Here is a 57,671-nt window from a genome sequence, read left to right on the forward strand (position 1 = left end):
AGCCCTTGGCGGGGATCACCGGCCAGACCTCGGTGTTGATCAGGGTGATCAGGGCGTCCAGGACCTCGCCGCGAATGCCGGAGTAGCCGCGTGCCAGGCTTGCCACCTTCAGCGTCATGATCAGCCTTACCAGCTCGTCGTCCAGGCGTTCACCGACGCCGGTGGCGTGGGATAGCACCAGCGAGCGCTGCAGGTCCTCCAGGCGTTCGCGCTCGATGCGGGTCTGAGCCAGCAGGCCGAAGCCGGTGTTGACCCCGTAGGCGGTGCGCCCCTCGTCGATGACGCCAGCCACCGTCGCCACCGAGGCGTCGATGGCGTCGTATGCCGAGGGCTCCAGAGACACCACTGTCGGTGACGTGAGGAGCCGGCGCATGTCCTGGAGGGTGAGTTGGCCTGGGGTGATGACGAGTCGATGCATGGTGGCGAGCTCCCGAGACGTGGCCGAACATGATGGGAAAACTTTAATGTATATACATTAACAGCAGGGCAATGGCGCGGCGTCAAGGAGGCTATCGTCGAACAGCAGGCAGGAATCGCCAGGGGGGAGTGACGATGTGTGTCACAGACTGTGCCCGATCTTCTATACAGATTTCGCCACCGACATGAGCGGGGTGGGCGACTGGGTCGGCTAGCGCAGGGATGGGTCGGCTAGCGCAGGGATGGGTCGATGGACGTCTGGACCTGGTTCACAACGTCAGCGAATTCAGGCAGGTGTCGGACCGTCGCTACAGTGTTGCCCAGGGGCTGGTGTCCCCCTGCTCCAGCACACGTCGCACGGTGGCGAGGGCCTGTTGCAGGGACTCGCGGCTGTCGGGGGCGCCCACGCACAGGCGAATGGCCTGGGGCGCCGGCTCGCTGCCGGTACAGAAGGGTTCAGGCGTTGCCACCAGCACGCCTTCGCTCTTCAGCAGGGCCTGTACCTCGCTGGCCCGACGGCCCTCGGGCAGCGGTAGCCAGAAGTTGGCGCCGTGGGTGAGATGGCGGGGCGTCAGGGCCTCGAAGCTTGCCCGTGCCAGACGCTGCCGAGCGGCCAGCTCTGCGGTCTGCCAGGCCAGCAGTTCGGGGTAGCGTGGCGAGGCGATCCAGCGCCGCGCCACCTCGGTCATCAGCGGCGGACACATCCAAGACTGCGCCCGCAGCAGGCTGCCGATGCGCTCGCGCAGGGTGGCCGGCATCTGCAGGGTGCCGACCCTGAGGCCACCGGAAAGCACCTTGGAGGTGCTGAATACCTGCAGCGTGCGTTCCGGCGCCAGTTCCAGCAGAGACACACCGCGATCCTCCCGCGGCAGGTACTGGACGGCGTCCTCGATCAGCCAGAAGTCATGTCGACGCGCCAGGGCGGCGAGTTGTTCCCTGCGCTGCGGCGAAAGCACCGCGCTGGTGGGGTTGTTCTGGTCCGGGGTCAGGTAGACCAGGCGGGGCACCTGGCGCTGGCACAGGCGTGCCAGTGCATCGATGTCCATGCCGTCGTCATCCAGGGGTACCGCCATCGGCTTGAGGTGAGCGTGGCGGGTGGCGGCGTTGAACCCCGGATAGGTGAGGGCGTCGGCGGCCACGCTGTCGCCGGGGCGGGTCAGGGCTCTCAGGCACAGGTCGATGCCGTGCTGGCCGCCCTGGGTGATCGCCAGCACCTCGTGCAGGGGAAAGCCGAGATCCTCAAGCCAACGTGACAGCGACTCTCTGTGCTGCCGGGTGCCGATATCGGGCTGGTAGGCGGCGACCATGGCAAGGCAGGCCGGGTCTTCGGTCACCTCCGCCAGGGCCTGCTGCAGACACTGATGACGCCAGGGGTGCGGCGGAGCAAAGCTCAGGCTCATGTCGACCACGCCATCGGAGTCGGCTGCGACGTGTACATCGAAGGGGCTGTTGCCGGCGGCGGCGTCATTGACGTAGGTGCCACTGCCGACCCGGGACGATACCCAGCCCCGTTGCTGGGCTTCGCTGTAGGCGCGGGTAATGGTGCCCACGGTGACGCCCAGCGCGTCGGCCAGGGCCCGTTGCGGGGGCAGTCGATCGCCGGCGGCGAGCTGGCCCTGGTCGATGGCATCACCGATGGCCGAGGCGATCTGACGATAGCGGGCCGAGCGGGAGTCGAATTCTAGGGAGGGAGTCCAGATTGTCATGGTGACAATAAACTCTTTGACGGCAATTGTTGCCTGAGTATGCTTTAAAAACTGGGGTCAATTCACCTTGTTTCACACCATAATGCAAAAAGTGTAGGGGTACAATCATGGAAGAGACCGCTAGTCAGCTCGCCTTTCTGCTTCCGGCAGCGCTGTTCATGGTGTCCATGACCATCACGCCGGGTCCCAACAACGTGATGCTGACCGCCTCCGGCGCCAACTACGGCTTCCTGCGTACCCTGCCACACCTGTTCGGCATCCTGGGCGGCTGTTTTGTGTTGTTCGCCTCGATCGCGCTCGGGCTCGGGGTGGTGTTCGAGCGCTATCCGGTGGTGCAGGGCGGACTCAAGCTGGTCGGCAGCCTGTACCTCTTGTACCTGGCCTGGAAGATCGCGACGGCCCCGCCGCCGGACCTGCGGGTAGGCGATGCCCGCCCGCTGTCCTTCGTGCAGGCGGCGGCGTTCCAGTTTGCCAACCCCAAGGCGTGGGTCATGGGTATCGCGTTGATGGCGGGGTTCCTGCCGGACGGCGGCAACCCCTGGGTCAACGCCCTGCTGCTGGCGGGCGTGGCGGAACTGGTGGGGCTGCCCTGCATCGCTCTATGGGCAGGGTTCGGCACCGCCATCGGCCGCCTGTTGAAGAGCGACCGATCCTGGCGGGTGTTCAATGGGGTGATGGGGGCGCTCACCGCGGCCTGCGTGGTGATGATCCTGGCCTGAACGCTACCGTCTGGCGCGGTTGGAGCGTCAGGCTGGCCGAAAGAGTGTCAGCCCTCGCTGGGCTCATCTGGCGATGCCCCCTCGGGCCGACGGGCGGTCAGGGTGATCTCCACCGCGGCGCCGCCATGCAGCTGTGGCGACACGGTGCAGGTACGCGCCGGATAGCGCGCAGCCTCGAACCACTCGGAGTAGACATCATCCACCGCCTGTTGCAGCGAGAGGTCGGTGAGGTGCACTTGAACACGCACGGTGTCGGCCAGGGTGCAATCCGCCTGCTCGAGCAGGTGAGACAGTCGCCTGAGGATCCAGCGAGTTTCTTCGGCGGCGTCACCGAGAATAGCGTCACTGCCCTGGATATCGGCGGCGGTCAGCCCCGACAGATGGACGTAGTGTTCGTCCATGACCAGATGGGAGCCCGGAAACTCGGGGCTGGGTAAGGTGGGGTCGTTGAAGTAGCGTGCCATCTTGCCTCCTGTTGCGGCTTGGTCGTTGTGCCGCTGGAGAAATGTCTGGCGAATGCCGCCGACTTTCCTTGCGGAAAGCAGGCGGCGGAAATGCGTTTGTCGGTTGACTGCGGAGAGCGTCCGGGAATAGCGCGGGCGTCAGCTGCTGACTTCGCACTGCACCGGCATGCGCCGGCCGATGGTCCAGGTGGCCTCGTTGCCCTTGCCACGGAAGACGTGCTGGCCGTTTTCCGAGGCGTAGTGCATGCCCGAGGCGGCCGGCTGGCGTTCGAGCGGGAAGCTGTCGCCGTGCATCTGTACCTCGGCGCTGTCCTGACTGTCGAAGACGATGGTGAACTGGCTGCCATCCTGGCAGATGTAGTCGGCGGAGGGCGAGGCTGCGGCGTCGGCACTGTCATCATGGCCACTGCCGCCGGCACAGCCGGCCAGGGCGGTGAACAGCGCAGTGAAGGCGGCAACAGGGATCCAGCTGGCGTTCATGAAACATCTCCTTGTCTTATGAAGGGAGCCGTGGAAAAGGCTCGCCTGGCGTTAGGCCTTCCCAGGCTACACAAGTTCCGCACCCGCCACGATACCTCGCCGGATCAGCCCTGCTCGGGCGGTTCGCGTCCGGGAGTCGTGTTGCCGCGGGAGTCGCCGTCGTTATCGTCATGGGCCCCGTCGTCAACGCTGACATCCGTCGGTTGTTGCTCCTGGCGTCTGGCGTGGCGCTCTGCCTTGTCGCGATGAGTGTCGTCGGGCACCAGGGCGAGCAGGGTCTCGCCGTCACCGGCATCGAAGCTTTCATCCTTGTGCATGACGCGTACTTCGCCATCTTCGTCGTAGGTCGAGATCACCCGGGCGTCGGGGTTGTCGCGTCGATAGTCCTCGAAGGAATAGCTCTCGCTGAGGCGCGTCAGACGGACGCACCAGCCCTCGCGGATGTAGTTGGTGGCCTGTTCGAAGTCGAGTTCCTTGGCGAAGAAGCGCCCGCCCAGGGTCTGCTCCAGATGATCGCCACCGGCACCGCCCCCCGGGGCGAAGCGGTACACCTGATGGTGGCCGAATTCGGGAGCATAGTGCATGCACAGCAGGGCGTTGTAGTCGTCGTTGTCGGTCAGCGCCACCATGCTGTCGAAGCGGCTGAACTCCAGCGTCAGCTCGGCCTCCTCGGTAAGTACCTCGCCGTAGTAGGTGGGAATGTCGCGGCCTCTGACCTGGCGCAGATGGTTGTAGTTGCGATCGGCGATCAGCACCGGGCGCCCGGTGGACTGGATGGCCTCGGCAAGGGCGACCGTGAAGGGGTTGGCGCCGATGATCAACAGCCCCTTGGTATCAGTGGACTGAAGATTGAAGCGACGGGCCAGGGGCTGCAGCGAGAAGCCGTGAAGCAGCACCGTGACCGCGACGATGGCAAAGGCCAATGGCGACAGCAGGGCGGCGTCCTCGATGCCGATGTCGACCAGGCGCGCGCCGAACAGACCGGCGATGGCCACCGCGACCACCCCGCGTGGACCGATCCAGCCGACCATCAGCTTCTCGCCGAAGGGCAGGTCGACCTTGATCAACGATATGAAGACTGCCAGCGGGCGGACCAGCAGCAGTACCACCGCGACGAACAGGATTTCGCGGGTCGTCAGGGTGGCCAGGGTGCCCAGGTCCACCTGAGCGGCCAGCAGGATGAATACCCCGGAGACCAGCAGTACGGTGATGTTCTCCTTGAAGCGGCGGATCTCGTCCAGCGACGACAGCGATGAATTGCCGATCACTACCCCCATCACGGTGACCGCCAGCAGGCCGCTTTCATGCAGCAGCGCATTGGGCAGGGCGTAGGTGGCCATGACGAAGAAGATGATCACCGGCACCTTGAGAAACTCGGGGATATGGCCGCCCTTGATCGCGCGGATCAGGCCCCAGGCGGTGGCCAGTCCGACCGCGCTCGCCACCGCGACGCCCAGCGCCATATGGCCGAGGGTCATCGACAGCGAGTGAGAGGAGTTGAGAACGATGGCGAGCTCGAAGGCCAGCACCGCCGCCAGCGCGCCCACCGGGTCGTTGAGGATGGCCTCCCAGCGCAGGATCTCCCCCGGACGCCGCTTGAGGCTGGCCTGGCGCAGCAGGGGAATGATGACGGTGGGGCCGGTGACGATCAGGATGCCGCCAAGCACCGAGGCCGATGCCCAGGTCAGTCCACCGATGTAGTGACCCGACAGGGTCGCCAGCAGCCAGACCAGCGGGCCGCCGAAGAACACCAGGCGCTTCACCGCAAGCTCTGCGCCCTTCAGCCGTGTCAGGTTCAGCGTCAGGCCACCCTCGAACAGGATCATCGCCACGGCGACCGCGATCAGCGGTTCGAGCAACTCGCCGAACACCGAGCGTGGGTCGAGCACACCGGTTACCGGGCCGATGAGTACGCCGCTCAGCAGCAGCAGAACGATGGCCGGCACCTTCCAGCGCCAGGCCAGCCACTGGGCGCCGATACCGAGCGCCGCGATCAGGCAGAAGACGAGAACGGGGGTCATGAGGGCTTCCCTGTGGTCGAATCGGTGCAGTCAGTGCTTTGCTTGCCAGGCTGGCGAGGTAACGTCGGCGAGCGCAGGCACTTTTCCTACAAGGCATAACGCTAGGCGGCGCCCGCTGCATTCACAACCAACCCTGTAAACGCTTGCGACCCGATCGGCACAGTTACCCGGAGACTCAGGGGCCCGCGCCACGCAGGCATTGAAGGAGCCTTCGTACTACCGAGGGCGGGGAAGTGTTCGCGTCAGCCCGCGGGCCGGTCGGCGCCGGCCGCACGGACGCCGTGGACGGGTGACGAAGATTGAACGTGAAGCCGGAAACGCTGATGATCTTGTCGCGCTGAAGCGAGACTTCGAACTCCGCTCTTGGCGCGGCCAGGTCGAAGTCATACTGGGTGGTAAGGTTCACCTGCTTGTTCTGTTCATGACGGTAGCCCGAGCGCAGCGGTATCAAACGAATTGCATTGGATACCACGCTTTCCTCGTCCGGTTCCGGCACGATGGTCGGCAGGCCGATGTAGACCTTGTCATTTTCCAGGGTCACCAGAGCATAGGTGATCTTGCGATATTTAAGCTGTTTCAGCGTCTCCAGCAAGGACGACCGGCTCATCCGGTCGTGTCGATCGATCGTGCCTTTGCGCAGGTTGTCGGACAGACCGGTTCGGGCCTCGAGAATAGCCGCGTTGTGGGCCAGGTCGATCTTGGCCTGGGTCATGATGGTGACAAGGTGGTGCTCGATAGGCGCCTGGTCTCGCAGCAGTTTCACCACATGGTGGCGTCGTGCCTGTTGTAGCCGTGTTGCTCCCAGCCAGGTGAATCGCTGGCATGACCAGGCAATGGACCAGGTAAAGGCGATTGAGCACAGTGACAGGGACGCAATCTGAAGCGATGCCATGGTGGCGGGAGGAGGAGGCGTTGCAGAGTAGAGTCCGCTTGCCATCAGCTGGGCGAGCAGCATGAACAGGTGAGTATGAGGAAGGAGGGTGATGCCTGTCAGCCTGCCGATCAGTACACCGAGCCACGGCAGCAGATAGCCGAACAGCAAGGCGACCACCGCGACAATAAGAATGCCGAACTGCGCGGCACGAATGTAGAGCGACCAGCCATGGTAGAGGCTGATACGGATGCGCTCGGCAGGGCTTTCGGTGAGGTAGATATAGCCACACACCAGCACGGGAAAGATGAGCAGCCCGATCATGGTGGGCGGCTACGCTGCTACTGGCTTTCGTGGGAAGCCAGGGGGAAGCTCTGGTCGATGCGTTGGCGCTCGAGCTCGGCGGCGTCCTTGCTGGCGTACCTGCGCACCACCACGGTACCCGAGGCAGTGATATCCACGTCATCCCAGCCTGCCGTCTCTGCCGCCTCGGTAGATTGCTGCAGCTGCTGCTGAATCTGCTCGAGAATGCGTTGGCCCTGTGCGCTCATGTCCTGTTCCTCTCATGGACTGACACTGAGAATAGCACGATGCGATGTATGTCGCGGGATGGAAAGGAAGCGGAAGGGAGAGCAAAGAGAGAGAAGGGAGAGGAAAGAGAGAGAGAAGGGAGAGGGAAGGGAGAGGGAAGGGAGGGAAGAATTGCTCAGGCCCCGTTCCTCGCTTCCTTCCTTCCCCCTCGGCATTGGTTAGCCCTTGGCAACCACCGCCACACCGGCCTTGGAGCGATTGGGACGCCCGATGGCGCGGGTGATCCAGTCGCCCACGGCGGCGATGCGCTCGAGGTCCACCGTGGTTTCGATGCCCAGGCCTTCAAGCAGGTAAACCACGTCCTCGGTGGCGACATTGCCGCTGGCGCCCTTGGCGTAGGGGCAGCCCCCGAGGCCCGCCACCGAACTGTCGATCACCTGGACGCCGTCCTCGAGCACCGCGGCCAGATTGGCCAGCGCCTGGCCATAGGTGTCGTGGAAGTGGGCGGCCAGACGCTCGACCGGAACGTCACGGGCCACCGCCTCGAGCATGCGCCGGGCCTTGTGCGGGGTACCGGTGCCGATGGTGTCGCCCAGTGACACCTCGTAGCAGCCCATCTCGTCCAGCGCCCGGGCGACCGCCGCCACCTGCTCGGGGGCGATGTCTCCTTCGTAGGGGCAGCCGAGCACGCAGGACACATAGCCGCGCACCTGGATCCCCTGATCGCGGGCGCGTTCCACCACCGGTGCGAAGCGCTCGAACGACTCGGCGATGGAGCAGTTGATGTTCTTTTGCGAGAACGACTCCGAGGCCGCGCCGAACACCGCCACCTCATCGACGCCGCACTCGATGGCCGCCTCCAGTCCCTTGAGGTTGGGGGTCAGCGCCGAATAGCGCACCCCTGGCTGGCCTTTGCCCTCTCGCATCAGGGCGGTCATCACCTCGCGGTGGTCGGCCATCTGCGGCACCCATTTGGGCGACACGAAGCTGGCCGCCTCGATGTGGCGATGGCCGGCCTGGGCCAGGCGCTCGACCAGTTCGAGCTTGGTCGCCGTGGTGATTGGGTCCGGCTCGTTCTGCAGGCCGTCGCGAGGCCCGACTTCGACGATACGAACGCTGGCGGGAAGGGCCATCAGCGGGACTCCTTTTGCTCGGTTTCGGGCTGTGTCTCTGACTGCGCCTCTGTTGGCGACGCGCCGGCGTCGAACTCCAGCAGCACGTCGCCCTGGCCGACGGTGTCGCCGGCGGCGAAGTGGAAGCTGGCCACGGCGCCGTCGGCCGGGGCGGTGAGGGTGTGCTCCATCTTCATCGCTTCCATCACCATCAGGGCGTCACCCTTGGCAACGGCAGCACCGGGCGCAACCAGCAGCGCCACCACGGTACCGTGCATGGGCGCGGTCAGGGTCGACTCGACCTCGTGCTGGCCGTGGTCGATGGCGTCGATACGCCGCCAGTAAAGGCGGACCTCGCCCTCGGGGCTCGACAGCACGATCTCGTTGCGCTCCTTGCCTTCGCCCACCAGGCGCGCCTGCAGGCGGCGGCGGTGGCCGTCCAGAGTGATCGCCACGGCGTCGCCGGGCAGATCGGTGAGGCTCGCCGATACCTGCTGGACCTCGTCGCGATTGACCCCGCTGATGCTGAGCTGCCAGGCGTCGTCGCTGGCCCCATGACGTCCCTCGACCAGCGCCAGGCTCGCAGGCTCGGCGTCCAGCGCCTCGCGCGGGTCGCACAGGGCGATACGGATCTGGCGCGGGCCGTTCAGGCGAAAGCCGTCGTGGCGGTCCCAGGGCGAGTCGCTCTCGCACTCCCGAGACAGCTGATGCAGCGCCACCAGGGCGGCGCTGGCCAGGCTGTCCTGGTCGAGGCCGCGGGAGGCGAACAGGCTGTCCTCGTGGCGCTCGATAAAGCGGGTATCGAGGTTGGCCGCCTGGAAGTCCGGGTGGGTGGCCAGGCGCTGCAGGAAGCCGCGGTTGGTGACCACACCACGCACGTCCAGCGCCGCCAGGGCGCGGTTGAGGGTCGCCAGCGCCGAGGCGCGGTCGGGGCCGTGGGTGATCAGCTTGGCCAGCATGGGGTCGTAGTGCATCGACACCATGTCACCGCTTTCGACCCCGCTGTCCAGGCGCACCCTGGCCGGGTCCAGCGAGGCGCCCTCGAGGTCCAGCGAGAAGTGGCTGAGCAGGCCGGTGGCGGGCAGGAAGTCCTGGTCGGCGTCCTCGGCGTAAAGCCGCGCCTCGAAGCTGTGGCCATTGATGGTCAGCTCATCCTGGCTCAGCGGCAGGCGCTCGCCCATGGCCACGCGCAGCTGCCACTCGACCAGGTCCTGCCCGGTGATCATCTCGGTGACCGGGTGCTCCACCTGCAGGCGGGTGTTCATCTCCATGAAATAGAAGGAGCCGTCCTGCCCCGGTGAGGCGTCGAGCAGAAACTCCACCGTGCCGGCGCCGACGTAACCGATCTCCTGGGCCGCGCGCACCGCCGCCTCGCCCATGGCCTGGCGCAGTTGCAGGGTCATGCCCGGTGCAGGGGCTTCCTCGAGCACCTTCTGGTGACGACGCTGCACGCTGCAGTCGCGCTCGAACAGGTAGACGCCGCCGCCGTGGCTGTCGCAGAACACCTGGACCTCGACGTGGCGAGGCTGGGTCAGGTACTTCTCGATCAACATGCGGTCGTCGTTGAAGGCCGCTCGGGACTCCCGTCGGCAGCCGTCCAGGGCCGCCTGGAACTCGTCGGCGTTCTCGACCACGCGCATGCCCTTGCCGCCGCCACCGGCGCTGGCCTTGAGCAGCACCGGATAGCCGATGGCGTCGGCCTCGCGCTTGAGCAGGTCGTCGTCCTGATCATCGCCGTGGTAGCCCGGCACCAGCGGCACCCCAGCGTCCATCATGCGGGCCTTGGCGGCGGACTTGTCGCCCATGGCCTTGATGCTGGAGGCGGGCGGGCCGACGAAGACGATACCGGCGTCTTCGCAGGCGCTGACGAAGGCCTCGTTTTCCGACAGGAAACCGTAGCCGGGATGGATGGCGCCGGCGCCGCTGCGGCGGGCCGCCGCGATGACCTTGTCGACATCGAGATAGCTTTCCCGGGCCGGCGCCGGACCGATGCGGATCGCCTCGTCGGCTTCGCGCACGTGGCGCGCGCCTTCATCGGCGTCGGAGTACACCGCCACCGTCTTCAGGCCCATGGCCCGGGCGGTGGCCATGACACGACAGGCGATCTCGCCACGATTGGCCACCAGCAGAGTGTCGAAGCGCGGCTGGCGGTCTGACGGATTCGAGCTCATGAGGCGCTCCCTTTTTTGCTGGTGGATGAGGGGGGACTGGCGGATGAAGGGGGGCTGGTGGAAGAGGCGGTGTCGGCCCAGGCCGGACGGCGCTTCTCGAGGAAACTCGCCAGTCCCTCCTGGCCTTCGGCGCTGGTGCGCAGTTCACTGATGACCTGACAGGTGCGCTCGCGGGTGGCGTCGCTGTCGGTGTCCCTGGCGACTTCCGCCAGCAGGCCCTTGGTGGCCCGGCTGGCCTGGGGCGAGGTGGCCAGCAGGGTGTCGAGCATCGCGTCGATGGCGGCGTCGAGTTCCTCTGCGGCGACCACCCGGTGGACCAGGTCCAGTCGCTGGGCGGTGTCGGCGTCCATGACTTCGGCGCTGAGCGCGTAGCGGCGCATCTGACGGCTGCCGATGGCGCGCTGCACGTAGGGGCTGATGACCGCCGGCGACAGGCCGATGCGCACCTCGGACAGGCAGAACTTGGCCCTGTCGGAGGCGATCACGATGTCGCAGCAGGCGGCCAGGCCCACCGCGCCACCGAAGGCCGCTCCCTGGACCCGGCACACCGTCACGCAGGGCAGACTGTCGAGGCCGTGCATCAGGCGAGACAGCTCACGCGAGTCGGCCAGGTTGTCGTCGACGCTGTAGTCGACCATGCGCTTCATCCAGTTGAGGTCGGCGCCGGCGGAGAAGCTCTTGCCCTCTGAGCCCAGCACCAGCACTCGTACCTTGCCGCTGTCGGTGGCCTGGCGTACCTGATCCAGGTGGGCGTTGAGCTCGCCGATCAGGGCGTCGTCGAAGGCGTTGTGCACCTCGGGGCGGGTCAGGGTCAACCAGGCAACCCCCCGGGCGTCGATCCGTAGTTGGGACATGTCTGACATGGGATCCATCCTTGAGGGCATTACATGCGGAAGACGCCGAAGCGCGTCTGTTCGATCTCGGCATTCATCGCGGCGGCCAGCGACAGGCCCAGTACATCGCGGGTCTGGGCCGGGTCGATCACGCCGTCGTCCCACAGTCGGGCGCTGGCGTAGTAGGGATGGCCCTGGTGTTCGTACTGTTCGCGGGTCGGCTTCTTGAAGGCCTCTTCGTCCTCGGCGGACCAGGACTCGCCGGCGCGTTCGATCTGCTCGCGCTTGACCTGGGACAGCACGCCGGCGGCCTGCTCGCCGCCCATCACCGAGATGCGGGCGTTGGGCCACATGAACAAAAGGTTGGGTTCGAAGGCGCGGCCACACATGCCGTAGTTGCCGGCGCCGAAGCTGCCGCCGATCAGCACCGTGAACTTGGGTACCTTGGCGCAGGACACCGCGGTCACCAGCTTGGCGCCGTGCTTGGCGATGCCCTCGTGCTCGTACTTCGAGCCGACCATGAAGCCGGTGATGTTCTGCAGGAACACCAGCGGAATCTTGCGCTGGGCACACAGTTCGATGAAGTGGGCGCCCTTGACCGCGCTCTCCGAGAACAGCACCCCGTTGTTGGCGACGATGCCCACCGGATGACCGTGGATATGGGCGAAGCCGGTGACCAGGGTATCGCCGTAGTAGCGCTTGAACTCGTCGAAGTCGGAGCCGTCGACGATCCGCGCGATGACCTCGCGCACCTCGAAGGGCTTCTTGAGGTCGGTACCGACGATACCGTAGAGCTCCTCGGGGTCGAGGCTGGGCGGGCGCGGAGCGGCCATCGCCAGCTCGCCGCGCTTCTGCCAGTTCAGGCGGGACACGCAGCGCCTGGCGATCTGCAGGGCGTGGGCGTCGTTGTCGGCGTAGTGGTCGGCGACCCCGCTGATCCGGGTATGGACGTCGGCGCCGCCCAGGTCCTCGGCGCTGATGGTCTCGCCGGTCGCGGCCTTGACCAGCGGCGGGCCGCCGAGAAAGATCGTGCCCTGCTCGCGCACGATGATCGATTCATCGGCCATGGCCGGCACATAGGCGCCACCGGCGGTGCAGGAGCCCATCACCACGGCGATCTGGGGTATCCCCTCCGCCGACAGGGTGGCCTGGTTGTAGAAGATCCGGCCGAAGTGGTCGCGGTCGGGGAATACCTCGTCCTGGCGCGGCAGAAAGGCCCCGCCGGAGTCGACCAGGTAGACGCAGGGCAGGCGATGCTTGCGCGCGACTTCCTGGGCGCGCAGGTGCTTTTTCACCGTCAGCGGAAAATAGGTGCCGCCCTTGACGGTGGCGTCGTTGGCGACGATCACGCACTCGACGCCCGAAACGCGGCCGATGCCGGTGACGATGCCGGCCGCCGGCACTTCGGCGTCGTACACCTCATGGGCGGCCAACGCCGACAGTTCGAGGAAGGGCGAGCCCTCGTCGAGCAGGTGGTCGATGCGGTCGCGCACGAACAGCTTGCCGCGGGATTCGTGACGGCTACGGGCCTTGTCGCCACCGCCACGGCGGATGGCAGCGGTCAGTTCGGCCAGTTTGCCGACTTCGGCGCGCATGGCCGCGTCCCGGGCCTGGAAGTCCTCGGAGCGCGGGTTGATCTTGGTGTCCAGAATCGCCATGACCGGCTCCCCTTACTTGGATTCGTTGAACAGCTCACGCCCGATCAGCATGCGCCGGATCTCGCTGGTGCCGGCACCGATCTCGTAGAGCTTGGCGTCACGCAGCAGGCGCCCGGTCGGATACTCGTTGATGTAGCCGTTGCCGCCGAGCAGCTGGATGGCGTCCAGCGCCACCTGAGTGGCCTTCTCGGCGCAGTAGAGGATCACCCCGGCGGCGTCCTTGCGCGAGGTCTGGCCGCGGTCGCAGGCGGCGGCGACGGTGTAGAGGTAGGCGCGGCAGGCGTTCAGGGTGGTGTACATGTCGGCAACCTTGCCCTGGACCAGCTGGAACTCGCCGATGGACTGGTTGAACTGCTTGCGCTCGTGGATGTAAGGCACCACCACGTCCATCGCCGCCTGCATGATGCCGATGGGGCCAGCAGCCAGCACGGTGCGCTCGTAGTCCAGCCCGCTCATCAGCACGCGCACGCCCTTGCCGACCTCGCCCAGCACGTTCTCGGCGGGGACTTCACAGTCCTCGAACACCAGTTCACAGGTGTTGGAGCCGCGCATGCCGAGCTTGTCGAGCTTCTGGGCGGTGGAGAAGCCGGCAAAGCCCTTCTCGATAATAAATGCCGTCATGCCCTTGGAGCCGGCGTCAGGATCGGTCTTGGCGTAGACCACCAGCACGTCGGCGTCGGGGCCGTTGGTGATCCACATCTTGTTGCCGTTGAGGATGTAGCGGTCGCCGTCCTTGCGGGCGCGCAGCTTCATCGACACCACGTCGGAACCGGCGCCCGGCTCCGACATGGCCAGCGCCCCTACGTGCTCGCCGGAGATCAGCTTGGGCAGGTACTTGGCCTTCTGTTCGGCGGAGGCGTTGATCTTGAGCTGGTTGACGCACAGGTTGGAGTGGGCGCCGTAGGACAGGCCCACCGAGGCGCTGGCCCGGGAGATCTCTTCCATGGCGATGCAGTGGGCCAGATAGCCCATGCCTGTGCCGCCGTCCTCGTCGGACACGGTAATGCCGAGCAGGCCCATGTCGCCGAACTTCTGCCACAGGTCGGCGGGGAATTCATTTTTCTCGTCGATCTCGCCGGCGCGGGGGGCGATCTCGTCGCGGGCGAAGGCGTTGACCTGGTCGCGCAGCATGACCAGGGTTTCGTCGAGGCCGAAATCGAGGGGCGTATAGGGGCTGAACATGATGGGCTCCGGGGCATCCTTGATGGTCGATACGGCGCCAGGAGGGGGCCGGACCATCTTTATTGATGGTGTTGGTGACGAGGTGAAACGGCACCGCAGGCGGTGAGCGTTCACGGGATGACAAGAAGACTAGGCAAGGTTTACGTTAACGTAAAGTGCAGCTTGTGATGCTTGCGACCAAAGTTGGTAGATAGGTACGGGTAGTCGAGCGGCAGGCGCCCGGCAGTGGGTAGCCACCAGAAGCGCCAGACGACGCCTTCGGGTCAGGGCGATGGGGTGAACAGGGTGGCCGTGCGGTTCAGATCGAGATCAGGATAATGGCAGTGGTTCAATGCCAGGCCAGATTCAGGGACGAGATCGGCAACGCCTGAGAAAGCGCGCCTGGCACGAGGCATGGAGCGATACGGCAAGGGTGAGCCGTCTGCCTCCAGGCGCGCCCGTCCCATCAATCTTCGTCCTGCCAGTAGTCCACCGCGTCCTGGCGCATGCCGTAGTGTTCGAAGCTGCGCTCGGCCTTGTCGCCGCCCGGAGCGCTGCCGGCCAGTACACCAAACTTGCCTGAGTCGGGATACTCCATCACGTCCGGTGCGTTCATGCTGCTGATACACAGGTAGGTCAGGGGTTCGTCGGAGTCGTTGATGATCTGGTGGGCGCAGTCGGCGTCGCCGGCGGGGGCCGCGATCAGCTCCCCCTCGACGATGGGGTAGCGTTTCTCTCCCAGACGCACGCTGCCCTTGCCCTTGAGCACGATGAACATCTCGTCATTGTTGTGATGGAAGTGGAAAGGCCAGGCGTGGCAGCCAGGTGCCAGGGTGACTCGGCGACAGCCGAGGTCGCGCATGCCCAGCACCGGCGTCAGGTTGATGATCTTGGCATCGACCTTGTCACCGTGCTGGTGGTCCTGGCGGGGGATCGGGCAGTGGCACAGAGAGAGGATGCGAGCGCGCATTGAGGGTCCTTGTCGGTCATGGGGACGAACGAAGCACGCCGATCGCGTGCCTTCGCCCGTCTCGCGTCAATCCATGTATCAGCCTAGACCGAGATATATGACCCTGCTACGACCCCGGTCAGTTGACGTTGCTGCCTCGGGCGCGGCCGCCGGCTTCAGCGCAAGCCAGCGATTACTCGCCGTCGGCGTTGGGAAAGAACAGCTGCTGCCCCTTGACCTCGAAGTCGCCGATGGCCTGCTGGCCCGCCTCGGACAGCAGCCAGTCGTGCCACTGGTCGGCCAGGTCGTGCTTGAGCTCCGGATGGCGCTCGGGCGACAGCTTGAGGCTGCCGTACTGGTTGAACAGCACCTCGTCCCCTTCGAACAGCAGCTCGAGATCCTGACGGTTATCGAAGGCCACCCAGGTGGCACGATCCGACATCACGTAGGCACCCATGCCCGCCGCGGTGTTGAGGGTGGCCCCCATGCCGCTGCCCAGCTCGCGGTACCAGTCGCCGCCGGGTTCGACCCCCGCCGACTCCCACAGCCGCAGCTCCGCCCGGTTGGTGCCGCTGTCGTCGCCACGGGAGGCGAAGGGCGACGCGTTGTCGGCGATCAGGTTGAGCGCCTCGGCTGCGCTGTCGGCGTCACGGATGCCTGCGGGATCCTCGGCCGGGCCGATCAGCACGAAGTCGTTGTACATGACGTCGGCGCGCTCGGTGGCGTAGCCGTCCGCCACGAAGGCCTCTTCACCGGCGGTGTCGTGCACCAGCAGGCTGTCGGCGTCCCCGCGCCTGGCGATCTCGAAGGCCTGTCCGGTGCCCACGGCGACCACATGGACGTCGATGCCGGAGTCCTCGGTAAAGCTCGGGATGATGGCGTCGAACAGCCCCGAGTTCTGGGTCGAGGTGGTCGAGGCCAGGGTGATAAAAGGGGGCTCATCCTCGGCCTGGGCACTGGTGGCGCACACCGCCAGACCGGCGATCAGCAGGGCGCCGGAAAGCAGAGCACTGGCAGGAGTGGAGTCTGGATATCTTGTCATGGGGGCCTTCCTTGCGTGGGTTGATCGGACTTCTGGATGGGGCAGGCCGCTCAATCGAGCAGCTCGCCGTGGACAAAGGCGTGGCCCTCGGCGGTGACCGGGGCGTCGAAGAAGGTCGCCGCAGGGCTCTGTTCGACCAGCCTGCCGTGGTGCAGCAAGATCACCTCGTCGGCCAGTCGGCGCGCCTGATGAAGGTCATGGCTGGTCATCACGATGCGTACGCCCTGGCGGTGAAAGTCGCCAATGGCGGCCTCCACGGCGCGAATGGCGGCGGGATCCAGGGCCGAGGTGGGCTCATCGAGAAACAGCACCTCGGGCGACAGCAGCCAGGCCCGGGCCAGCGCCAGGCGCTGCTGTTCGCCGCCGGACAGTACCCTGGCCGGTCGCCGGGCGAGCGCCTCCAGGCCAAATCGTGTCAGCGCCTCCCCGGCCCGTTCGCGGCGCTGACGCCGCGGCACCCGCTGCACCGCCAGGGCATACTCGAGGTTGGCCAGGGCCGAGCGTCTGAGCAGCACCGGGCGCTGGAACACCATGGCCTGGCGTGGCGCCGCGCCTTCCCACACCAGGCGCCCCGACGTCGGTTGCAGCAGACCATGGGCCAGGCGCATCAGCAGGCTCTTGCCGGCGCCGTTGGGCCCCATGATCAGGGTGCGGCGATGGCCCTCCAGGTTCAGCGACAGCGGCCCCAGCAGCGTCTGCCCACGGGATGCGTAACTGACGCGATCGAAGTTCAGGCGTGGCGTCGTGGCCGGCACCGAAAGGGTCAGATGGGTCATCCGAGCTGCCTCCGCGTCGCTTCGCCCAGCAGATGTGCCAATGCATTGATGACCCCCACCAGTGTCAGCAACACGATACCCAGGCCCAGCGCCAGGGGCAGGTTGCCCTTGCTGGTCTCCAGCACGATGGCCGTCGTCATGACCCGGGTGACGCCATCGATGTTGCCGCCGACGATCATCACCGCTCCGACCTCGGCGCTGGCGCGGCCAAAGCCGGCCAGCACCACAGTGATCAGCGACAGCCTGGCGTCCCACAGCAAGGTCGGAATACGGCGCCGCCGAGAAACCCCGATGGAAGCGAGCTGTTCGGCGTACTCGCCGTGGAGCTCCTCGACCTTCTGACGGGTCAGGGCCGCCAGGATCGGCAGCACCAGGATGACCTGGGCCACGACCATGGCGGTGGGGGTAAACAGCAGGCCCAGAGAACCCAGCGGCCCTGCCCGGGACAGCAATAGATAGACGGCGAGGCCCGCCACCACCGGCGGCAGGCCCATCAGGGCATTGAGGGTGACGATAAGAGGGGCTCGGCCTGGAAAGCGAAACAGCGCCAGCGCCGCCCCCAATGGAAAGGCCAGCAGGGCAGCGATGGCGACAGCGGTCAGCGAGATCTTCAGCGATAACCCGACGATGTCGAGCAGGTCGGCGTCCAGACCGATGACGAGTTCAAGGGCAGTAAGGAAGGCAGAGTCGGTCATCGTGTCTCGGTCGATTTGGGGGCGTCGGGTGCTTGCCGTTTTCCGGTCTACCGGCATGATGTGATGATCTACTGCGGCGCGCACCCCATGGCCGTAATATATGCAGCCATAGACCACTTCCTGCAAAGTGACCCTCTACACCTTTTGGAGGTAACCCGATGGTCGAACCCGTCCTGCCTCGCTATCTCACCACCGCAGAGGTGGCCGACTATCTGCGGTTGAAGCCACGCAAGGTCTACGATCTGGTCCGCCAGGGGCAGATTCCCTGCACCCGTGCCACCGGCAAACTGCTGTTTCCACGTCATGCCATCGACCTGTGGCTGATGAATCACCTGGAGGGGGATCAGTCTTCCGCGACCGAGCCGCTGGAGGTGATGGCCGGCAGTCAGGATCCGCTGCTGGACTGGGCGATGCGCGAGAGCGGCTGTGGCCTGGCGAGCCTTTGCCTGGGCAGCGGCGACGGTATCCAGCGGCTGATGGCGGGCAAGGCCATGGTGGTGGGTGCTCATCTGCTGGACGGGGCGGGGCGCTACAATGTGCCCTCGGAGCTTGGCCTCGGTGGCATGCGTGACCTGGTGGTGGTGCACTGGGCCAGACGTACCCAGGGGCTGATGCTGGCGCCGGGCAACCCGCTTGGCCTCGAAGGCCTGGGTGACCTGGCAAGGCCGGGGCTACGTATCGGTCGGCGACCCGAAGGTGCCGGCGCCCACCGCTTGCTGGGTTGGCTGCTGGAGCGGCAGGGCATCGAGATGGAACAGCTGGATATGCTGGAGCATCCGGCGACAAGCGAGGACGACCTGGCGCTTGCCGTTGCCCAGGGCAGGGCGGACGTTGGGCTTGGTGTGGAGGCCGCAGCAAGGCGCCAGGGGCTTCATTTCCTGCCCCTGCACCAGGAGTCCTTCGACCTGCTGTTGCGGCGACGCAGCTATTTCAGCGATGCCCTGCAGCGGCTGTTCGCCTTCGCCCGGGGTGAGCGTTTACGGGACCAGGCGGAAAGCCTTGGCGGCTACGAGGTGTCGCGGATCGGGACGATTCGCTTCAACGCCTGATGCGAGGTCGGTGATCCTTGGTGTTCCGCCTTTCACGCGCGCAAGGGTGTCGCGGAGGGCCGGTGATCCTCGGTGTTCCGCCTTTCACGCGCGCAAGGGTGTCGCGTGAAAAGGCGGTCTCACTAGTTACTCTTCCCGCATCGCTCGGGCCAGCATGTCCACGATCGGTTTCGCCACATAGCTGGCGAAGCTTCTTTCGCTGGTGCGGATCATCACCTCTGCCGGCATGCCGGCCATCAGCCGCATATTCTCGGTCATGTCCTTCTCGCCGAGTTCGGTGACCTGGATGCGTACCTTGTAGTAGCGCTGGCGCGTCGCCTCGTCCTCGAAACTGTTGGCGCTGACGTGGACGACCTCACCGTCGATGACGTTGGACAGCCGCTGGTTGAAGGCGCTGAAGCGGATTTCCGCCGGTTGGCCAAGGTACAGATGGTCGACGTCGTGGTTGGCCACCTTGGCCTCGACGATAAAGCCGTCGCCCATGGGCACCAGGTCCATCAGCGGGTCGCCGCCGCGCACCACCGCGCCCAGGGTATGCACCTTGAGCCCGACCACGGTGCCCGCTACCGGGGCGGTGATCTGGGTGCGCTTCAAGGTATCGTTCAGCGCCACCAGGCGTTCTTCAGCGTCCGCCACCTCGGCCTGCACCTGGCGCAGCGCCTCGCCGACCTGCTGCTGGAACTCCTGCAGGCGAATCTGCTTGTTCAGGGTGTTCTCGCTGATCTGGGCCCTGAGCCTGGCCACCTCGGAGACGTGACGAGCGTTGTCGCTCTGGTACTCCAGGCTCTCGCGCTCCATCTCGCGCATGCGCTGGCTGCTGATCAAACCATCACGAAACAGCTTGCGGTGGTTGGCGACATCGCCGTTGAGGGAGTCGATTCGTCGCTGGGTGATGACCTGGGTCTCCTCGAGGCCGGTGATCTGCTCCTCGAGCTGGAGGATCTGCTGGTCGAGCGCCGCCAGGGTGCCCTCCAGCGAGTCGCGGCGTACCTCGAACAGCCGTCGTTGAACCTCCAGCACCGCCTGTACCCGGGCGTTGTCCGAATCGATCAGGGCCTGGGGGAAGACCAGCGTTTCGGCGCCGGACTGTTCGGCCAGCAGGCGTACTTCGCTGGCGCGGGCGATCAGGTACTCGGTCTCGACGATACGACTCTGGGCCATCGCCTGGGTGTCATCCAGGGTGATCAGCGGTGCGCCGGCCTCGACCTGGCTGCCATCCTCGACGTGGATCTGCTCGACGATGCCACCCTCGAGATGCTGCACCGTCTTGGTGAAGCTCTCTACCGACACCGAGCCTGGAGCCACCACCGAGACCGCCAGGCTGGCCATCACCGACCAGCTGCCGAAGCCGCCGAAGGCGACCAGCAGGATGATCAGGCCCATGCGCCGATAGCGAGTGTCCTGCAGCGGCAGGTCGTCCTGGGAAGGGGAGGGGCTGTTCATGATGAGGTCTCCTCACCGCCGCTGCGGCGGTTGACGGGGGAGCGCCCCCGGGCGCTGGGGTGCAGGGTGGTGACGCCGGGCGAGCGCCGTCCAGCGGTGGCCACGGCGGCCGCCGGCGTGTTGCGGCGGGGCGGCGTCAGCGAGGCGATCTGGCCGTCCTTGAGTACCAGGATACGATCGACGTTGCTCAGCAGGCGTTGGCGATGGGTGATCACCAGCGCGGTGGTGCCCTGCTGGCGCAGCTGGAGCAGGCACTCGGCCAGGGCGGCCTCACCGGCATCGTCCAGATTGGCGTCGGGTTCATCCAGCACGATCAGCGCGGGGTCGCCGTAGAGCGCTCGGGCCAGGCCGATACGCTGGCGCTGACCGGCAGACAGCGCGGTGCCGCCGTGATCCAGATAGGTGTCATAGCCTTCGGGCAGCTTCAGCACCAGTTCATGCACGCCGGCACGGCGGGCGGCACGTACGACCTGCTCGGGGTCGACCTCCTGGAAGCGGGCGATGTTCTCGGCCACGCTGCCGTCGAACAGCTCGATGTCCTGGGGCAGATAGCCGAGGTAGGGGCCCAGCGCAGTGCGATCCCACTTGTTGATATCGGCGCCATCCAGGCGCACACAGCCAAGCTGAGCCGGCCATAGCCCGAGCACCACCCGGGCAAGGCTCGACTTGCCCGAGGCGCTGGGGCCGACCACGGCCAGGTGTTCGCCCTTGGCAAGCTTGAGGTCGATGTTGGTCAGGGTCGGCAGGCGCACGCCGGGAGGCGCGGCGCTGACACCTTCCAGGCTGAGCTGACCCCGGGGCCGGGGCAGCGGCATGGTCGGCGGATCGGCGGGCACCTCGTCGAGCAACGCCTCGAGTCGTCCCTTGGCCGTGCGTGCCCCGGAAAAGCCCTTCCAGCCGTTGATCATCTGGTCGATGGGGGCGAGGGCGCGGCCCATCAGGATCGAACCGGCGATCATCATGCCAGGGGTCAGCTCGCCCCTGAGCACCAGAAAGGCACCGATGCCCAGGATCAGCGACTGGAACATCAGCCGCAGCACCTTGGAGGTATTGGTCAGCAGGCCCGAACGATCGCTGGCCTGGGATTGCAGCACCAGGTATTCACGATGGCGCGCCGCCCAGCGGCCCTGGATCCCGGGCAGCATGCCCATGGCGTGCAGCACCTCGGCGTTGCGCAGGTTGCTGTTGGCCAGGTCCTGGGACTGCACGTGGCGACCGTTGGCCTCGGTCAGCAGTTGCTTGGTCATACGCTCGTTGATGACCGCGATGGTGGCCAGGATCACGCCGGCGCCCAGGGCAAACAGCCCAAACCACGGATGAAAGAGTGCCAGCACCCCGATGTAGACCGGTACCCAGGGCGCATCGAAGAAGGCAAACAGGCCGTTGCCGGAGAGGAACTGACGCAGGCTGGTCAGGTCGTTGAGCGGTTGGGCGGAGGGCTTGCCGGGACTCGACAGGGTGCGCTTGAACATGGCGCTGTAGAGCCGGGGACTGATCAGCGCATCGAGGCGATTGCCGACCCGGACCAGGATGCGTGAGCGCATCAGCTCGAGCCCACCCATCACCAGAAACAGGAACACCACCACCAGAGTCAGCATCCACAGGGTTTCCTGGCTGCGGGTGGTCAGCACCCGGTCATACACCTGCAGCATATAGAGTGGCGGCACCAGCATCAGCAGGTTGATGAACAGGCTGAACAGGGCCACATAGCCAAAGCTGCGCCGGCAGAAGGCCAGCACCTTGCGCAGATCGTTGTGTTCCGCAGACATCTTCCCTCTCCCCCTGGACGTTACGTCATTTTTCTTGTTTGGCGAACATTACGCCGTTTTTTTAGAAAATCGGTTGGGCCATTTGCCTATAGATGGTCAATGTCGTGGGTCAATGAGGACGACGAATGACTAAAGATGTTATGCGGATTTTTCTACCTTGCAACTACTTTGCAGGGGCTTTTGCCTAGTTATTCTTTGGATTTTATTCCCCAGTTATCTGCGGGCTGTATCTCTGATTTTTTAATAGTGAAAATCTGAATATATATCCGATGTTGGCATAATAAAAGTCTCATGTTGGAGTGTTGTTACGCTGGACTTCAAGGTGCCTTGTTTTTGGTTTTGGAGTGGTTGGTATACTGCATGCAGATAGGTTAGAAATTTAATAAAACAATAAAAAACAACAAGATATAGCACCGTTGATGAGGGTTTTTCTACCGTTTATTTCGCATTGTTAGCGCTGTCAAAAAAATCTTGATGTACCTCCGTCGGGTTATAGAATCAGAGAGAGCCATCTCTTTCTGGCTGCCGGTTCGTTTGTTGTCTCAGCGGAAGTTGGGGATTCGTCTGGGCGGACTGTAAAGCGGCGAGAGAGATCTTCGAAGAAAGTCGATGGGTTCTTGTTGGTAGTTGGTGGCAATCACTATCCAAAATAATCGTCAGGGGGCAGGCCATGTTTTCCATGTCATTTGTGAGCCGTGGGCAAAAGTCATTTCAAAAGCGTCTGGCAGATAAGGCGGAATTTCGGACAAAAGATTTCGAGATGCATGATCTGGTGGTCGCACCGCATCCTGGCCAATGGCGGGACGCGGTCGAAGCCGTGCGGATGACCTGGAAGGATGCCGCCGGCGCACAAAGCGTCTTCGAGCGTTTCGAACGGCCCTTTGTGTTTGACCATCTTCCGACGCCGCAACCGGGCAAGCTGGCCATGGTGATCGATGCCCTCGATGGGCAAGGGCAGGCTCTGGGCGGACTTCGTGCCGCCTTCGATGTGCTTATCGAGGACGCCGAGGCTGCCAGTGACGAAGAAGTCGCAGGCCCGAGTGGCCAGGTGGAAGCGGGGCAGGACGGTGAAGGTCTGGAAGCATCGGAACAAGCGTCTGGTGATCAGGGTATCCCGGCAGATGCAGCGCCGGCGTCGGCACCAGGCGCGCCTGCTGCGTCCGATAGCACAGCGCCTTTGGCAACCCCAGCATCAAGCTCGGCAGCAACCCCAGCAGCGCTTTCTACCACCCCAGCCGCAGCGCTTTCAGCCACCCCTTCAGCCACCCCCTCAATAGTGGCCGCGGCCGCACCGATCGGCTTTTCGCTGCGTATCCAGGCCGAGGACGATGACGCCAGCGACGGCGCCTCGGCCAGTATTGCCGGCGATACCGGAATCGCCGTGGTCAGTGATCCGGCTAACCCTGACGCCGCCGACGCCGAGGGCAACGCCTACGTGGACTACGGCAACGGCGTGGCCGGTGGCGAGAGCCTGACCTTCACCTTCGAGGCGCCGGAGGCCGGTGAATACGACCTGGTGCTGCGCTACGCCATGGGCGACGGCAACCGTCCACTGCGACTGGACGTCAATGGCGAGCTGTTCGACCGCATGTTCGACCTGCCCGCCACCGGCGATGATTTCACCAACTTCGAGCTGACCCAGCCGGTACGGGTGACCCTGGCCCAGGGCACCAACACCATTACGCTGACCTCCAACGGGGCCAGCGGGCCTAACATCGACTATCTGGAAATCACCGCCCCGGACCCCGATCGCTACGTGGTGCAAGGCGAGGACATGCTGCTGTCGCCCGCCGAGGACGTGAACGACAGCGGCACCAACCGGGTGGCGACGCTCGACAGCATCGCTGACTTCACCAACAACAACGAGACCTTCCGCGTCGGCGCCGAAGGTGCCGGCTACCTGGATTGGGCGTTTGGTAATGCCAATGCCAGCGCTGACTTTACCCTGGACGTGGCCACCGCCGGCACCTACACCGTAAGCGTCACCTACGCGACCTCCGACCCCCGTCCGCTGGACCTGATACTGGTGGACGGCGCGACCACCACCACCCTGGGCACCTTTGCCTTCGCGACAACCACGGCGCCGGACTACTACCCCGACGATGTCGAGTCCGATCTCGACGCTGCCAACCGGCCCAATCAGAGCAGCCAGTGGGAAGGCTGGACCGTCGAGACCCTGGAGGTAGACCTGGCTGCCGGTTCCAATACCCTGCGTCTGGGCGGCGGCTATACCAATGGCCCCAATATCGACAAGATCGAGCTGGCCCTGGTCAGCGCTGCGGTCACCAATCCAGTGATCGACCCGCTGGTGGTGCAGGCCGAGGACGCCGAGCTCGGCGTCGACAACGGTGCCGCCACCCTGGTGCGCGACGCCGAGAACCCCGAGAGCGGCGGCTTTGTCGGGCTACGCCCGGACTACTCTGGCACCGGCTATGTGGACTTCGGCAGCGAACCCGGTGACAGCCTGACATTTACCGTCAACGTGTCCGAGGCGGGTGACTACGACCTGAACTTCCGCTACGCCAGCAACGGGGCGCGCCCGCTGGATCTGTCGATCAACGGGGGAGACGCCTCGACCCAGGCCTTTGCCAGCACAGACCCCAACGCCGGCAATGTCGATCCCGAGGGATTCGATGTCTGGGGTTACCAGACCCTGACGGCGAGTCTGCAGGCCGGCGACAACACCATCACCCTGGCGATCCCGGCTGGCCGCAACAATGGACCCAACGTCGATCGTCTCGAGGTCACCACGGCGGGTACCGGTCCGGTCGGCGATGTCGAGGGCGACGAAGGTGACGACCTGTCGTTCAGCTCCGCTTCCGCCCTGATCAATGCCGACGCCGCTGCCTCGGCGGGTTTCAACGTGACGGGGCTGGATGATGACATCGTCTTCGTCGGCGTCAGCTTCGATGGCGGCGTCAACGTCGAGGAGGTCACCCCGGACGCCAACGGTGACTTCAGCCTCGACCTGTCCGGCCAGGCCGATGGGCCGCTGGCGGCCAGCCTGATCGCGATGGATGCCTTCGGCAACCGTGCGACTCGCGAGCTTTCGTTGACGCTGGATACCACCGCCGACGAGGGTGCTGACCTGGCGCTCAGCGGCCCGGTCGATCCGGTAACCGCGGATGACAGCGACGCTGTCACCTTCAACCTGGCGGGGCTGGACACCGACGCCGACGTCGTCGAGGTAAGCTTCGACGGCGGCACCACCCGCACCCCGGTCGGGGTCGATGGCGGCAGCTTCCAGCTGGACCTGTCCGGCCAGGGCGCCGGCACCCTGGACGTCACCCTTTACGTCACCGACGCCGCCGGCAACGAAGCCAGCACCAGCACCCAGGTCACCCTGGAAGCCGACGATGCCCCGCTGACGGTGGACTTCTCGGCGGGGGCGATCTCGTCCTACGGCGGCAACCAGGACAACCCGTCCCAGGGCACCGGCGCGGCGGTGGAAGACGCCGGCGCGACGCTCGCCCTGACCGACAACGTGTGGAAGCGGGTGGCCCTGGGCGAAAGCTACCAGATCACCGCCGACACCCGCCTGACGCTCGAACTCAGCGCCTCTGACACCCCGGTGTCGGAAATCATCGCGATCGGCTTTGACCTCGACGACAACCCCTTCAACGGTGGCAACAGCGCCTACCAGCTGGCCGGCACCCAGAGCCAGGGTGGTTTTGTCGACCTGCGTGGACAGGGCGTCGATGACGACGGTGATGGCGTCGTCAGCTTTACCATCGATCTGTCGGCCCACGCGGGCACCACCATCGATTCGCTGGTGTTCGTCAACGACGACGACCTGGGCGCCAAGGGCAGCGCGCGCTTCTCCAACGTGACCCTGAGCGAGGCCACCACCGGCGACGTCAATCAGGCGCCGCAGGTGGTCGGTGGTGGCGTCGCCGACCTTGCCCTCGATGAAGGTTCCACCCTCGAGGTCGACCTGGCCTTCGAGGACCCCGACGGCGACGACCTGAGCTACCGCTTTGAGGTGGCCGACGCCGATGGTGCGCCTGTCGACGCCGCTGGTCTTGCCATCGACGGCAGCGTGCTGAGCGGCAGCTTGGACGGGCTGGAACCCGGTGATTATACCGTTACCTTGTTTGCCGATGACGGTCAGATCGAGACCTCCGACAGCTTTGTGCTGACCATCGACAACGTCAACGACGCTCCGGTGGCGGAACCGGCGGCGCTGGAGCCGTTCTTCGGTGAAGTCGGCGAGGCCTTCGGCCAGGTGGCGATCGCCGACTTCGCGCCGCTGTTCTCCGACCCCGATGGTGACGACCTGACCCTGACGGTCGAAGACTTGCCGGCAGGACTCGAGGTGGTCAATGGCGTGATCCAGGGCACGCCCTCCCAGGGCGGCAATTTCAGTGTGACCCTGCGCGCCACCGATCCCGGCGGTCTGTCCGCGACCCAGGTGCTGGAGTTCCAGATCGAGGGCACCGATATCGGTGACGTCGTGACCATCGAGGCCGAGGCCTTTACCGACCTGGACGCCGACAACGTCATCGCCACCGGCAACGCCAGCGCCTCGGGCAATGAGCTGATCCGCGTGACCAGCAACGCGCCCGCCACCGTGGGCACCGAGCTTGCGGCCGCAGGCGTCGAGCCGGGCTGGTATCGCGTTACCCTGTACGTCTTCGACGAGACCGACGGTGAGGGTGAACTGACCCTGTCCATCGACGGCAATGCCCTCGAGGCGCGCAATCTGTCGAGCGACAGCCTGACCTCCGACGTCGTATTGAGCGACGACTTCGGCACCCTGGTGGGTAGTGGTGGCCGGGGCAACGCCGGTCAGAGCGGCAACCGCAAGGAGATCGTGTTCGAGACGCCGGTGGAGATTACCGCCGATTCGCTGCTGTCGCTGGAGCTTAGAGGCGAGGGCGGCGAGCTGATGCGCATCGACTCGCTGGACCTCCTGCGCATCGAGGAGCCGGTCAACAACGCCCCGACGATTGACGGCCTCGACGACAGCGTCAGTGTCGATGAAAACACCAGTGCCGTGGCGACCCTGACACTGGACGACCTGGACGGTGACGCCCTGACGGTGACCCTCGAGGGCGCCGATGCCGCGCTGTTCAGCTTCGACGCCAATACCGGCGTACTGAGCTTCGTCAATGCCCCGGACGCCGAGCTCGCCGCAGACGCCAACGAAGACGGCGTCTATGAGCTGACGGTCATCGTCAGCGACGGCGAAGACAGCGTGTCCCAGGCGACCCTGGTCACGGTCAACGACGTCAACGAGAGTCTCTCGATCGGTGCAACCGCACTTGCCATCGACGAGAACCTGACCGAGATCGGGTCCATCGCGGTGCTCGATGAGGACGGTCAGCCGGCCACCCTGACGGCGCCGGTGTTTGCCATCACCGGTGGTGTCGACGCGCCGCTGTTCACCATCAACGCTGATACCGGAGCGCTGGCCTTTACCTCGGCGCGTGACTTCGAGCTGGCGGCGGACGCCAACGAAGACAACGTCTATGAGGTCGAGGTCAGCGTCAGCGACGGTGATCTTTCCACCACCGAGCTGGTGTCGGTCACCGTCAACGACGTCGACGAGGCGCCTTTCTCGCCCTTGAGCCTGCAGGCCGAGGACGGTGTGGTCGAGAGCTTCGATACCGACCCCAACAACACCGACACCCAGGTTCGCGACCCGGACAACCCCGAGGCGAACCAGCCCACCGGACTGCGTCCGGGCTTCAGTGGCACCGGCTATCTGGACTTCGGTGACACCCCGGGAGACAACGTCAGCTGGCAGATCGACGTGGCCCAGGCCGGCCAGTACGACATCAGTGTGCGCTACGCCACCAATACCGATCGTCCGCTGGACCTGGTGATCAACGGCGGTGATCCGCTCGCCCTGGCCATGGTCAGCACCGATCCGGACGGCACCGGCCCCGAGGAAGGCTTCGACCACTGGCAGTTCGAGACCGTCACCGTGACCCTGGAGGCGGGCAGCAACACCATCGCCCTGGCGATCCCGGCAGGTGCCAATACCGGTCCCAACATCGATCGCATCGAGGTGACCGAGGGCGGCAGCGGCCCGATTGCGGAGGACGTCAGCGCTGACGAGGACGGCGATCTCGCCATCGTCGCCGACGACGATACCCTCGACGCCAACCAGCTGGCGGCGGCGGTGTTCAATGTCTCGGGCGTCGATGACGACGTTACCACCGTCGAGGTGTCCTTCGACGGTGGCGCGACCCGCACCGAGGTGACGCCGGATGCCTCGGGCAACATTACCCTGGACCTGAGCGGCCAGCTCGACGACCAGAGCGGTGATCTCACCGTCTCGCTGTTTGTCACCGACGCCGCCGGCAACGAGGCCAGCGCCACCGAAGTGGTCAGCTTCGAGGACGACGACGTGGTGGTGGCGCCGATCACCCTGCAGGGAGAGGACGCCGACATCGTCGACGTGGGCGGTACCGCCCAGGGCGAGGTCACCCGGCCGGTGGATGCGGACAATCCCGACGACTTCGGCAATCATCGCCCCGGCGCGGTGGGTGACGCCTACCTGGACTTCGGCTCCAACCCCGGCGACCAGATCACCTTCAACGTCAACGCGGTGGAGGCCGGCAGCTACACCGCCACCGTGCGTTATGCCAATGGAGGTGATGCCCCGCGGCCGCTGGATCTGACCGTCAACGGCGATGATCAGGGCCAGCTCGGCTTCCCCAACGCCACCGGCGCGGACGCCTGGAACGAGTGGCAGACCCTGGAAGTCGAGGTAGAGCTGGTCGAGGGCGCCAACACCTTCACCCTGACCATGCCCGCGGGCGCCACCGGCGGTCCCAACATCGACCAGGTGGTGTTCGACTTCAACGAGGCCGACGTCGGCACCCCGGCGTTCAACTTCGCCATCGAGGGTGAGGCGCTGACCATCGTCGACGCCGACGGCGACACCCAGGTGCGCGACGCCGACAATCCGGAAACCAACACCGCAGCCGGCCCCGACGGTCTATGGAATGGCTTCTCCGGTAGCGGTTACCTGGACATGGGCGCCGACGCCGGTGACGCCGCCGAGTTTCAGGTGAGCGTCGATGAGGCCGGCACCTACACCCTGGAGGTGCGTTATACCAACGCCGGCACCAACGGCGCCGACCGTCCCATGGATATCCTGGTCGACGGCCAGAGCCAGGGCAGCCTGGCCTTTGCCTCCACCGGAACCGACGCGGCCGGCTGGGAGAACTGGACCACCACCACCATCGAGGTGGAGCTTGAGGCCGGCGACAACACCATTCGTCTGGCCAATATCGGCAACGCTGGCCCCAACATCGACAGCCTGACGGTGAGTCGTGACGGGGTGGCACCGGATCGTCCGGTGGAGCCGGGCGATCGCTTCTCGGTCAAGATCAACTTCCAGCCCGAGGGCACCGCGGTGCCGGATGGCTACATCGCCGACAACGGCAAGGCCTTTGGCACCCAGTCGGTCACCGTCGACGGCCAGACCTACCAGTACGGCTGGGTCACCGAGGAGTCGATCTACGATGGCGATCCCGGCACCGAGCCACTGGACATCAGTTCGCTGACCAGCGTTGCGGTCAATGATCGCACCGATGACATCGCCGGCCTCGACCCGCGTCAGGGAACCTACGCCCACTTCGACCAGCCGGGACCCAACTATGTGCGGGCCGGCTGGGAGATCGAGCTGGAAGACGGCTTCTACGAGGTCACCATCTCCATCGGTGATACCAGTGGGCCCTACGACAGCAACAACGTGCTCAACGCCGAGGGCGAGCTGTTCAACGACCCCTTCACCCCGTTCCGCCCGGATGACTTCCCGGCCGACACCAACCCGTCCAACGACACCGACGGCGTGCGCTCTGACCTGGTCACCCGCATCGTCCAGGTCACCGACGGTCGTCTGACCCTGGATTCGATGGGGCTCAACAACGAGAACACCGAGATCCAGTACATCGAGATTCAGGCCCTGCCGGACCTGACCCCTGGGGACGATCGCGATGCCGCCGAAGACTACGCCTTCTTCACCGACGCCCGGGCGATCGCCGGGGTCGGCCAGAACGAGGTGGAGGTGGATCTCGATCCGGATGACGGTGCCATTCCCACCGGGGTCGATCCGACCTCCGACATCTTTGTCGGCATCTCGGTGGTGGACGGACGTGGTGGAGCCCTGCTCGAAAGCCTGGGCGACGGCTCGATCCGGTTGTTCGAGACCGTCACCGGTCAGGAAGTCAGCTTCAACGCCAACACCACCGGCGGCTTCGATTCGCTGACCATCTCGCCGAGCCAGACCCTCAAGCCGTTCACCAGCTACACCCTGGTGATCGACGGCTTCCAGGACCGTGGCCCCAACGACGATGCGAGCGCGCCGACCCGCGAGTTCCAGAAGTACACCAACACCTTCGTCACCGGCGCCGAGCCGGAGGTGGTCGCGCGCGACGTGGCCTTCAACGACGTGGTGGAACTCAACGGCGCCGCCGACGGTGCCTTCGGCTTCACCTCGCTGGAGATGAGCCCGGATGGCGCCTACATGTACATCGCCACCATCAGCGGTGAACTGTTGCGCTACGACGTCGACCCGATCGACGGTTCGCTGTCCAATCGCCAGGATCTGAGTCTGCCCAACGACTATTTCGACCAGCCGGGACAGAGTCAGCAGCGCGGCATCATCGGTCTGGTGGTGGACCCCACCGATCCCAATGTGCTGTGGATCACCGACAACTATCCGATCCCGCTGACCGGACGTGACAACGGTGTGCCGGACTTCAGCGGACGGATCACCAAGATCACCCTGGACGATGGACCCGGCTTCTCCGGTACCGCCGAGGCCTATATCACCGGCTTGCCGCGCTCCAACGGCGACCACGTGACCAACAGCCTCGAGTTCCGCGAGAACCCGGACTACGACCCGGACACCAACCCGGACGTGCCGAGCCATCTGCTGTATCTGATCCAGGGCTCGAACACCGCCATGGGCGAGCCGGACAGCGCCTGGGGCAACCGTCCCGAGCGTCTTCTGAACGCCGCAGTGCTGGAGATCGATCCGACCCGTGACGTGTCCAATGGGCCCTTCGACGTCAGCACCGAACCGCTGCCCGACGATGGCCTGAACCGGCGCTTCGATGACCCCGACGGTCATCCCAAGGATGATCCCATCCCCATGGGCAACGGCGAGTTCTTGGTGTTCGACGATCGCGGCGTAGCCACGGTCCAGGACGCCAGTGGCAACGTGCTGGAGACCTACTACGATCCCTACGCCCCCGACGCGGTGTTGACGATCTTCGCCACCGGGGCGCGTAACGCCTACGACCTGGTGTGGCACTCCAACGGCTTCCTCTACGTGCCGACCAACGGCTCGGCGGCCGGTGGCAACGTGCCGGATGATCCCTCCACGCCGGAGAACGAGCGCTACACCAATGTCGAGAATCAGGATGACTACCTGTTCCGTATCGAGGAGGGCGGCTACTACGGCCATCCGAACCCGCTGCGTGACGAGTACATTCTGAATGGCGGCAATCCCACCGGTGCCAACGACCCCAACCAGGTCGACAAGTACCCGACGGGCACCATTCCCGAGGGCACCTACGACATCGCCGGGGTCTATTCGCTGGGCGAGAACCGCTCGCCCAACGGGGCGGTGGAATACACCAGCGGCGTGTTCGGCGGCAACCTCCAGGGCAACGTGCTGTTCACCGAGTACTCCGGCGGTGACGACGTGCGCTCCATCACCCTGGACGCCAACGGCAACGTCATCGGCGACGATGTGCTGCGTGATCCCGACGGCAACGTCATCACCTACGTCGACCCGCTGGACATCATCGAGAACCCGGCTACCGGCCAGCTCTACCTGCTGACCCTCAACCGCGGCAACGGCCAGAGCCAGATCATTCGCCTCGACCCGGCCCCGGGTGGCACCACCGGTCCCGTCGATCCGGATCCCGATCCCGTCGATGATCTGGTCATGGTGCTGGCCATCCAGGCCGAGGACATGACCCCGGATGACGGCACCTCGGTGGTCGTGGCCTCCGGTGCTGGCGCCGAGATCGAGATCCGCGACATCAACAATCCCGAGCCGAACCAGGCAGATCTGCCCAACGGCCTGCGACCCGGCGCCTTCGGGGTCGATGGCAATGACGTCGACGATGACGGTGTGCCCGGCGGTTACGCCGACTTCGGTAGCACCAATGAGGACTTCATCACCTTCAGCTTCGAGCTGGACCCCGATCAGGCCGGCGACTCGGTGCTCAGGGTGCGCTACGCCAACGGCGGCAATGCCGATCGTCCTCTGGAGGTGTTCGTCAACAACGTCTCGGTGGGCGTCGTATCCTTCCCGCCGCCCCAGGACCCGTCGCTTGATGACGCAGACTCGCGCTGGGCCGAGTGGCTGACGGTGGATATCGATGCCGATCTGGCAGCCGGTCTCAACACGGTGCGCTTCCAGGCCACCGACAACACCGGGCCCAACATCGACCAGCTGGCGATCCTCCAGGAAGAGGATGCAACGCCAGGCTTCACCCTCTACGAGGCCGAGGACGCCGCGCTCGGCGGGGCGGTAGTCGTCCCCGAGAGCCAGGACGACCGCAACGCCTCCGGTGATGGCTTCGTCGACTTTGCCGGTGCCGGGGACCAGACCATCACCTGGACGGTGAACGTGGACGAGGCGGGCAGCTACGAGATCGGCTTCCGCTACGCGCTGGCCGCGAGCAAGGCCGACCGTCCGCTGGGCCTGACCATCAACGGCAATGACCTGGGTCAGCTCAATTTCGTCGGCCAGAGCAACGACGACGAGACCGACTGGTTCTTCCAGGACGTGCTGGTCAACCTGGAAGCCGGCAGCAACACCATCGTGCTGACCGCGCCGAATGCCGTGGGCCCCAACATCGACCTGCTGCGGGTGCCGGACGACAGTGGTGACATCTTCATCCCGGTCTACGCCGATGTCTCCGATGGTGGCCGCATCGAGCTCGAGGATGGCAACAGTGCGCGTACCGTCAATGAGCTGACCGCCGACTTCTACTTCACGGTGGACAGCGACGGTCTCTATCGTCTGGACCTGGCGGCCAACGCCGGTGCCGATGACGGTGGCTCGCTGGCGCTGACCCTCAATGGGCAGACCATCGATAGCCTGGCCTATCCCGGGGTGGGTGACGACGGCGAGCAGGGCATCTACGTCGAGCTTCAGGCCGGCGTCGAGTACAACCTGCGCGCGGTATCCAGCGCCGATGGTGCCGATGACCTCGACTACCTCGACGTGTCGCCGCTGACCGGTAACGACAACGCCGATATCGAGGTGCAGAGCGGCGATGCTGCCTACTTCGCCAACCGCCTGCACTTCAGCTACCTGGAGAACAACAGCGCCTCGAACGATGATCGCGAGTTCAAGGACAGCGCCACGGTGACGATCTCCAATAGCGGCAGCGAGCCGCTGGAGATTCTCGAGTCCGATATCGACGGGCCCTTCGTGCTGGCCGATCCGGGTGCGTTCGACGGCCTGACCCTCGCTGCCGGTGAGTCGCTCACGGTCACGGTGCTGTTCGACCGGGACGCCTATACGGCGCCGACCACCGACGCCGGGGATGGTGTCTTCGAGGGTCGCATTCGACTGGTGACCAATGACCAGGACTCGCCGGTGGCCGAGATCCACATGGCCGGCTTCTGGCAGGCTCGTGACGAGGGTGGCTGGGAACCCAACGTCAACGAGGTCTGGGAGGTGTTCGGCTTCGGCAACCAGATCGATGGTCTGGCGACCACCGGTGGCGGCCAGAACTCGGTGCTCAACGACTTCGACCTGTATCGGCCGGTCAACGACGACGAGGTGCTGTCGCGCTACTGGTCGCTGGCCGACGGCGTAAGCGAGGCCAAGATCACCCAGATCGCCGCCTACCACGGTGGTGGCGGGGCGACGCTGGGTATCCATGCGCCGGGCAACAAGAACCAGGACATCATCTTTACCAACCACCAGGGAGACAACAACCAGACGCTGTTGCCGCTGGTCAACAACGGTGACTTTGCCACCGCGACGTTCAGCCGGGATACCATCCCCGATGGCTGGGCCGGCGAAGAGGTCTTCGGCATCGAGATGGCCGGCCTGTCCACCGATCCGTCGCTCAACCCCCAGGGTGGAGGCACGCCGCCGGCGGACGCCGACGGCATCGAGCGGGGCTACACGGTGCGCATGTTCCGGGCGCTGGACGCCGACGGCAACGTGATCCCCAATACCTACCTGGGGATCATGGACTACACCGGCATCAACTATGACTACAACGACAACATGTTCGTGATCGAAGGGGTCAAGCCGGTGTCCGGTGGCTCGCTGACCGTGACCAACAACGACGGCGTGCCTTCCGACGAGCGCCTGGTGATGTCGCGCATCGAGAACCCGGTCAATGATGCCCAGGAGGTCCACGACGAGGTCACCATCACCCTGTCCAACGACGGCTTCGATGCCCTGACCATCGACGACGTCGAGGTCAGCGATACCTCGCTGTTCGAGCTGACCGAGGCGTTCAGTGCGGTGACCCTGGCGCCGGGCGAGTCGGTGGAGGTGACGGTGCGCTTTATCGCCGATGACCCCAACGACGGTTCGCTCTACGAGGCCAGCCTGATCATCAGCTCAAGCGACGCCGACGAGGCCGAGAAGGTGATCGAACTGGCCGGCATCAGCCAGAACCAGTCCGAGAGCGGCCAGGAGCCGACGGTGCAGGAGATCGTCAACGCCTTCGGCTACTCCACCGACGTGGCCCAGGGACAGATGAACCAGGGCGGCCTGGTGGAGGCCAACGGCGACGAGGTTCTGGCGCCGTACTTCCAGCGCGCCGACGGGGCCTCGCCGATCACCATCACCCAGCTGGCGGCCTACCATGGCCAGGGTGACATCGCCCGGCTGTTCATCCACGACGTCGACAGCCGCGACATCGACGAGATCATCGCCCATGACGAGGCCGACGGTCAGACCCTGTTGCCGCGTACCCTGAATGACGGCGACAACCTGGCGGTGGCGACCCTGGATCGTGACGATCCCTTCGGCTTCTATGCCGAGATCTCCGATCGTCCGGGATACATCTCCTGGTCCGATCCCGATGCCAACCTCTACGAGGACACCATCGATGCCATCGGTATCCCGGGGGCCAACCTCAACTGGGACGAGAACGACGGTCACCTGATCCGGGTGTACGTGGCCAAGGACGCCGACGGCAACGTGATCCCGAACACCTATATCGTCATCCAGGACTACGCGGGGGTGAACTACGACTACAACGACAATATCTTCCTTGTCGAGAACGTCACCACCTATGATCCGACCGGCGCCGAGGACGCCGACGGCAATGGCCGCGTGGACCTCTACGACGACGATGATGGCGACGGTACCCCGAACTTCCTCGACGATCCGACGCCGGTGGAGCAGACCGCCTTCAACGACGACCAGAGCGCTTGGGCCGTCGGAGCAGACGGCCTGACCCTGGAGGCGAGGTTCTTCGACAACGGGGGTCAGGGAGTGGCCTACAACGACACCACCGACGCGCACCAGGGCGATGGCTTCCGCTCCGACGAGGCGGTGGACATCTCCAACGGTAGCCTGGCCATCGGCTATGTGGCCGACGGCGAGTGGCTGGAGTACACCCTGAACGTGGAGACGGCAGGCACCTATACGCTGAACTTCTCCACCTCGGCGGTCTCAGGTGGCAAGTCGATCACCGCGGCCTTCGAGCAGGATGGCAACTTCTACACCGATGCCCAGACGCAGGCCTTGCCCAACACCGGCAGCTTCACCAGCTTCACCGAGGTGGGTCCCCTGACCTTCGATCTGGAAGAGGGTGAGCAGGTGCTCAGGCTGACGTTCAACGGCGGTCAGCTCGATCTGGCATCGTTCAGCCTGGATCTGGTGGAGCCGGTGGACGACGGTCAGGACCCGTTCAACGACACCCAGACCCCGTGGCTGGTGGACGCCGACGGTCTGACCCTGGAGGCGCGGTTGTTCGATAGCGGCGGTCAGGGGGTGTCGTACAACGACTCCACCGCGGCGCATCAGGGCAATGGCTTCCGCTCGGACGAGGCGGTGGACATCTCCACGCCGTCACTGGCCATCGGCTACATCACCGAAGGCGAGTGGGTCGAGTACACCATCAACGTGGCCGAAGACGGGCTCTATGATCTTGGTTTCCTGACCTCGATGGACACCAATTTCCCCGGGCCGCGCACCATCACCGCAAGCTTTGCCAAGGGCGGCGACAGCCCCTACGTGAGCGCCTCGCCGGTGGCGGTGAACGACACCGGTAGCTGGAGCAACTTCGTGCCGACCGAGACCACCCAGGTGGCGCTGGAGGCGGGCGAACAGGTGGTACGCCTGACCTTCAACGGCGGCTCCATGGATCTGGCGAGCTTTACCCTGGCGCCGGTGGGAGCGGTGGACGATGGCCAGCAGGCATTCACCGACGATGGCCAGCCCTGGCAGGTGGGCAGCGAGTTCAGCCTCGATGCGGTGAACTATGACGAGGGCGGACAGGACGTCGCCTACAACGACACCAGCGAGGCGCAGCTCGGCAGCAACGTGCGCGGCGAGGGGGTGGATCTGTCCAACGGCGGCAGCGCCATCGGCTGGATCGAGGATGGCGAATGGGTGGAGTACACCCTGAACATCGAGCAGGCGGGGACCTACGACATGGCCTTCCTGGCCTCGCTGGGTACCACCGGCGGTGGGCAGCGCTCGATTACCGCCAGCTTCACCAAGGACGACGGCACGCCCTACGCCACCGCCACGCCGGTGGGGGTCGAGCCCACCGGTGGCTGGACCAACTATGTCGAGACCGAAAGCACCCAGGTGACGCTGGAGGCCGGTGAGCAGGTGCTGCGCCTGACCTTCAACGGCGGGTCCATGGACCTTGAGGGCTTCTCGCTGTCACGGGATGGCCAGCAGGCGTTCAACGCCGGTGGTACCCCCTGGCTGGTGGACGCCGATGATGGCCTTGCGCTGGATGCGGTGCAGTTCGACGAGGGCGAGCAGGGCGAGGCCTTCAACGAGCTGAGCTCGGCGCAGTTCGGTAGCGACTTCCGCGATACTCCAGTGGATATCGTCGGCCAGGGTGAGGCCGTGGGCTGGATCGAGGATGGCGAGTGGCTCGAGTACACCATCAATGTCGAGCAGGCCGGTAGCCATACCCTGTCCTTCGTTACTTCTGGCCCCAATGGCGGACGCAGTATCACCGCCTCGGTGGAGCAGAACGGCAGCGTCTACGAGCAGGGCAGCGTCGACACGCCGGTGACCAGTGACTGGGGCGTGTTCGTCGACACGGCGTCGATGACCCTGGATCTGGAGGCAGGCGTGCAGGTGCTGCGACTGACCTTCAACGGGGGTTCCCAGGACATCGCGTCCTTCGAGCTGACCCGTGATCCAGACGTGGCGGCGGCCAACGCGGCCAGCGCCAGTCTGCTGCTGGCGGACGATCCGCTCGCCAGCCAGGCCGACGATGGTATCGACAGCCAGCCGATGAGTGACGATGTCGGGCTCCAGGGCGTTCAGCAGGACGACGCCGGCTTCTGAGGCTGAGGCTTGGAGAACAAGCCAAGGCGGAACAGAAAAACGAGGGAGGAAGCCATGTCAGGCCCCGGCAACGGGGTCTGACGACAACAAAAATGGAGGAGGGAGGATGGCCGGGGGGCCATCCTCTGCTCCAGAAAGATGCAGCAGAGTCGCTGTCATGGTGTCCCGTGCCGGCAGGGAGCTGGCCCTGCGCGGACCGTCCCCCCCTGAACCTTGGTCCGCGCAGTTCTTTTTCTTGCCATCAACGAGCCGAGTGGTCCAACTCGGTCCTCGTCATCTTCTTCTGCTTGACCCGGCAGCTTGTTCCCACTGCTTGATCCCTCTGCTTGATCGCACTGTTTGATCCCTCGGGGGGCCCTTCCTGGAACTGGCAGTCTGCGCGTGTGCATGGCGCCGTCGAACCAGCGCTAAAGCGTACTTCAGACGAGCCGCAATTCGAGAACGTGTCGGATCTGGTGTCCATCCCACTCATACCCGAGGTGACGCCCCTGCCATGTCGCGGATACGGCAGGAGGTCGCAATATCGCGGCGCATTGGCCTCCCTGGTCGCGCACGCTGGGGTATACGATACCGTCGCTGCGGTCTTCCCAGGCGCGTCTTCCAAAGGCCTGACTGGCCCTCCAGTCATCTGGTGCGATCAGAGTATCGGCGCCAGGCGGGCTTCCTCTCAGGTCAAGCAATTCGGCGTCGAGATTGGCCAGATAGACACGTTGTTGCACCTGCATGGGAGGCTCATCGGATTCTCTCAGGAACCGTTCTGTGTGATATCGCGTTTCTGCAATGGCCGTAGCCTCGCTCATCGCCGTGTAGTAGGCGCCGAAGGTGCCATCGGTGAATCTGGTCCCGCGGCTGTTGAAATGGCAAAAAGCCGCCATCACCGGCGTCCAGCCAGGGCCATAGCGACGATCTTCGTCCCTCACCAGGTGTATCTCACCGGCCTGCTCCCTCAGGCGCGGGGAAGTCGCCCCCTCCAGCTCCTGGAGCAGCTCCCGATCACCGGGCTCGGCAACCCTTTCGAACAGGTCGATCGGTGGGAAGCGTGAGGGTACGATTCGGTAGCAGGGACGCCAGGTCACCCGAGAGACCGGAAAGGTCACGCGTGGCCGCCCCCTCTTGCCGCATCGAGATGCTGACGCACGACATAGAGGTCCGACACTTGGCCTTGGCGTAGCCTTTCGATAGGGGGACGTCCACCGAATAGCGGGTTGCTGTTGGGACGCCGTAGCCAAGAATCGGCGGCATCCGTGCGCGGCAGCAGTAGTTGCAGGGCCTTGTAGATTCCTATGATCAGCGACATGCGCTCCAGATGGTTGACATCGAATCGCGCAGACTCTGGATCCTTGCGCCAGCGTCGATAGGTGGAATCGGCCACCCCGAGCAACACCGCGGCGTCCTGTTCAGGCAGTCCCCAGTCACGGATGATGTTGGGATAGGTCCTCATCGCAGCCGCACCCATGTCGCGACGCTTGTCAGCGGTCAGTTGCGCAATCGCCATGACAACCTCCTCGCATTGACGGCACTGGTTGTTGGAAGATGGGCGCCAAATGGTAAAAGTTAAGGAATTGTCGCTCATTTGGCGGCCGCTGTCACGGTGATGGGGAGTGTCACCGTGGTGGAGAGTGCCACGGTGGCGGAGAGTGTCACGGGGGAGGCGGGGAGCATGGCCCGGGCTAGCATATCGCCATTGAATCAGCGGTTTGGTGATTGCTCCTTCGTCATTCCTCACGCATGGCCCTAGCGAGCATGTCGCCATTGAATCAGTGGTTTGGTGATTGCTATTCAGTTGTTGCACTTCACCTATTCCTCACGCATGGCCCGGGCGAGCATGTCGTTGATCGGTTTGGTGATATAGCTGGCGAAGCTTCTCTCCCCGGTGAGGATCATCACCTCTGCCGGCATGCCTGCGACAAGACGCATGTTGTCGGTCAGCTGCGATTTGCCCAGGTCGGTCACGCCGACACGGACCTTGTAGTAGCGCTGGCGGGTGGCTTCGTCCTCGAAGCTGTCTGCGCTGACGCGGACCACCTCGCCGTCGATGACATTGGACAGGCGCTGGTTGAAGGCGCTGAAGCGGATTTCCGCCGACTGGCCGGGGTAGAGGTGATCCACATCGTGGTTGGGGACGCGGGCCTCGATCACGAAACCGTCGCCGGCCGGGACCAGGTCCAGCAGCGGGTCGCCACCACGTACCACGGCGCCCAGGGTGTGCACCTGCAGGTCCACCACGGTACCCGCCACTGGGGCCGTGATTCGCGTGCGCGCGAGGGTGTCATTGAGGGCGACCAGGCGCTCTTCGGCGTCGGCGACCTCTGCCTGGACCTGACGTAGCGCTTCGCCGACCTGCTGTTGAAATTCCTGCAGGCGAATCTGCTTGTTCAGGGTGTTTTCACTGATCTGGGCGCGCAGTCGGGCGATCTCCGAGGCGTGTCCCGCATTGTCACTCTGATACTCCAGGCTCTCGCGTTCCAGCTCACGCAGACGCTGGCTGCTGATCATGCCGTCACGAAACAGCTTGCGGTGGTTGGCGACCTCACCTTCCAGCGAGTCGATGCGTTGCTGGGTGATCGAGCGGGTTTGCCCCAGGCCGGTGATCTGCTCTTCCAGTTGAAGAATCTGCTGGTCCAGGGCGGCCAGCGTATCGTCCAGCGATTGCCGGCGTACCTCGAACAGGCGCCGCTGCACGCCCAGCACCTCCTGCACCCGCGAATTGCTGGACGCGATCAGTTCCTGTGGAAAGGCCAGGCTGTCGCTGTCGGCCTGTTCCGCCAGCAATCTCACCTCACTGGCCCGAGTGATCAGGTACTCGGTCTCGGCGATGCGCTGTTGCGCCAGCGCCTGGGTGTCGTCCAGCACGATCAGTGGGTCGCCGGCTTCCACGTGATCGCCGTCCTCGACCAGCACGTCGGCGACGATGCCACCTTCCAGGTGCTGGATCGTCTTGGTGAAGCTTTCCACCGAGACCGAACCGGGGGCGACCACCGACACCGCCAGATGAGCGGTGACCGACCAGACACCGAAGCCACCGAAGGCCACCAGCAGGATGGCAAAGCCCCAGCGGCGATAGGGCCGAAGGTCCACCGGTACGCGATCCTCGGTACCAGCGGCGGCCGAGCTCGAGTCGATGGCGGGGGGCTTGAAGGAAGCCGAGGCAGAGGCTTGAGCGCTCATCGTGGCGTCCTCGAGCTGGGAGATGATGCAAGGTCGGACGGGGGGCGCGGCGAAGAAGATGTACCGGCACCGGCGACTTGCTTTACCACCCGCGCCGAGGGCACAGCGCCCTTGAGCCGAACCCCGCCGGCCGGGGAGGGCGGGGTCAGGGACGTCACTCTACCGTCGTCGAGGACCATCACCCGGTCGACCTGGGCCAGCAGGCGCTGTCGGTGGGTGATGACCAGTGTCGTGGTGGTGAGTCGGCGCAGGCGTACCAGGGTTTCCACCAGGGCCCGCTCACCGCTCTCGTCCAGGTTGGCGTCGGGTTCGTCCAGCACCACCAGCGCTGGCTCTCCGTACAGGGCTCTGGCCAGGCCAATACGCTGACGCTGGCCGGCCGACAGCCCCGTGCCGCCGTGTCCGATGGTGGTGTCGTAGCCTTCGTCGAGCTTGAGGATCAACTCATGGACGCCGGCCAGGCGGGCCGCCTTGAGCACAGCCTCGGCGTCGACCGGGCCGAAACGAGCGATGTTTTCGGCGATGCTGCCGGCCAGCAGCTCCACGTCCTGGGGCAGATAGCCCAGGTGGGGCCCCAGGGCATTGCGTTCCCAGCGCTGGATATCGGCGCCATCGAGGCGCACGCAACCGTCGAGACTCGGCCAGATGCCCAGGGCTACCCGTGCCAGGGTCGATTTCCCCGAGGCGCTCGGGCCGACGATGGCGAGTTGTTCGCCAGCTTTGAGGTCGACGCTGATCGCGTTGAGTGTGGCGACAGTGGCCCCGGGTGGGCCGGCGCAGACTTGCTGAAGAAAAAGCTGGCCCGTCGGCGCGGGCAGCGGCATCGGCGGGGGTGGTGCTTCGCTGGCGATGAGTTGGCCCAGGCGTTCACGGGCGTTACGGGCGGCGATAAAGCTCTTCCAGCCATTGATCAGTTGATCGATGGGGGCCAGAGCTCGCCCCAGCAGGATCGAACCGGCGATCATCATCCCCGGTGTCAACTCCGCCTTCAGCACCAGCCATGCCCCCAGGCCGAGGATCAGCGACTGGGACAGCAGCCTTAGTATCTTCGAAAGGTGGGTGAGTACACCTGAACGATCGCTGGCCCGGGATTGCAGTGCGAGGGAGTCACGGTGCTGCGTTTGCCAGCGCCGTTTTACGCTCTCCAGCATGCCCATGGCATGGAGCACCTCGGCGTTGCGCAAGTTGGCGGCGGTTTCATCGCGGCTGGCGACCTGGTGAGCGCCAGCCTGCTTCAGTAGTCCCCGGGTGCAGGCCTCGTTGATCGCGGCCAGGGCCAGCAGGAGGATGCCGGCGGCCAGGGCAAAGAGCCCGTAGAGCGGATGAAACAAGGTCAGGACCCCCAGGTAGAGGGGGATCCATGGCGTGTCGAAGAAGGCCAGCAGGGCGGGGCCCGAGACGAACTGGCGCAGCGTGGTCAAGTCATCCAGCGCCTGGGTCGAGGTGGCACCCGGACGGCGCAGGGCCTGATCGTAGATGGCCTGATGGATCGCTGGCTGGAGTCGTTCGTCAAGGGCGTTGCCGATGCGCACCAGCAGTCTAGAGCGAACCCACTCGAGTCCGCCCATGACGGCGAACAGGAACACGACGACCAGCGTCAGCATGACAAGGGTCTCGACGCTGCGGCTGGTCAGCACCCGGTCGTAGACCTGCAGCATGTAGAGCGATGGCACCAGCATCAACAGATTGATGAACAGGCTGAACAGGCCGACGTCGAAGAGTCCGCGCCGGCAGTGAAGCATCGCCTCCCGAATGCTATAGCGGGTGGGGGTCATGTAAAGGCATCTCGTGTTTTGGGTTTACGGCGAAGTGCTTGGTGGTAGGGACAGGCAGAAGAAAGAGTGACGTCAGGCGTCGTATCGCGTGGTGCCCGATAGGTGATGGGGTGCAGTATGGAGTTGGCAAGGAGAAAGAGGCCAGCGAGAAGTTCGCTGAAACGACTTTTCAGTAGCTTACACAGATGGTTGTTTTGGCAAAAAGAATGAAGAAATAAAAAGATTATTTTGGTGTTTTATCGTTGTTTTTTTGAAAATATGTTTGCTGTTTTCGTCAGCGACGATATTAGTGATACAAAAGGTATTTGTTTTTAAAAAGGAAAGAGTGTTTTCGTAAGATTAATATGCGCTTGAAAGGTTTTTGTCATTTTAGAAAAACCTTGATCGAGGCGAGGTAGTTGGATAGAAAATTTTTCTTTTTATCTGATGTTGGCGTGAGATATTGGCTATTTGTTTCCAAATGTAAAAGGGTTTTCATGGTGCATGACATTTGAAAAAAATTTGGAGTCACCATGAGCAGCAAAGAAGAGGTGGTCAGTTCTGTCGCGGGTAGAGCCGCCCAGGCGTTAGCTGTGCCATCGGATACCGGTCTGCTGGTATGGCAGGCAGAGGTAGGCACCATCATCGATCTGGACAGTGGGTCCCAGAAGGCCGTGACGGAGGTGATATCCGGGGACAATGCCAGGCCGGGCGCCATCGACAATGCCTACGTGGATCTTGGCCGGGACCCCGGAGACGGTGTCCAGTATGACGTCAGCGTCGAGGAGGCTGGCAGTTATCAGTTGACCCTGCGCTACGCCAACGGCAGCAACAGTGATCGTCCGTTGGCGCTTCAGGTGGATGGTGGCGTCACGACGTCGGTGAGCTTTCCCGGCTCAGGTAGCTGGAGCAGCTGGCAGGAAGTGACAGTCGACCTTGAGCTTGAGCCGGGCACGCATCAGCTGCTGTTGTCGATTCCGACGGCAGAGCAGGGCGGCGTGGACCAGGGACCCAACCTGGATCAGCTGACACTGGTAAAGGTGGAAGACGAACCAGAACCAGAACCCGAGCCCGAAACTGGCATCATGTCGTTCGAGGCAGAAACCTTCACCATCGATGACCAGGAGTCGGATCCAAGCCGCCCGGCCGATACCGCTGCGCGCCTGGAAAGCGACGGCGTGGATTCTCTCAGGCCGGGTTACAGCGGGGAAGGTTACCTTGACCTGGGCAACGACGTCGGCGACGCCGGGATATTTGAAGTGACCGTGGAGAACGGCGGTAGTTTCCGACTGGACGCTCGCTATGCCAATGGTGGCAGCACAGATCGCCCCATGACGCTCTACATTGATGGCGTCGAGGTCGGCGAGTTCCAGTTTGCTTCCACCGGGGCTGGCGACGAGGGTTGGGAACGCTGGCGGGAAGAATCGCTTGAACTCGAGCTCGAGGCAGGGACGCACACGGTACGCCTGGAGAACATCGGCAGGGGCGGCCCCAATCTTGATGTGGTAAAGCTGTCGCCGATGATCGTCGAGGCGGGCGATAGAGAGACCTTCAGGATCAATTTTCAGCCCCAGGGCGCCGATGTGCCCGAGGGCCATGTCGCGGATACCGGTCAGGCCTTCGGCATGCAGTCGCTGATAGTGGATGGCAAGACCTACCGCTACGGCTGGGTCACCGAGGAAAGCATCGCCGACGGAACAGAGAACGGCACCAATCCATTATCGCTGGCCAACCAGGGTGGTTTTACCCTGGTGGATCGTTCCGAGCGCTTCGTCGGCCTGGACCCGCGCCAGGCGACCTTTGCTCAGATGACCAGCGAGCGCGACGGCTTCGTCGATGCCGGTTGGGAGATAGAGCTGGAGCCCGGCTTCTATGAGGTGACGCTGTCGGTGGGTGATGTGTCGGGCAACTTCGACGCCTACTACAGCGTCAATGCCGAAGGCAGCGCCTTCAATGATGCTTTTGCGCCAGGTCGTCCCAGCGACTTCCCCCTCGATGCCAACGCGACCAACGATACCGAGGGCCTGCGCTCTGACCTGGTTACCCGAGTGGTGGAGGTCACCGATGGTCGTCTGACCCTGGATGCACTCGGTGTCGACAGCAAGAACGTCAAGCTGCAGTACGTGGAGATTCGTCCTCTACCGGATCTGACGCCTGGAGATGAGCAGCCGGCGAGCGAAGACTATGCGCAGTTTGTCGATGCCCGGGCCATCGCCGGAGTAGGGTCCAATACCGTCGAGGTGGATCTGGACAGCGAGGACGGCAGCCTGCCCACCGGCGTCGATCCCACCTCCGATATCTTTGTCGGGGTTCAGGTGGTCGAGGGCCGAGGAGGCACGCTGCTGGAGAGCCTCAGCGATGGTTCGGTGCGACTGTTCGAGACCGTCACCGGCATCGAGGTGGCCTTCGATATCAACACCACCGGTGGTTTCGATTCGCTGACCCTTTCTCCGAAGCAGACGCTCAAGCCCTTTACCAGCTACAGCCTGGTGATCGATGGCTTCCAGGATCGTGGCGACAACAGTGACAGCAACTCGCCCACTCGAGAATTCCTGAAGTACACCAATACCTTTGTCACTGGCGCCGAGCCGGACATCCTGCCCAGCGATGTGGCCTTTGAAGGCACGGTGGAGCTGGATGGTGCCGTCGACGGTGCCTTTGGCTTCACCTCCCTGGAGGTCAGCGCGACCGGTGACGCGCTGTACGTGGTCAGTATGGGCGGACAGATCGTGCGCTATGCGCTGGACCCGGAAGATGGTTCGCTAGGGGACGGTGACGTCCTGGCGCTGGCGCTTGATCCGTTCATGCAGCCGGACGCCGACGCCTTCAACAATCGGCGTGGCATTATCGGTATCGCCGTGGATCCGACCGATCCTCAGGTGTTGTGGGTGACCGATAACTATCCGATCCCGCTGTCCGGGCGCGACACCTCGACCCCCGACTTCAGCGGGCGGTTGTTGAAGATAACCCTGGACGAGGGGGGCAGCTTCAGCGGCAGCGCCGAGGTCTATCTGACCGGACTCCCCCGTTCGGTGGCGGATCACGTCACCAACAGCATCGAGTTCCGCGAGAATCCGGCGTTCGATGCTGAAACGTCGCCGGATGAGCCGTCCCATCTGCTTTACTTGACCCAGGGCTCCAACACCGCCATGGGTGATGATGACAGTGCCTGGGGCAACCGGCCCGAACGCCTGCTGGCCGGTGCCGTGCTGGAAGTGGATCCGTCCCGGACGCCGCCGGAGGGTGGCTTTGACGTCACCACCGAGCCGTTACCGGACGACCAGACTCGCTTCGTCGATGATGACAACGATCTGAAGAACGACCCGATTCCCATGGGGGATGGACGCTTTCTGGTGTTTGACGAAAATGGCGTCGCCAGCGTTCAGGACGCCGATAGTGTCGTGCTGGAGACCTTCTACGATCCTTATGCCGATGACGCTGTGGTCAAGGTGTTCGCCACCGGTATTCGCAATGCCTACGACCTGGTCTGGCACTCCAACGGCTACCTGTACACGCCGACCAACGGGTCGGCGGCGGGCGGCGCCGTACCGGACGATCCCTCTACGCTGATCGACGAGTCGGTCACCAACGTGGCCAAGCAGGACGACTACCTGTTCAAGGTCGAGCAGGGCGGCTACTACGGCCACCCCAATCCGCTGCACGACGAGTTTATCCTCAACGGCGGCAACCCGACCCGCCTGGAAGACATCAATGAGGTCACGTCCTATGATCCGGGTATCCAGCCCGACCCCAACTATCGCATCGATGACGCCTACTCGCTGGGAGAGAATCGTTCTGCCAACGGCGTGACCGAGTACGTCAGCGATACCTTTGGTGACGCCTTCAAGGGCAGTCTGCTGTTTACCGAGTACTCCGGGGGGGACGATGTTCGTTGGATCACGGTGAATGCCGAGGGCAAGGTCATCGGTGACGATGTCTTGAGAGATGCAGAGGGGCGGGTCATTACCTACACAGATCCCCTGGATATCATCGAAAACCCGGCCACTGGACGCCTTTACCTGGTCACCCTCAACCGACTGACCGGCGAAAGTCAGCTGGTCCGCCTGGATCCGGTCGAGCCGACGTCGACCGGGGGGGGCACTGACATGACGCGGGTACTGGCCACCATCCAGGCCGAGGACAACACCCCGGATGATGGTACCAGCGCCACTATCAGCGAGGGCGGTGGTGCCGAGATCATCATCCGTGAAGGGATCGCCAGTGAGGTACCGGGACTGCAACCGGGCAGCTTCGGCAATGATGGCAATCTGGACGACAACGACGGCGTCGGTGGCGGATACGCCGATTTCGGCAGGAATGCCGAGGACGCCATCACCTTCGGTTTCACCGTGGAAGCCGGCGATGGTGGCGATACCGTGCTGCGCGTTCGCTACGCCAACGGTGGCTTTTCGGACCGCCCGCTGGAAGTCTTCGTCAATGGCCAGAGTGTCGGCGTCGCCGACTTCCCGCCGGCGCCGGACAGCCTCGAGGGATCCGATCGCTGGCGTTTCTGGATGACCCAGGACATTGAGGTGAATCTGAACCCTGGCGAGGTCGAGGTGCGACTGCAGTCGGTATCACAGGCCGGGCCGAACGTGGATCAACTGGAGGTGATTCATGAGCCTTCACCCGGCTTCGATATCTACGAGGCAGAGGGGGCTCTGCTCAACGGTGCCAGGGTGGTCGAGGTGGCCGATGATCGTAACGTGTCCGAGAATGCCTACGTCGACTACAAGGGGTCGGAGGATCAGACCATTACCTGGTCGATTCGCGTCGACGAAGCGGGAAGCTATGAAATCGGTTTCCGCTACCACCTGTCCCAGACCAAGTCTGATCGACCCCTGACCTTCGGCATCAATGGTGTTGCGCAGCCCAATCTGAGATTCGAAGGGCTCAGCGAAAACAACTCGGACTGGGTGTATCAGAACGTGGTGGTCAGCCTGAAGGCCGGCATCAATACGCTGGTGTTGACGGCCCCGGAAGCGGTCGGCCCGAATATCGATCTGCTGTGGGTGCCGGATCAATCGCTCGAAGCCATCCGCGCCTCCATCCTTGGCCCAGCCGACGCCACCGAGGGCACTCGCATCGAGCTCGAGGAAGGCATCTCGGCGCTCAGCGTCGACCCGCGCAGCGCGGACTTCTTCTTTGAGGTCGACTCCAAGGGGCTCTATCGGCTCGATCTGGCGGCCAATGCCGGTGTGCTGCGTGGCGATGATCTGGCGCTCAGTCTCAATGGCGAGTCTTTGACCCTGATGACTTTCCCCGGAGCCGGCACGTCGGGTGAGGAGTCCTACTACGTCGAGCTGGAGCCCGGGACAGAATACCGTCTGCACATCGTCTCCGATGACCTGGGTAGTCAGCGCATCGACTATCTGGACGTGACGCCCGTCTCTGTCGTTGCCGACGCCGAGGTGCGTCTGGAGAGCGGTGACGTCAACTACTTCAGCGATCGCCTGCTATTCAACTATCTGGAAGAAAATGATTTTGGTGGCCCGGATAGGGACTTCAAGGAAGGCGCCAAGGCGGTCATTTCCAATGATGGCAGCGACCCCTTGACGATTCTCGATGTTTCGTTGGACGGCCCCTTCGTGCTCGCCGATGCGGCGGCCCTTGAAGGTTTGACGCTGGCGCCGGGGGAGTCGCTCGAAATCGATGTTCTGTTCGATCGAGCGAATTATCGTCCGCCCGCTACCAACGCCGATGACGGCAGCTTCTTCGGGAGTCTACGACTGGTGACAAACGATGCCGATTCCCCTGTCCAGGAGTTGACGCTGGCGGGATTCTGGCAGGCTCAGGATGAGGGCGGCTGGGAGCCCACGGTAGATGAAGTCTGGAATGTGGCGGGATTCGGCAATCGCATAGGAGGCCTGCCTACGGAAGGAGGGGGCAAGGGATCTGCGTTCGATGACTTTGGCTTCTATCGCGCCGTCAGCGAGGAAGAAGTGCTGTCGCGTTACTGGACCCTGGCCGACGGGGTCGATGAAGCCAAGGTGACCCAGATAGTGGCTCTCCACGGTGCTGGTGTCTCGGCCTTTGGTCTTCATGCCTTCAAGAATACCTCCCAGGATATCAAGTTGATCCGGCACGCGGAGGATCAGAACCAGTCGTTTCTGCCGATAACGCTGGAGGGTAACCAGCCAGAGGGAACCTTCACGCGTGATGATATCCCCAACAATTGGGGAGGCAACGATCTGTTTGGTATCGAGGTGGCCACCCTGTCGTCGGACCCTTCGCTCAACCCGTCGGGGGCCGGAACGCCGCCAGCGGACGCTCCCGATCTGGAGAGGGGCTATCTGGTACGCCTGTTCGAGGCCCTAGATGGTGAAGGAAACGTGATTCCCGATACCTACCTGGTCATCCAGGACTATCCCGGAGCCAACCACGACTACAACGACAACATGTTCGTCATCGAGGGTATCAAGCCGATGTACGATGGCAACGGTGTCCCGCCGGAGGAAACCGACCAGGTGGTGCCGTCGTCGCGCTTCACCGTAGCCGCCGAGCAGGGCGAGTCTGCTCAGGAAGTGCCCGATGTGGTCGTTCCGTTGGATCTGCAGGGCCTGCCCCAGCAGCAGCCCGACGAGCTGTTCTGACAGGCTTGCCACTGCCAACCGTGTGAATGCCGCTCCCCCGGGAGCGGCATTTTTGTGGGCGCCGGATCCAGAGAGTAGTTGTCGCTGTTGACAGACACCGGGTGTTGCGAAGCGTCGACAGCGGCGAAAAGACGCCGTTTGCGTTAGCCTGACGTCAGTCTGAATTGAAGGAGTTGTGCATATGCGAACCGCAGGATGGATGATTATCCTCGTGATGGCCGTGTTGATGGTGGGCTGCAGCTATGACCCTGCACGGGTCTCGCCGGAGCCGCTGATCATCATTGACGACGATCATCGCGACCATCGAGATCATGACGGTGGCGACTTCTGTCCGCCGGGACAGGCCAAGAAGGGTCGCTGTTGAGAAGACGCCGAGTCTGACAAAGGCCGCCATGCCACCGCCACAAGGATGACCAGGCGACAAGCGTTGAGGTCGCGTGAAGCCGGGCGTTCGCCCCGGCTTGTCAGGCTGTTCGGTGAGCGGCATGGTAGAGGTATCTTCTTCAGGCGAGGCGATCGTGAGCCGGATCGATCTCAGGACCAAGACCCTGGCCAACGAGCACGTGTCCCACGTGCACGGTTACCACCAGTTGATTCTGCCCACCTGCGGCAGTACCGAACTATCCCTTGAGGGGCGGGAGCAACGGGTCACCGCCGAGCGTGGTTGCCTGATTCCAGGCAACTGCCATCACGACTACCTGGGAGACGGCAACAATCGTACCTTCGTACTCGACGTGCCGGTGGTCTTCGGGCTCCCGGACGTCGACGTGGCCCGACTGTTCGAGCGACCGCGTTTCTTCGCGGTGCCCCCCGATCTGCAGCGGCTTGCCGACAGCCTGATGCGGCAACTGGACCAATTCCCCACCCTGGGCAACGATATCGCAGCGCTTCTGTTACGCGCGCTCTATCTCCATCTGGAGGCTTCCAGCGAAACCTGTGCCCCTGCACGATCGACGGGCGTCAGCGGTCGGCTCGATCTTCGTCTGCTGGACGACTGGATCGATAGGCACCTGGCCAGCGACATTCGCGTGGATGACCTGGCGTCCTTGTGCGCGCTCAGCCCCGGTCACTTCCACGCCAGCTTTCGCCAGGCCACCGGGATGACGCCGCAGGCCTATGTTCGTCGACGCCGGTTGAGCCACGCCCAGGCGCTGATCCGCCACAGCGAGTTGCCGCTGGGGCAGATTGGGGCGCTGGTGGGCTTTCGCGACCAGGGCAGTTTTTCCCGAGCCTATCGCAGGGTTCATGGGGTGGCGCCCTCCCAGGAACGCTCAGGTTTCTAAACAGCGATTCAGCCAGCCTCTCTCGGCTCTCGCGCTACGCCACCTGTCACTTTTCTCCTCTCGTCGCGGTGACGTTGCGCCCGACGACAAGCTTTGCCTGAGCCTCGGGCAAGGTTTTCGTAGTCTCGGGCAAGTTGACGATGGGTTTCGCGCATAGCCTGAAAAGGAGTCACTCGGCGCCGGCCTCGATTCGGCGCCATCAACAATGACAACAACCATGACAACAACCGGAGTTACCGATGTCTTCGACCTCCCTTCCTGCCTCCGCCCACACTGATGACCGCATTTCAGCTGACCGCCGCTCGCACGACAACCACGGGGTTGGCGCGCGGCGTGGCCAACGGGCCAGACAGCGGCGACGAGCGCCGATGCTGGCGCTCGCGGCGTTGCCGCTGGCGCTGATGGCGTCCCAGGCGCAGGCTCAGTCCTACGAGATGGCCATCGCTACCCTGATCCCCGAGAACCTGACCAACAACGCCATCTATCCTGCCCTGGTCCACTTCAAGGAGCTGGTGGAAAGTCGCACCGAAGGCGACGTCACCGTCAGCATCTTCGGTGGCGGCCAGATGGGCTCCGAGGTGGAGACCGGCTCCCAGGTCCAGGCCGGAGGCAGGGCGCTGCAGTCCGCCATTCTGACCTCCGGCGCGATGTCGTCGTTCTACCCCGAGTATCAGGCGGTGACGGCCCCCTTCCTGTTCGATGACTGGCGCCAGGCCTGGGCCTTCTTCGATGGCGAGTGGTTCGCCGACTTCATGCAGGGCGCCATCGAACAGGCGGACATGCGGTATCTGGGGACCTTCGATGATGGTGGCGGCTTTGTCGCCTTCACCAACAACGAGCGGCTGATCAAGACCGTGGACGACCTCGAGGGGCTCAACATCCGCACCGAGGAAAATCCGGCCCATGTCGCCACCATGGAGGCGCTGGGTGCCTCCGCCACACCGCTGCCGTGGGGCGAGCTGATCACCGCGCTGGAGACCGGGCTCGCCGACGGCCAGTTCAACGCGCCGGTGATCAACACCACCTTCGGCCTGGACGAGGTGACCGACTACACCACCCTGACCGGGCACGTGTACAACAGCGCCAGCTGGATGGTCAGCGAGAGCTGGTTTCAGGAGCTGCCCGAGGAGCACCAGCGGGTCATCACCAACGCCGCCCGGGAGGCGGTCAGTCTGAGCCATGGTGCTTCCGGCATGCTGGCGACCGCCAGCTGGCAGACGTCCTGCGAGATCTTCGAGGAGTGCTACCTGATGCCGGCAGAAGAGCGCCAGCGCATGGCCGAGGTGGCGCGTCCAGCCTGGAAGAGCTGGATCGTCGATGACTTCGGGCTCGACGCCGCTTTGATCGACGACCTGCTGGCCGAGGTCGATGGCCTGCGCCAGTCGCTGCCGCAAGAGGCCTACAGCCGCTACGGCCAGTGATTGTCGCGGCGGGGCGGCCAGGCCGCCCCGCCAGTGCCCACCGCCTTGCCCGAGTTCTCCTGTCATGTCATCACTGCGATCTCTTCAGGCCTGGCTCCAGCGCCTGAGCGACGGCGTCAATCGCCTCGCCATCGTGTTCTGCGTCGGCTGTGTCCTGGCCATGCTGGGTATTTCGTTCACCGGGTTTCTGTACACCCTGTTTACCGGCGGCGCGCTCAGCTGGACCTACTCCCTGGCCCGCCTGTTCCTGCCGTGGATCGGGCTCATCTCCTCGACCATCGCGCTGCATTCCGGCGAGCACGTGGCCATGACACTGCTGGTCAAGCTGCTGCCGCGCCCACTGGTGGTGCTGGCAGCCGGCGCGACCCTGGCCGTCATCGGCGCGCTGGCGGTGTTGATGATGTTCTACGGCTGGGACTTCTTTTCCAACGCCCGCCAGAGCTACATGGTGTCCGACAGTATTCAGATTTCCTACAAGTGGACCACCTTCGCGGTGCCGCTGACCGGCGCCATCATCGCACTGCATCTGGTGCACGGCTTTGCACTGCTCGAGCACTTCATCGACAGCGACGCGGTGATCGAGCAGGCGATCCATTCCAATGACAATGGCGCCGGCAGCAACGTCGAGCAGGCGGTCGACAGCCGTGTCGCATCTGCCGATCCCTCTTCACCACAAGGCGACGCCGTCGCCCGGGAGCCACGCTCATGACCGCCGCGATTCTGGCCTTTATCCTGGTGTTGGCGATCGGCGCCCCGGTCGCAGTGGTCATGGCGATCTCGGGAGTTGCCGGGGTCTATGAGCTGGGCGGCGAGCGCCTGGTGGGGATCATCGCCGATCGCATGTTCTCCGGTGTCTCCGGCTACATGCTGATCGCCGTGCCGTACTTCATCTTTACCGCCGAGTTGATGAACCAGGGCGGGCTGACCCAGAAGCTGATCGCCTTCAACAATGCGCTGTTCGGCCGGGTGAGGGGGGCACTGTCTCACGTCAACGTGACGGTGTCGCTGTTCTTCGCCGGGCTGACCGGGGCCGCCATCACCGATACCGTGGCGATCGGCAAGATCATGATTCCGGAGATGAAGAAGCAGGGCTACGACGCCGAGTACGCGGCGGCGATCACCGCCTGTTCCTCGATCATCGGGCCGATCATTCCCCCAAGCGTGGTGATGGTGGTGTACGCCACCCTGCTGCGGGACGTCTCGGTCATCGACCTGTTTGCCGGAGGCATCGTGCCGGGCATTCTGATGACCGTGGCGCTGCTGGCCACCAGCATCGTGCTGGCCTGGCGACGGGGCTACCCCAAGCAGGCGCCGACACCGCTGAAGATGGCTCTGCTGGCATTCTTCTCGGCGCTGCCGGCCATGCTGGTGCCATTGATCATCCTCGGCGGGATACTCTCGGGCATGACCACCATCACCGAAGCTTCAGGCTTTGCCGCAGTGTACGCGATCCTGATCGGCATGCTGTTCTATCGCAACCTGACCCTGGCCAAGGTGGCCCAGGCGCTCGTGACCACGGTCAAGTTTTCCGGTGTCGTGTTCTTTCTGCTGGCGACCTCGGCGGTGCTCGGCTGGTTTGTCACCCGCTCTGGCGTCGCCCGGGAGGCGGCGAGCCTGATCACCTCCCTGAGCGATGTCGCCTTCGTGCAGATCTTGCTGGTGTGCCTGTTGCTGATCGTCATCGGCACGGTCATGGATGTACTGCCGGCGCTAGTGGTCATCGGCCCTGTGGTGGTGCCGGCGATGGTCAGCCTGGGTTTCGATCCACTGCACTTCGCCATCGTCATGATCGTCACCCTCAACATCGCCAACGTCACGCCACCGGTGGGCATGACGCTGATGACGGCGGCAAGAATCGCCCAGGTCCCCTACGAAAAGGCGATCCTGGCGTCGCTGCCGTTTTATACCGCCTTTATCCTGGTAGTGGTGTTGCTGGCGGGTTTTCCGGCACTATCGACATGGATCCCCTCGCTGCTCGACTGATGTGAGCAGTGACGGAGCGTCATCACCGGAGACAGATTCAGATGAAACTTTTCTACCATCCTGACCAGGAACGTCACGCGCCGCCTCAGTTCCTGAAGCGTGGAGCCCTTACCGATTCCCCCGAAGGGCCCCGCCGGGCGGAGCTTCTGAGCGAAGGCCTGGCCGAGGTCGGCCTGGCCCTGACCGCGCCGGCCGAGGTCGACAGTCCCACGCTCAGGGAGCGTCTCAAGGAGATCCACAGCGAGCGCTACCTGGATTTTCTCGAGACCATCCATGCCCGCTGGCAGGCGTTGCCGGACGCCACCGAATTTGTGGCGCCGAACGTCCACCCCTGCGGCGGCGGCAAGCACTACCCGCGCCATCCGGTGGGGCAGGTGGGCTGGCACATGCACGACATGGCCTGTCCGATGACCGAGACCAGCTTTCAAGGCATCCTGGCCAGTGCCGCTACCGCCCAGGCCGCCGCCGAAAGCATCGTCGCCGGCGGCGGCACCGCCTACGCTCTGTGTCGTCCGCCGGGGCACCACGCCGGTCCCGATCGTGCCGGGGGCTTCTGTTTTCTGAACAACGCCGCCCTGGCGGCCACGGTGCTGCGCGAGCATGTGTCCCAGGTGGCGATCCTCGATATCGACCTCCACCACGGTAACGGCACCCAGGACATCTTCTACGACCGTGGCGACGTCTGGACAGGATCGCTGCACGTCGATCCCAGCGAGTTCTATCCCTACTATTGGGGCGGTGCCGGCGAGACCGGTATCGGTCCTGGACTCGGCGCCAACCTCAATGTGCCGCTGGCACTGGGCAGCGGTATCGAGGCCTTTCAGGCCGGTCTCGATGAGCTGCTCGACGCCATGGCGAGCTTCAGCCCGGACGCGCTGGTCGTGGCGCTGGGACTCGATGCCCACAAGGACGACCCGCTGGCGGGGCTGACGCTTGAAACCCCGGACTTCGTCGCCATCGGTCGCCAGATCGGTGAGCTGGGCCTGCCCACCGTGCTGGTGCAGGAGGGCGGCTATCCGACCGCGGCCTTGAGCCATAACCTGGCCGCCTTCCTGCGCGGATTCAACGACGCCTGACCATAGCTTGATAAAGCCTGATACAGCCCTGAACAGCTCAATATTTAGCCCAACGATCATCCCGCGGATGATCTCCCACAAGGAAAACACCATGAGCCCGACCCTTCACGACAGCAACGACCGCATGAGCCAGATCGCCGTGCACAATGGCACCGTCTACCTCTCCGGCCAGGTACCGGCGGACGCCAGCCAAGGCATGCGCGGCCAGACCGAGCAGGTGCTGGCGCGAATCGACGAACTGCTGGCCAAGGCCGGGACCTCCAAGGATCGACTGATCTCGGCCCAGGTGTGGGTTACCGACATGGCCGAATTTGACGAGATGAATGCCGCCTGGGATGCCTGGGTCAGCCCCGGTCGTCCGCCGGTGCGTGCCGCGGTGGAAGCGCGCCTGGCCCGGCCGGAGTGGAAGGTCGAGATCATGGTGGTGGCCGCCTTGCCCCAGGCCTGAGGTCACCCATGAGCCACAGCAAGACGACGGGTTTTTATTGGCACGAGCGCTGCTTCTGGCACGACCAGGGGGCGATCGGGGTATTTTCGGCGCCAGGGCCCTGGCTGCAGCCCCAGCCGGCCTCGGAGAGCCCGGAGAGCAAGCGCCGTCTCAAGAACCTGCTGGAGGTCAGCGGGCTGATCGACGAGCTTGAGGTGGTGAAGCCGCCGGCGGCCGGCCGCGAGGACCTGCAGCGCTTCCACACGAAAGACTACCTTGATGCGCTGGAGGCAGGTGATGCGGGCCTGGGTGGCGATGCCGGCGAGGCCGCGCCCTATCGCCCGGGCAGTCTGGCCAGCGCCCGGCAGTCCGCCGGGCTTGCCATCGCAGCGGTGGAGGCGGTGGCCCGTGGCACCCACGCCAGTGCCTATGCGCTGTGCCGTCCACCGGGGCACCACGCCGAAGCCGATCGCGGTCGCGGCTTCTGCCTGCTCGGCAACATTCCAGTGGCGGTGATGCGAGCGAAGGCGCTGGGGCTGGTGCAGCGGGTGGCGATCCTCGACTGGGACGTACACCACGGCAACGGCCAGCAGAGCGCCTTCTGGGACGACCCCAAGGTGCTGACGGTATCGCTGCACCAGGCCGGCAACTATCCGCTCGAGACCGGTGGCTTCGACGAGCAGGGTGGTGAGGGCGCGCCGGGGTCCTGTCTCAACCTGCCGTTGCCGCCGGGCTCGGGGCTTGGCGCCTACGACTATGCGTTCGAGCGCCTGGTGCTGCCGGCCATCGAGGCCTTCGCGCCGGATCTGATCGTGGTGGCCTGTGGCTATGACGCCTGCGCCAAGGACCCGCTGGGCAAGATGCTGCTCAATAGCCATGCCTTCGGGCGCATGGCCCAGTCGGTCAAGGCGCTGGCTCAGCGATGTTGTGAAGGGCGCCTGGTGGTCGTCCACGAAGGCGGCTATTCGGAAGGCTATGTCCCGCTGTGTGGCCATGCCGTGATTCAGGCGCTGGCCGACAGCGACATCGGCGTGGATGACCCACAGAACGACGAGATCGCTGCCTGGGGCTATCAGGCACTGCAGCCCCACCAGCGCGAACTGATCGACGGCTGGCGGCGCGACTGGCCTGGGCAGATCACCGAGGCCCACGACGACAGCCAGGCTGAAGAGGCTATCGCCTGCGTCTGTGGCAGGGACAGCGATGCAAACAGGAACAGGAACAGGGACAGGAACAGGGACAGGGAGCCAGGCACATGAGTGGACTGCACCAGCGCGACGGCTGGATCTGGAAGAACGGCGAATGGCTGCCCTGGCGGGAGGCCACGACCCATCTGCTGACCCACTCGCTGCACTATGGCATGGGCTGCTTCGAGGGGGTGCGCGCCTATCGTGACGACAACGGCAATGCCCGGCTGTTTCGGGTCCACGAGCATACCCGACGCCTGCTGGACAGCGCCCATATCCTCGACCTCGAGGTGCCCTGGAGCCATGAAGAGCTGATCGAGGCGCAGAGCCAGTGCCTGGTCCGCAACGGACTGACCGATGCCTATCTCAAGCCCACCGTGTTTCTCGGTCCCGAGGGCCTTGGGCTGCGCGCCAAGGCGTTGAGCTGTCAGATGATGGTGGTGGCCTGGGACCTGGGACCCTACGTCAGCGCCGAGACCGCTGCCGTCGGGCTCAGGGCCCTGACCTCGTCCTGGGCGCGCCACCACGTCAATATCAGCGCCTGTCGGGCCAAGACCAGCGGCCACTACGTCAACAGCATGCTGGCATTGAATACGGCGGTGAAGGCGGGCTTTGACGAGGCGATCATGCTTGACGCCGAAGGCTACGTGGCCGAGGCCAGCGCGGCCAATGTCTTTCTCTATCGAGACGGGGTGTTGCACACGCCGGAGGTCACCTCCTGCCTGCAGGGGATCACCCGGGACAGCGTGATCCGATTGGCGCGTGAGGTGTTGGGCGTGGAGGTGCATGAGCGCCGCATCACCCGCGATGAGCTGTACATCGCCGACGAGGCCTTTGTTACCGGCACCGCCGCCGAGATACTGCCGTTGCGGGAGCTCGATGGTCGCCATATCGGCGCCCGCGCCGGCGCACCCGGGGTCGCTGAGCCGATAGCCGCCGATAGCCTGACGGCAAGACTGCAGCGGCTGTATCGCGACGTCTGTCGAGGTCGGTTGTCACCGGCGACCAACGGAGATCGCCATGACCTGGCGCGCTACGCCGACTGGCTGAACCTGGTCCCGACGGATAGCGAAGTGGATATTGACACAGACAGCGACTAGGACGGTTTACACAACCATCCGGCGGCAATAGATCGGAATGCCAGAGTGGCAAAGCATGGCGCACAGGGCTTTACCGATGGCCACAAAGAAAGGCGCCACGACCCTTGAGTCGTGGCGCAGCTAGCCGTCTTTCCTCCCTGGGGCAGCTTCCCTGTGCCCGTGTTGCTCCCTTGGCGCTTCCCGCGCCGTCGCCTCCGTGACGCTCGAGGGGCAGTGTCCCTTGCCCGGTGTCGCCTGAACACAGAGGTAGTATCGGCCAGGCGTGTGTCAGTCAGATAACCGCCTCATGACCCTTTGGTGACATCCCGGCCACAGGACTTTT

At 64.4% G+C, this 57,671-nt stretch carries 35 protein-coding genes (1 of these 35 only partly in view); 13 read left to right on the forward strand and 22 right to left on the reverse strand.

Annotation, left to right across the window (positions count from 1 at the left end; translation table 11 throughout):
- Window positions 1-418 carry the start of a histidine ammonia-lyase gene (gene hutH, locus C9F12_RS01545; protein ID WP_108447736.1) on the reverse strand. It extends 1,121 nt beyond the left edge of the window, so the window shows 418 of its 1,539 coding nt (coding positions 1-418); the start codon lies at window positions 416-418; its stop codon lies beyond the left edge, outside the window.
- A 307-nt stretch (window positions 419-725) separates the two neighbouring features.
- Entirely contained in the window at window positions 726-2,123 is a 1,398-nt protein-coding gene (locus C9F12_RS01550) for a PLP-dependent aminotransferase family protein (RefSeq protein ID WP_108447737.1), read from the reverse strand.
- Window positions 2,124-2,230: 107 nt separating this feature from the next.
- Here C9F12_RS01550 and C9F12_RS01555 point away from each other — a divergent pair, with 107 nt between their 5' ends.
- Window positions 2,231-2,842, forward strand: a complete 612-nt coding sequence (locus tag C9F12_RS01555) for a LysE family translocator (RefSeq protein ID WP_045994283.1) — start codon at window positions 2,231-2,233, stop codon at window positions 2,840-2,842.
- Window positions 2,843-2,889: 47 nt separating this feature from the next.
- Here the strand turns inward: C9F12_RS01555 and C9F12_RS01560 are convergent, their stop codons facing one another.
- From C9F12_RS01560 to C9F12_RS01625, 14 genes are all read right to left on the reverse strand, one after another.
- Window positions 2,890-3,306, reverse strand: a complete 417-nt coding sequence (locus C9F12_RS01560; RefSeq protein ID WP_045995003.1) for a RidA family protein — start codon at window positions 3,304-3,306, stop codon at window positions 2,890-2,892.
- Between the two features lie 138 nt (window positions 3,307-3,444).
- On the reverse strand, window positions 3,445-3,786 hold the full coding sequence (locus tag C9F12_RS01565; RefSeq protein ID WP_108447738.1) for an MliC family protein: 342 nt from the start codon (window positions 3,784-3,786) through the stop codon (window positions 3,445-3,447).
- Window positions 3,787-3,890: 104 nt separating this feature from the next.
- Window positions 3,891-5,807, reverse strand: coding sequence for a cation:proton antiporter (locus C9F12_RS01570; protein WP_205254607.1), 1,917 nt, complete (start codon window positions 5,805-5,807; stop codon window positions 3,891-3,893).
- A 175-nt stretch (window positions 5,808-5,982) separates the two neighbouring features.
- Window positions 5,983-7,002 (reverse strand): hypothetical protein, encoded by a 1,020-nt coding sequence (locus tag C9F12_RS01575; RefSeq protein WP_108447739.1) that lies wholly within the window; start codon window positions 7,000-7,002, stop codon window positions 5,983-5,985.
- Between the two features lie 17 nt (window positions 7,003-7,019).
- Window positions 7,020-7,229 carry a hypothetical protein gene (locus tag C9F12_RS01580; RefSeq protein WP_108132745.1) on the reverse strand — a complete coding sequence of 70 codons (210 nt, stop codon included), beginning with the start codon at window positions 7,227-7,229 and terminating at the stop codon, window positions 7,020-7,022.
- A 198-nt stretch (window positions 7,230-7,427) separates the two neighbouring features.
- Window positions 7,428-8,342 carry a hydroxymethylglutaryl-CoA lyase gene (locus C9F12_RS01585; protein ID WP_108447740.1) on the reverse strand — a complete coding sequence of 305 codons (915 nt, stop codon included), beginning with the start codon at window positions 8,340-8,342 and terminating at the stop codon, window positions 7,428-7,430.
- The gene (locus tag C9F12_RS01590) at window positions 8,342-10,492 is read right to left on the reverse strand and encodes an acetyl/propionyl/methylcrotonyl-CoA carboxylase subunit alpha (protein WP_108447741.1); all 2,151 of its coding nucleotides are present in this window, start codon (window positions 10,490-10,492) and stop codon (window positions 8,342-8,344) included. The genes C9F12_RS01585 and C9F12_RS01590 overlap by 1 nt, the downstream gene beginning before the upstream one ends.
- Entirely contained in the window at window positions 10,489-11,355 is an 867-nt protein-coding gene (locus C9F12_RS01595) for an enoyl-CoA hydratase-related protein (RefSeq protein ID WP_108447742.1), read from the reverse strand. Before C9F12_RS01595 ends, C9F12_RS01590 begins: the two co-directional genes overlap by 4 nt.
- A 20-nt stretch (window positions 11,356-11,375) precedes the next feature.
- Complete coding sequence (locus C9F12_RS01600; protein WP_108447743.1) at window positions 11,376-12,983, reverse strand: carboxyl transferase domain-containing protein; 1,608 nt, start codon at window positions 12,981-12,983, stop codon at window positions 11,376-11,378.
- A gap of 12 nt (window positions 12,984-12,995) precedes the next feature.
- Window positions 12,996-14,165: an isovaleryl-CoA dehydrogenase gene (locus C9F12_RS01605; protein ID WP_045994997.1), complete on the reverse strand. Its 1,170-nt coding sequence runs from the start codon at window positions 14,163-14,165 to the stop codon at window positions 12,996-12,998.
- Between the two features lie 445 nt (window positions 14,166-14,610).
- On the reverse strand, window positions 14,611-15,114 hold the full coding sequence (locus C9F12_RS01610) for a cupin domain-containing protein (RefSeq protein WP_108447744.1): 504 nt from the start codon (window positions 15,112-15,114) through the stop codon (window positions 14,611-14,613).
- Between the two features lie 172 nt (window positions 15,115-15,286).
- A complete protein-coding gene (locus C9F12_RS01615; protein WP_108447745.1) occupies window positions 15,287-16,135 on the reverse strand; it encodes a substrate-binding domain-containing protein in 849 nt (282 codons plus the stop codon).
- Window positions 16,136-16,185: 50 nt separating this feature from the next.
- Complete coding sequence (locus tag C9F12_RS01620; RefSeq protein WP_108447746.1) at window positions 16,186-16,911, reverse strand: ATP-binding cassette domain-containing protein; 726 nt, start codon at window positions 16,909-16,911, stop codon at window positions 16,186-16,188.
- Window positions 16,908-17,606, reverse strand: a complete 699-nt coding sequence (locus C9F12_RS01625; RefSeq protein ID WP_108132752.1) for an ABC transporter permease — start codon at window positions 17,604-17,606, stop codon at window positions 16,908-16,910. Before C9F12_RS01625 ends, C9F12_RS01620 begins: the two co-directional genes overlap by 4 nt.
- A gap of 158 nt (window positions 17,607-17,764) precedes the next feature.
- Here C9F12_RS01625 and C9F12_RS01630 point away from each other — a divergent pair, with 158 nt between their 5' ends.
- Window positions 17,765-18,655 carry a helix-turn-helix transcriptional regulator gene (locus C9F12_RS01630; RefSeq protein WP_108132753.1) on the forward strand — a complete coding sequence of 297 codons (891 nt, stop codon included), beginning with the start codon at window positions 17,765-17,767 and terminating at the stop codon, window positions 18,653-18,655.
- A gap of 126 nt (window positions 18,656-18,781) precedes the next feature.
- On the opposite strand, the gene C9F12_RS01635 is transcribed toward C9F12_RS01630, so the two are convergent.
- A complete protein-coding gene (locus C9F12_RS01635) occupies window positions 18,782-20,098 on the reverse strand; it encodes an HlyD family type I secretion periplasmic adaptor subunit (protein ID WP_108132754.1) in 1,317 nt (438 codons plus the stop codon).
- Window positions 20,095-21,867 (reverse strand): type I secretion system permease/ATPase, encoded by a 1,773-nt coding sequence (locus C9F12_RS01640; protein ID WP_108447747.1) that lies wholly within the window; start codon window positions 21,865-21,867, stop codon window positions 20,095-20,097. Before C9F12_RS01640 ends, C9F12_RS01635 begins: the two co-directional genes overlap by 4 nt.
- A gap of 760 nt (window positions 21,868-22,627) precedes the next feature.
- Between C9F12_RS01640 and C9F12_RS01650 the strand changes: the two genes are divergently transcribed.
- On the forward strand, window positions 22,628-37,357 hold the full coding sequence (locus C9F12_RS01650; protein ID WP_240184128.1) for a carbohydrate-binding protein: 14,730 nt from the start codon (window positions 22,628-22,630) through the stop codon (window positions 37,355-37,357).
- A 419-nt stretch (window positions 37,358-37,776) separates the two neighbouring features.
- On the opposite strand, the gene C9F12_RS01655 is transcribed toward C9F12_RS01650, so the two are convergent.
- The 4 genes from C9F12_RS01655 to C9F12_RS01670 form a co-directional block, all read right to left on the reverse strand.
- Window positions 37,777-38,454, reverse strand: coding sequence for an RES family NAD+ phosphorylase (locus tag C9F12_RS01655; protein ID WP_108447749.1), 678 nt, complete (start codon window positions 38,452-38,454; stop codon window positions 37,777-37,779).
- Window positions 38,451-38,852, reverse strand: coding sequence for an MbcA/ParS/Xre antitoxin family protein (locus tag C9F12_RS01660; RefSeq protein ID WP_108447750.1), 402 nt, complete (start codon window positions 38,850-38,852; stop codon window positions 38,451-38,453). Before C9F12_RS01660 ends, C9F12_RS01655 begins: the two co-directional genes overlap by 4 nt.
- Before the next feature lie 302 nt (window positions 38,853-39,154).
- On the reverse strand, window positions 39,155-40,525 hold the full coding sequence (locus tag C9F12_RS01665; protein ID WP_108447751.1) for an HlyD family type I secretion periplasmic adaptor subunit: 1,371 nt from the start codon (window positions 40,523-40,525) through the stop codon (window positions 39,155-39,157).
- Window positions 40,522-42,300 carry a type I secretion system permease/ATPase gene (locus C9F12_RS01670; protein ID WP_108447752.1) on the reverse strand — a complete coding sequence of 593 codons (1,779 nt, stop codon included), beginning with the start codon at window positions 42,298-42,300 and terminating at the stop codon, window positions 40,522-40,524. The genes C9F12_RS01665 and C9F12_RS01670 overlap by 4 nt, the downstream gene beginning before the upstream one ends.
- A 512-nt stretch (window positions 42,301-42,812) precedes the next feature.
- Between C9F12_RS01670 and C9F12_RS01675 the strand changes: the two genes are divergently transcribed.
- The 10 genes from C9F12_RS01675 to C9F12_RS01715 all read left to right on the forward strand — a co-directional run bounded on the left by C9F12_RS01675 (window position 42,813) and on the right by C9F12_RS01715 (window position 57,349).
- Complete coding sequence (locus C9F12_RS01675; RefSeq protein WP_108447753.1) at window positions 42,813-48,872, forward strand: carbohydrate-binding protein; 6,060 nt, start codon at window positions 42,813-42,815, stop codon at window positions 48,870-48,872.
- A 181-nt stretch (window positions 48,873-49,053) separates the two neighbouring features.
- The gene (locus C9F12_RS22430; protein WP_162816338.1) at window positions 49,054-49,236 is read left to right on the forward strand and encodes a hypothetical protein; all 183 of its coding nucleotides are present in this window, start codon (window positions 49,054-49,056) and stop codon (window positions 49,234-49,236) included.
- Between the two features lie 154 nt (window positions 49,237-49,390).
- Complete coding sequence (locus tag C9F12_RS01680; RefSeq protein ID WP_108447972.1) at window positions 49,391-50,155, forward strand: AraC family transcriptional regulator; 765 nt, start codon at window positions 49,391-49,393, stop codon at window positions 50,153-50,155.
- Between the two features lie 368 nt (window positions 50,156-50,523).
- Entirely contained in the window at window positions 50,524-51,576 is a 1,053-nt protein-coding gene (gene dctP / locus C9F12_RS01685) for a TRAP transporter substrate-binding protein DctP (protein ID WP_045994863.1), read from the forward strand.
- A 64-nt stretch (window positions 51,577-51,640) separates the two neighbouring features.
- Complete coding sequence (locus C9F12_RS01690) at window positions 51,641-52,285, forward strand: TRAP transporter small permease (protein ID WP_240184129.1); 645 nt, start codon at window positions 51,641-51,643, stop codon at window positions 52,283-52,285.
- A complete protein-coding gene (locus tag C9F12_RS01695) occupies window positions 52,282-53,559 on the forward strand; it encodes a TRAP transporter large permease (protein ID WP_108132764.1) in 1,278 nt (425 codons plus the stop codon). The genes C9F12_RS01690 and C9F12_RS01695 overlap by 4 nt, the downstream gene beginning before the upstream one ends.
- 41 nt (window positions 53,560-53,600) lie before the next feature.
- Entirely contained in the window at window positions 53,601-54,635 is a 1,035-nt protein-coding gene (locus tag C9F12_RS01700) for a histone deacetylase family protein (protein WP_108447754.1), read from the forward strand.
- Window positions 54,636-54,726: 91 nt separating this feature from the next.
- A complete protein-coding gene (locus C9F12_RS01705; protein WP_108132815.1) occupies window positions 54,727-55,083 on the forward strand; it encodes a RidA family protein in 357 nt (118 codons plus the stop codon).
- Window positions 55,084-55,091: 8 nt separating this feature from the next.
- A complete protein-coding gene (locus C9F12_RS01710; protein WP_108447755.1) occupies window positions 55,092-56,321 on the forward strand; it encodes a class II histone deacetylase in 1,230 nt (409 codons plus the stop codon).
- The gene (locus tag C9F12_RS01715; RefSeq protein ID WP_108447756.1) at window positions 56,318-57,349 is read left to right on the forward strand and encodes a branched-chain amino acid transaminase; all 1,032 of its coding nucleotides are present in this window, start codon (window positions 56,318-56,320) and stop codon (window positions 57,347-57,349) included. The genes C9F12_RS01710 and C9F12_RS01715 overlap by 4 nt, the downstream gene beginning before the upstream one ends.
- Window positions 57,350-57,671 lie beyond the last annotated feature (322 nt).

The organism is Halomonas sp. BN3-1, assembly GCF_003056325.1.
Classification (GTDB): domain Bacteria; phylum Pseudomonadota; class Gammaproteobacteria; order Pseudomonadales; family Halomonadaceae; genus Halomonas; species Halomonas litopenaei.

What these genes read in the sequence shown, in the direction of transcription:
- C9F12_RS01550 (WP_108447737.1), bottom strand. Translation starts at nt 2,123, where the DNA reads ATGACAATCTGGACTCCCTCCCTAGAATTCGACTCCCGCTCGGCCCGC.
- C9F12_RS01555 (WP_045994283.1), top strand. Translation starts at nt 2,231, where the DNA reads ATGGAAGAGACCGCTAGTCAGCTCGCCTTTCTGCTTCCGGCAGCGCTG.
- C9F12_RS01560 (WP_045995003.1), bottom strand. Translation starts at nt 3,306, where the DNA reads ATGGCACGCTACTTCAACGACCCCACCTTACCCAGCCCCGAGTTTCCG.
- C9F12_RS01565 (WP_108447738.1), bottom strand. Translation starts at nt 3,786, where the DNA reads ATGAACGCCAGCTGGATCCCTGTTGCCGCCTTCACTGCGCTGTTCACC.
- C9F12_RS01570 (WP_205254607.1), bottom strand. Translation starts at nt 5,807, where the DNA reads ATGACCCCCGTTCTCGTCTTCTGCCTGATCGCGGCGCTCGGTATCGGC.
- C9F12_RS01575 (WP_108447739.1), bottom strand. Translation starts at nt 7,002, where the DNA reads ATGATCGGGCTGCTCATCTTTCCCGTGCTGGTGTGTGGCTATATCTAC.
- C9F12_RS01580 (WP_108132745.1), bottom strand. Translation starts at nt 7,229, where the DNA reads ATGAGCGCACAGGGCCAACGCATTCTCGAGCAGATTCAGCAGCAGCTG.
- C9F12_RS01585 (WP_108447740.1), bottom strand. Translation starts at nt 8,342, where the DNA reads ATGGCCCTTCCCGCCAGCGTTCGTATCGTCGAAGTCGGGCCTCGCGAC.
- C9F12_RS01590 (WP_108447741.1), bottom strand. Translation starts at nt 10,492, where the DNA reads ATGAGCTCGAATCCGTCAGACCGCCAGCCGCGCTTCGACACTCTGCTG.
- C9F12_RS01595 (WP_108447742.1), bottom strand. Translation starts at nt 11,355, where the DNA reads ATGTCAGACATGTCCCAACTACGGATCGACGCCCGGGGGGTTGCCTGG.
- C9F12_RS01600 (WP_108447743.1), bottom strand. Translation starts at nt 12,983, where the DNA reads ATGGCGATTCTGGACACCAAGATCAACCCGCGCTCCGAGGACTTCCAG.
- C9F12_RS01605 (WP_045994997.1), bottom strand. Translation starts at nt 14,165, where the DNA reads ATGTTCAGCCCCTATACGCCCCTCGATTTCGGCCTCGACGAAACCCTG.
- C9F12_RS01610 (WP_108447744.1), bottom strand. Translation starts at nt 15,114, where the DNA reads ATGCGCGCTCGCATCCTCTCTCTGTGCCACTGCCCGATCCCCCGCCAG.
- C9F12_RS01615 (WP_108447745.1), bottom strand. Translation starts at nt 16,135, where the DNA reads ATGACAAGATATCCAGACTCCACTCCTGCCAGTGCTCTGCTTTCCGGC.
- C9F12_RS01620 (WP_108447746.1), bottom strand. Translation starts at nt 16,911, where the DNA reads ATGACCCATCTGACCCTTTCGGTGCCGGCCACGACGCCACGCCTGAAC.
- C9F12_RS01625 (WP_108132752.1), bottom strand. Translation starts at nt 17,606, where the DNA reads ATGACCGACTCTGCCTTCCTTACTGCCCTTGAACTCGTCATCGGTCTG.
- C9F12_RS01630 (WP_108132753.1), top strand. Translation starts at nt 17,765, where the DNA reads ATGGTCGAACCCGTCCTGCCTCGCTATCTCACCACCGCAGAGGTGGCC.
- C9F12_RS01635 (WP_108132754.1), bottom strand. Translation starts at nt 20,098, where the DNA reads ATGAACAGCCCCTCCCCTTCCCAGGACGACCTGCCGCTGCAGGACACT.
- C9F12_RS01640 (WP_108447747.1), bottom strand. Translation starts at nt 21,867, where the DNA reads ATGTCTGCGGAACACAACGATCTGCGCAAGGTGCTGGCCTTCTGCCGG.
- C9F12_RS01650 (WP_240184128.1), top strand. Translation starts at nt 22,628, where the DNA reads ATGCATGATCTGGTGGTCGCACCGCATCCTGGCCAATGGCGGGACGCG.
- C9F12_RS01660 (WP_108447750.1), bottom strand. Translation starts at nt 38,852, where the DNA reads ATGGCGATTGCGCAACTGACCGCTGACAAGCGTCGCGACATGGGTGCG.
- C9F12_RS01665 (WP_108447751.1), bottom strand. Translation starts at nt 40,525, where the DNA reads ATGAGCGCTCAAGCCTCTGCCTCGGCTTCCTTCAAGCCCCCCGCCATC.
- C9F12_RS01670 (WP_108447752.1), bottom strand. Translation starts at nt 42,300, where the DNA reads ATGACCCCCACCCGCTATAGCATTCGGGAGGCGATGCTTCACTGCCGG.
- C9F12_RS01675 (WP_108447753.1), top strand. Translation starts at nt 42,813, where the DNA reads ATGAGCAGCAAAGAAGAGGTGGTCAGTTCTGTCGCGGGTAGAGCCGCC.
- C9F12_RS22430 (WP_162816338.1), top strand. Translation starts at nt 49,054, where the DNA reads ATGCGAACCGCAGGATGGATGATTATCCTCGTGATGGCCGTGTTGATG.
- dctP (WP_045994863.1), top strand. Translation starts at nt 50,524, where the DNA reads ATGCTGGCGCTCGCGGCGTTGCCGCTGGCGCTGATGGCGTCCCAGGCG.
- C9F12_RS01690 (WP_240184129.1), top strand. Translation starts at nt 51,641, where the DNA reads ATGTCATCACTGCGATCTCTTCAGGCCTGGCTCCAGCGCCTGAGCGAC.
- C9F12_RS01695 (WP_108132764.1), top strand. Translation starts at nt 52,282, where the DNA reads ATGACCGCCGCGATTCTGGCCTTTATCCTGGTGTTGGCGATCGGCGCC.
- C9F12_RS01700 (WP_108447754.1), top strand. Translation starts at nt 53,601, where the DNA reads ATGAAACTTTTCTACCATCCTGACCAGGAACGTCACGCGCCGCCTCAG.
- C9F12_RS01705 (WP_108132815.1), top strand. Translation starts at nt 54,727, where the DNA reads ATGAGCCCGACCCTTCACGACAGCAACGACCGCATGAGCCAGATCGCC.
- C9F12_RS01710 (WP_108447755.1), top strand. Translation starts at nt 55,092, where the DNA reads ATGAGCCACAGCAAGACGACGGGTTTTTATTGGCACGAGCGCTGCTTC.
- C9F12_RS01715 (WP_108447756.1), top strand. Translation starts at nt 56,318, where the DNA reads ATGAGTGGACTGCACCAGCGCGACGGCTGGATCTGGAAGAACGGCGAA.